Origin of the sequence: Pseudomonas sp. G34, from assembly GCF_031119625.1 — a bacterium.
In the GTDB taxonomy this organism is placed as follows: Bacteria; Pseudomonadota; Gammaproteobacteria; order Pseudomonadales; family Pseudomonadaceae; genus Aquipseudomonas.
This window is the reverse complement of record NZ_JAVHZV010000016.1, coordinates 169,486-224,572: the sequence shown is the minus strand read 5'-3', so window position 1 is coordinate 224,572 and position 55,087 is coordinate 169,486. Positions and strand designations below refer to the sequence as shown.

The 55,087-nt window shown below is 64.0% G+C and carries 54 protein-coding genes, 1 tRNA gene and 1 pseudogene (2 of these 56 running past the window's edge); 35 read left to right on the top strand and 21 right to left on the bottom strand.

From position 1 onward, the window contains the following. From QYS36_RS11075 to hda, 3 genes are all read left to right on the top strand, one after another. On the top strand, positions 1-1,042 hold the 3' portion of the coding sequence (locus QYS36_RS11075; RefSeq protein WP_308839523.1) for a DUF2066 domain-containing protein. The gene continues 59 nt to the left of window position 1, outside the view; only the last 1,042 of its 1,101 coding nucleotides appear in the window; its start codon lies beyond the left edge, outside the window; the stop codon is at positions 1,040-1,042. Between the two features lie 102 nt (positions 1,043-1,144). After that, a complete protein-coding gene (locus QYS36_RS11070) occupies positions 1,145-2,239 on the top strand; it encodes an AI-2E family transporter (RefSeq protein WP_308839522.1) in 1,095 nt (364 codons plus the stop codon). Between the two features lie 123 nt (positions 2,240-2,362). After that, a complete protein-coding gene (gene hda / locus QYS36_RS11065) occupies positions 2,363-3,067 on the top strand; it encodes a DnaA regulatory inactivator Hda (RefSeq protein ID WP_308839521.1) in 705 nt (234 codons plus the stop codon). 22 nt (positions 3,068-3,089) lie between these two features. On the opposite strand, the gene QYS36_RS11060 is transcribed toward hda, so the two are convergent. From QYS36_RS11060 to arsC, 3 genes are read right to left on the bottom strand one after another with little or no spacing between them, the layout of a single operon-like run. Next, positions 3,090-3,512, bottom strand: coding sequence for a DUF2069 domain-containing protein (locus tag QYS36_RS11060; RefSeq protein ID WP_308839520.1), 423 nt, complete (start codon positions 3,510-3,512; stop codon positions 3,090-3,092). Then, positions 3,505-4,110, bottom strand: a complete 606-nt coding sequence (gene wrbA / locus QYS36_RS11055; RefSeq protein WP_308839519.1) for an NAD(P)H:quinone oxidoreductase — start codon at positions 4,108-4,110, stop codon at positions 3,505-3,507. The genes QYS36_RS11060 and wrbA overlap by 8 nt, the downstream gene beginning before the upstream one ends. Next, complete coding sequence (gene arsC, locus QYS36_RS11050; RefSeq protein ID WP_308839518.1) at positions 4,107-4,460, bottom strand: arsenate reductase (glutaredoxin); 354 nt, start codon at positions 4,458-4,460, stop codon at positions 4,107-4,109. Before arsC ends, wrbA begins: the two co-directional genes overlap by 4 nt. Positions 4,461-4,689: 229 nt before the next feature. Here arsC and QYS36_RS11045 point away from each other — a divergent pair, with 229 nt between their 5' ends. Both QYS36_RS11045 and QYS36_RS11040 read left to right on the top strand, forming a co-directional pair. Beyond that, entirely contained in the window at positions 4,690-5,919 is a 1,230-nt protein-coding gene (locus QYS36_RS11045) for a YihY family inner membrane protein (RefSeq protein WP_308839517.1), read from the top strand. Between the two features lie 135 nt (positions 5,920-6,054). After that, complete coding sequence (locus QYS36_RS11040) at positions 6,055-6,261, top strand: hypothetical protein (protein WP_308839516.1); 207 nt, start codon at positions 6,055-6,057, stop codon at positions 6,259-6,261. On the opposite strand, the gene QYS36_RS11035 is transcribed toward QYS36_RS11040, so the two are convergent. Then, positions 6,246-6,644 carry a hypothetical protein gene (locus tag QYS36_RS11035; protein ID WP_308839515.1) on the bottom strand — a complete coding sequence of 133 codons (399 nt, stop codon included), beginning with the start codon at positions 6,642-6,644 and terminating at the stop codon, positions 6,246-6,248. The genes QYS36_RS11040 and QYS36_RS11035 overlap by 16 nt on opposite strands. Positions 6,645-6,747: 103 nt before the next feature. Next, positions 6,748-8,148 (bottom strand): PilZ domain-containing protein, encoded by a 1,401-nt coding sequence (locus QYS36_RS11030; protein ID WP_308839514.1) that lies wholly within the window; start codon positions 8,146-8,148, stop codon positions 6,748-6,750. Positions 8,149-8,178: 30 nt separating this feature from the next. Here QYS36_RS11030 and QYS36_RS11025 point away from each other — a divergent pair, with 30 nt between their 5' ends. Beyond that, positions 8,179-8,658, top strand: coding sequence for a TlpA disulfide reductase family protein (locus tag QYS36_RS11025; RefSeq protein WP_308839513.1), 480 nt, complete (start codon positions 8,179-8,181; stop codon positions 8,656-8,658). 4 nt (positions 8,659-8,662) lie between these two features. Further along, complete coding sequence (locus QYS36_RS11020) at positions 8,663-8,938, top strand: acylphosphatase (RefSeq protein ID WP_308839512.1); 276 nt, start codon at positions 8,663-8,665, stop codon at positions 8,936-8,938. 4 nt (positions 8,939-8,942) lie between these two features. Here the strand turns inward: QYS36_RS11020 and QYS36_RS11015 are convergent, their stop codons facing one another. From QYS36_RS11015 to QYS36_RS11005, 3 genes are all read right to left on the bottom strand, one after another. Then, positions 8,943-9,896, bottom strand: a complete 954-nt coding sequence (locus QYS36_RS11015) for a hypothetical protein (RefSeq protein WP_308839511.1) — start codon at positions 9,894-9,896, stop codon at positions 8,943-8,945. Between the two features lie 17 nt (positions 9,897-9,913). Continuing rightward, entirely contained in the window at positions 9,914-11,629 is a 1,716-nt protein-coding gene (locus QYS36_RS11010; protein WP_308839510.1) for a proline--tRNA ligase, read from the bottom strand. A gap of 259 nt (positions 11,630-11,888) precedes the next feature. Beyond that, positions 11,889-13,136, bottom strand: a complete 1,248-nt coding sequence (locus tag QYS36_RS11005) for an OprD family porin (protein ID WP_308839509.1) — start codon at positions 13,134-13,136, stop codon at positions 11,889-11,891. A gap of 656 nt (positions 13,137-13,792) precedes the next feature. On the opposite strand from QYS36_RS11005, the gene QYS36_RS11000 reads away from it, so the two are divergent. Beyond that, on the top strand, positions 13,793-14,218 hold the full coding sequence (locus tag QYS36_RS11000; protein ID WP_308839508.1) for an HIT domain-containing protein: 426 nt from the start codon (positions 13,793-13,795) through the stop codon (positions 14,216-14,218). Then, entirely contained in the window at positions 14,219-14,425 is a 207-nt protein-coding gene (locus QYS36_RS10995) for a SlyX family protein (RefSeq protein ID WP_308839507.1), read from the top strand. It begins immediately after the preceding gene. Between the two features lie 164 nt (positions 14,426-14,589). Here QYS36_RS10995 and QYS36_RS10990 read toward each other — a convergent pair whose 3' ends face one another. From QYS36_RS10990 to QYS36_RS10980, 3 genes and pseudogenes are all read right to left on the bottom strand, one after another. After that, positions 14,590-14,814 carry a cold-shock protein gene (locus QYS36_RS10990; RefSeq protein WP_167359775.1) on the bottom strand — a complete coding sequence of 75 codons (225 nt, stop codon included), beginning with the start codon at positions 14,812-14,814 and terminating at the stop codon, positions 14,590-14,592. 57 nt (positions 14,815-14,871) lie between these two features. Then, a pseudogene (locus QYS36_RS10985) lies at positions 14,872-15,192 on the bottom strand (cold shock domain-containing protein membrane protein); the annotation flags it as partial. 242 nt (positions 15,193-15,434) lie between these two features. Further along, positions 15,435-15,905 carry a Dps family protein gene (locus tag QYS36_RS10980; protein ID WP_192424940.1) on the bottom strand — a complete coding sequence of 157 codons (471 nt, stop codon included), beginning with the start codon at positions 15,903-15,905 and terminating at the stop codon, positions 15,435-15,437. 282 nt (positions 15,906-16,187) lie between these two features. On the opposite strand from QYS36_RS10980, the gene aspS reads away from it, so the two are divergent. From aspS to QYS36_RS10905, 15 genes are all read left to right on the top strand, one after another. Then, the gene (aspS, locus tag QYS36_RS10975; RefSeq protein WP_308839506.1) at positions 16,188-17,963 is read left to right on the top strand and encodes an aspartate--tRNA ligase; all 1,776 of its coding nucleotides are present in this window, start codon (positions 16,188-16,190) and stop codon (positions 17,961-17,963) included. 219 nt (positions 17,964-18,182) lie between these two features. Then, positions 18,183-18,929: a YebC/PmpR family DNA-binding transcriptional regulator gene (locus QYS36_RS10970; RefSeq protein ID WP_308839505.1), complete on the top strand. Its 747-nt coding sequence runs from the start codon at positions 18,183-18,185 to the stop codon at positions 18,927-18,929. 187 nt (positions 18,930-19,116) lie between these two features. After that, a complete protein-coding gene (gene ruvC, locus QYS36_RS10965) occupies positions 19,117-19,641 on the top strand; it encodes a crossover junction endodeoxyribonuclease RuvC (RefSeq protein WP_308839504.1) in 525 nt (174 codons plus the stop codon). A gap of 83 nt (positions 19,642-19,724) precedes the next feature. Next, positions 19,725-20,330 carry a Holliday junction branch migration protein RuvA gene (ruvA, locus tag QYS36_RS10960; RefSeq protein ID WP_013790635.1) on the top strand — a complete coding sequence of 202 codons (606 nt, stop codon included), beginning with the start codon at positions 19,725-19,727 and terminating at the stop codon, positions 20,328-20,330. Continuing rightward, positions 20,331-21,386 carry a Holliday junction branch migration DNA helicase RuvB gene (gene ruvB, locus QYS36_RS10955; RefSeq protein ID WP_308839503.1) on the top strand — a complete coding sequence of 352 codons (1,056 nt, stop codon included), beginning with the start codon at positions 20,331-20,333 and terminating at the stop codon, positions 21,384-21,386. It abuts the gene before it with no gap. Between the two features lie 48 nt (positions 21,387-21,434). Next, positions 21,435-21,890 (top strand): tol-pal system-associated acyl-CoA thioesterase, encoded by a 456-nt coding sequence (gene ybgC / locus QYS36_RS10950; protein ID WP_308839502.1) that lies wholly within the window; start codon positions 21,435-21,437, stop codon positions 21,888-21,890. Positions 21,891-21,922: 32 nt separating this feature from the next. After that, positions 21,923-22,594, top strand: a complete 672-nt coding sequence (tolQ, locus tag QYS36_RS10945; protein WP_308839603.1) for a protein TolQ — start codon at positions 21,923-21,925, stop codon at positions 22,592-22,594. 33 nt (positions 22,595-22,627) lie between these two features. Continuing rightward, positions 22,628-23,086 (top strand): protein TolR, encoded by a 459-nt coding sequence (gene tolR / locus QYS36_RS10940; RefSeq protein ID WP_070881690.1) that lies wholly within the window; start codon positions 22,628-22,630, stop codon positions 23,084-23,086. Then, positions 23,083-24,099 (top strand): cell envelope integrity protein TolA, encoded by a 1,017-nt coding sequence (tolA, locus tag QYS36_RS10935; protein WP_308839602.1) that lies wholly within the window; start codon positions 23,083-23,085, stop codon positions 24,097-24,099. The genes tolR and tolA overlap by 4 nt, the downstream gene beginning before the upstream one ends. Further along, the gene (gene tolB / locus QYS36_RS10930) at positions 24,096-25,394 is read left to right on the top strand and encodes a Tol-Pal system beta propeller repeat protein TolB (protein ID WP_308839501.1); all 1,299 of its coding nucleotides are present in this window, start codon (positions 24,096-24,098) and stop codon (positions 25,392-25,394) included. The genes tolA and tolB overlap by 4 nt, the downstream gene beginning before the upstream one ends. Positions 25,395-25,451: 57 nt before the next feature. Continuing rightward, complete coding sequence (pal, locus tag QYS36_RS10925) at positions 25,452-25,949, top strand: peptidoglycan-associated lipoprotein Pal (RefSeq protein WP_070885435.1); 498 nt, start codon at positions 25,452-25,454, stop codon at positions 25,947-25,949. Positions 25,950-25,955: 6 nt separating this feature from the next. Then, the gene (ybgF, locus tag QYS36_RS10920) at positions 25,956-26,777 is read left to right on the top strand and encodes a tol-pal system protein YbgF (protein WP_308839500.1); all 822 of its coding nucleotides are present in this window, start codon (positions 25,956-25,958) and stop codon (positions 26,775-26,777) included. Positions 26,778-26,950: 173 nt separating this feature from the next. Then, positions 26,951-27,598, top strand: coding sequence for a 7-carboxy-7-deazaguanine synthase QueE (gene queE, locus QYS36_RS10915; protein ID WP_308839499.1), 648 nt, complete (start codon positions 26,951-26,953; stop codon positions 27,596-27,598). A 1-nt stretch (position 27,599) separates the two neighbouring features. Further along, complete coding sequence (queC, locus tag QYS36_RS10910; RefSeq protein ID WP_308839498.1) at positions 27,600-28,274, top strand: 7-cyano-7-deazaguanine synthase QueC; 675 nt, start codon at positions 27,600-27,602, stop codon at positions 28,272-28,274. Between the two features lie 60 nt (positions 28,275-28,334). Further along, a tRNA-Lys gene (locus QYS36_RS10905) sits at positions 28,335-28,410 on the top strand. Between the two features lie 120 nt (positions 28,411-28,530). Here the strand turns inward: QYS36_RS10905 and QYS36_RS10900 are convergent. Then, complete coding sequence (locus tag QYS36_RS10900) at positions 28,531-29,550, bottom strand: branched-chain amino acid aminotransferase (protein WP_308839497.1); 1,020 nt, start codon at positions 29,548-29,550, stop codon at positions 28,531-28,533. Between the two features lie 381 nt (positions 29,551-29,931). Here QYS36_RS10900 and nadA point away from each other — a divergent pair, with 381 nt between their 5' ends. Further along, positions 29,932-30,990: a quinolinate synthase NadA gene (gene nadA / locus QYS36_RS10895; protein ID WP_308839496.1), complete on the top strand. Its 1,059-nt coding sequence runs from the start codon at positions 29,932-29,934 to the stop codon at positions 30,988-30,990. Between the two features lie 54 nt (positions 30,991-31,044). On the opposite strand, the gene QYS36_RS10890 is transcribed toward nadA, so the two are convergent. Next, positions 31,045-32,481 carry a M48 family metalloprotease gene (locus QYS36_RS10890; RefSeq protein WP_308839495.1) on the bottom strand — a complete coding sequence of 479 codons (1,437 nt, stop codon included), beginning with the start codon at positions 32,479-32,481 and terminating at the stop codon, positions 31,045-31,047. Positions 32,482-32,591: 110 nt separating this feature from the next. Here QYS36_RS10890 and QYS36_RS10885 point away from each other — a divergent pair, with 110 nt between their 5' ends. Continuing rightward, entirely contained in the window at positions 32,592-32,843 is a 252-nt protein-coding gene (locus QYS36_RS10885) for a sulfurtransferase TusA family protein (protein ID WP_308839494.1), read from the top strand. A gap of 59 nt (positions 32,844-32,902) precedes the next feature. Here QYS36_RS10885 and QYS36_RS10880 read toward each other — a convergent pair whose 3' ends face one another. Both QYS36_RS10880 and QYS36_RS10875 read right to left on the bottom strand, forming a co-directional pair. Then, complete coding sequence (locus QYS36_RS10880; protein WP_308839493.1) at positions 32,903-33,373, bottom strand: peroxiredoxin; 471 nt, start codon at positions 33,371-33,373, stop codon at positions 32,903-32,905. A gap of 12 nt (positions 33,374-33,385) precedes the next feature. Further along, on the bottom strand, positions 33,386-33,943 hold the full coding sequence (locus QYS36_RS10875; RefSeq protein ID WP_074883437.1) for a glycine cleavage system protein R: 558 nt from the start codon (positions 33,941-33,943) through the stop codon (positions 33,386-33,388). A 211-nt stretch (positions 33,944-34,154) separates the two neighbouring features. Between QYS36_RS10875 and dapA the strand changes: the two genes are divergently transcribed. The 6 genes from dapA (at position 34,155) to QYS36_RS10845 (ending at position 39,774) form a co-directional block, all read left to right on the top strand. Further along, positions 34,155-35,033, top strand: a complete 879-nt coding sequence (gene dapA / locus QYS36_RS10870) for a 4-hydroxy-tetrahydrodipicolinate synthase (RefSeq protein WP_308839492.1) — start codon at positions 34,155-34,157, stop codon at positions 35,031-35,033. Positions 35,034-35,050: 17 nt separating this feature from the next. Then, on the top strand, positions 35,051-36,169 hold the full coding sequence (gene bamC, locus QYS36_RS10865) for an outer membrane protein assembly factor BamC (RefSeq protein ID WP_308839491.1): 1,119 nt from the start codon (positions 35,051-35,053) through the stop codon (positions 36,167-36,169). A 154-nt stretch (positions 36,170-36,323) separates the two neighbouring features. After that, a complete protein-coding gene (locus QYS36_RS10860; RefSeq protein WP_308839490.1) occupies positions 36,324-37,190 on the top strand; it encodes a phosphoribosylaminoimidazolesuccinocarboxamide synthase in 867 nt (288 codons plus the stop codon). Between the two features lie 135 nt (positions 37,191-37,325). Next, entirely contained in the window at positions 37,326-39,170 is a 1,845-nt protein-coding gene (locus tag QYS36_RS10855; protein ID WP_308839489.1) for an autotransporter domain-containing protein, read from the top strand. A gap of 104 nt (positions 39,171-39,274) precedes the next feature. Further along, complete coding sequence (locus QYS36_RS10850) at positions 39,275-39,487, top strand: NAD(P)-binding protein (protein ID WP_308839488.1); 213 nt, start codon at positions 39,275-39,277, stop codon at positions 39,485-39,487. Positions 39,488-39,537: 50 nt separating this feature from the next. Then, positions 39,538-39,774 (top strand): hypothetical protein, encoded by a 237-nt coding sequence (locus tag QYS36_RS10845; protein ID WP_374990443.1) that lies wholly within the window; start codon positions 39,538-39,540, stop codon positions 39,772-39,774. Positions 39,775-39,851: 77 nt separating this feature from the next. Here the strand turns inward: QYS36_RS10845 and QYS36_RS10840 are convergent, their stop codons facing one another. The 5 genes from QYS36_RS10840 to kdpA are packed head-to-tail and all read right to left on the bottom strand — an operon-like array spanning position 39,852 to position 47,601. After that, positions 39,852-40,562, bottom strand: coding sequence for a response regulator transcription factor (locus QYS36_RS10840; RefSeq protein ID WP_308839487.1), 711 nt, complete (start codon positions 40,560-40,562; stop codon positions 39,852-39,854). Then, on the bottom strand, positions 40,552-43,224 hold the full coding sequence (locus QYS36_RS10835) for a sensor histidine kinase KdpD (protein WP_308839486.1): 2,673 nt from the start codon (positions 43,222-43,224) through the stop codon (positions 40,552-40,554). The genes QYS36_RS10840 and QYS36_RS10835 overlap by 11 nt, the downstream gene beginning before the upstream one ends. Positions 43,225-43,229: 5 nt before the next feature. Then, the gene (kdpC, locus tag QYS36_RS10830; RefSeq protein WP_308839485.1) at positions 43,230-43,823 is read right to left on the bottom strand and encodes a potassium-transporting ATPase subunit KdpC; all 594 of its coding nucleotides are present in this window, start codon (positions 43,821-43,823) and stop codon (positions 43,230-43,232) included. Between the two features lie 22 nt (positions 43,824-43,845). Further along, a complete protein-coding gene (kdpB, locus tag QYS36_RS10825; RefSeq protein WP_374990442.1) occupies positions 43,846-45,897 on the bottom strand; it encodes a potassium-transporting ATPase subunit KdpB in 2,052 nt (683 codons plus the stop codon). Positions 45,898-45,909: 12 nt separating this feature from the next. Further along, positions 45,910-47,601, bottom strand: a complete 1,692-nt coding sequence (kdpA, locus tag QYS36_RS10820) for a potassium-transporting ATPase subunit KdpA (protein WP_308839483.1) — start codon at positions 47,599-47,601, stop codon at positions 45,910-45,912. Positions 47,602-48,026: 425 nt separating this feature from the next. On the opposite strand from kdpA, the gene putA reads away from it, so the two are divergent. From putA to QYS36_RS10805, 3 genes are all read left to right on the top strand, one after another. Then, positions 48,027-51,203, top strand: a complete 3,177-nt coding sequence (putA, locus tag QYS36_RS10815; protein WP_308839482.1) for a bifunctional proline dehydrogenase/L-glutamate gamma-semialdehyde dehydrogenase PutA — start codon at positions 48,027-48,029, stop codon at positions 51,201-51,203. Between the two features lie 182 nt (positions 51,204-51,385). Then, a complete protein-coding gene (gene putP, locus QYS36_RS10810; protein WP_308839481.1) occupies positions 51,386-52,876 on the top strand; it encodes a sodium/proline symporter PutP in 1,491 nt (496 codons plus the stop codon). 101 nt (positions 52,877-52,977) lie between these two features. Further along, positions 52,978-53,190: a VF530 family protein gene (locus QYS36_RS10805; protein WP_308839480.1), complete on the top strand. Its 213-nt coding sequence runs from the start codon at positions 52,978-52,980 to the stop codon at positions 53,188-53,190. Between the two features lie 87 nt (positions 53,191-53,277). Here QYS36_RS10805 and QYS36_RS10800 read toward each other — a convergent pair whose 3' ends face one another. Next, positions 53,278-55,087 carry the 3' portion of a transglycosylase domain-containing protein gene (locus QYS36_RS10800; protein ID WP_308839479.1) on the bottom strand. 1,301 nt of this gene lie beyond the right edge of the window, so only the last 1,810 of its 3,111 coding nucleotides appear in the window; its start codon lies beyond the right edge, outside the window; the stop codon is at positions 53,278-53,280.

Genomic DNA, 55,087 nt, shown 5'->3' with positions numbered 1-55,087 from the left:
GGCAGCGACGGTCAGCGACCTTTATCAGGTGCGCGAGACGGTTGCCAGCCAGCAGCCCGAGGAGCGCGATGCCGCCCTGCAGCGCGCGGTCGATACGCTGGTGCTGCGCCTGACCGGCAAGCCTGAGGCAATCAAAGGCAGCGCGTTGGCCGAGCTGCGCAAGGATCCCCAGCAGATCATCAGCCAGTACGGTTACGAAGGCGATCACCTGGTGGTCGACTTCGATGCCGTGTCCACCGACCGCTCCCTGCGCCAGGCCGGCTTGCCGCTGTGGGGTGTCAACCGTCCGGCCATTCTGGCCTGGTGGCTGAACGAGACGGTCGATGGCGCCAATATGGTCGGTGATGGCCAGGCCGCCGCCGAACCGCTGCGCGAGGCGGCCCAGCACCGCGGCCTGCCATTGCGGTTGCCGTTGGCCGATCTCAGCGAACAGCTGGTGGCCACCAAGGAGGCGCTTGGCGCCAAGGAGCCGGGTGAGCTGCGCGCGGCATCCGAGCGCTACGGCGCCGACGCCTTGCTGGCGGTGCGGGCCAGCGAAGCGGACGGCAAGTGGCAGGCCAGCTGGCAGCTGTGGCTGGGCGAGGAGCGTGAGCAGGGCAAGGCCGAAGGCGCCGATCAGGCCGCGCTGGCCGATGCTGTGTTGCTGGCGGTGAGCGAGCGGTTGGCGCCGCGTTTCGTGGTCGCCCCGGGCGCCAGCTCGACGCAGACGGTGGAAATCATTGGCGCCGATCTGTCGCGTTACGCGGAGCTGCAGCGGGTGCTCGAGCCTTTCGGCGCGCAGCTGCAATCGGTAGCGGCCGATCGGCTGATCTACCAGGTCAGCGCCAGCGCCGAGCAGTTGCGCACCCAGTTGGGCCTGCTGCAGCTGCACGAGGTCTCGGCTGCCGAACTGGCCGCCGAGGCGCCGGCCCCTGCTGAACCGCCGGCCTCCGCCGAGCCCCAGCAACCTGTCGACGCCAGCCAGCCGCCCGTGCAGCCCCAGCCAGCGCCGCCGGCAGCCGATGCCAAGCCCCGTGGCGATGTCCTGTACTTTCGCTGGTAGACTGCCGCTCATCTGAACCGCTTCGCTTGCGACGACCTCGGCCATGGCCGAGGTCGTTTTGCGAGTGCGCACCGACCTGTCATTTGCTTCTGAGGATCGAGCATGCCCGTTTCGTCTCGCTGGCTGTGGATCGCCGCCGTGCTGGTGCTGTGCGGTTTCCTGTACGTGCTGCATCCGATTCTTTCGCCGTTTCTGGTCGGCATCCTGATCGCCTACCTCGGCGATCCGCTGGTCGACCGCCTGGAGCGCCTGAAGCTGTCACGCACCTGGGGGGTGATCGTGGTATTCAGCCTGTTCACCCTGTTGATGGCCCTGGCCCTGCTGGTGCTGATCCCGATGCTGGGCAAGCAGCTGGCACGTCTTTACGAGATGCTGCCGCAGATGCTCGACTGGGCGCAGAACCAGGCCTTGCCGTGGATCCAGGTCAGGCTCGGCCTGAACGAGGGCTTCTGGCGCTTCGATCAACTCAAGCAATCGCTGTCCGGGCACCTGGGCCAGACCACCGGCATCGCCGGGCTGGTGCTTTCCCAGGTCACGGCGTCGAGCCTGGCGCTGATGGCCTGGGCGGCCAACCTGCTATTGATTCCGGTGGTCAGCTTCTACCTGATGCGCGATTGGGATGTGCTGGTCGGCAAGCTGCGTAGCCTGGTGCCGCGCGACAACGAAGGCATGGTGGTGAAGCTGGTCGGCGAATGCCATGAGGTGCTCGGTGCCTTCCTGCGCGGCCAGTTGCTGGTGATGCTGGCACTCGGTGCGATGTACGCGGTCGGCCTGATGGCCATCGGCCTGGAGCTGGGGCTGTTGATCGGCGTGCTGGCTGGCCTCGCGAGCATCGTGCCGTACCTCGGCGTGGTGGTGGGCATTGGCAGCGCGCTGCTCGCCGGGGTGTTCCAGTTCGGCGGCGACCCCTATCCGTTGCTGGCGATCGCCGGCGTGTTCGTGGTCGGCCAACTGCTCGAAGGCATGCTGCTGACGCCACTGCTGGTCGGCGACCGCATCGGCCTGCACCCGGTGGCGGTGATCTTCGCGATCATGGCCGGCGGCCAGTTGTTCGGTTTCACCGGGATCCTGCTGGCATTGCCGGTGGCGGCGGTGATCATGGTGCTGCTGCGCCACGTGCACCAACTGTACACCCACTCCAATGCCTACGCGGGGCAGGCCCCGGTGCAGCCAGCGCCTGGCCGCAAGCCGCGCTAGGGCTGGCTAAACCTTTGTATTGCCTTGGAAAGTGCGGCAATGACAGCGGGCCGCCAAGGGTATAAACTGCGCCACCTTCTATTCAGGGCGCCAATCGGGCTCCGACGAGCCGTTCTCTCCAGCATGAAGCCGATTCAACTGCCTCTGGGTGTGCGTCTGCGTGACGACGCCACCTTCGCCAATTACTACCCGGGCGCCAATGCCGCTGCCCTCGGGTACGTGGAGCGTCTGTGCGAAGCCGAGGCGGGCTGGACGGAGAGCCTGATCTACCTGTGGGGTGGCGAGGGCGTCGGGCGCAGCCACCTGCTGCAGGCGGCCTGCCTGCGCTTCGAACAGCTCGGCGAGCGTGCCGCCTACCTGCCGCTGGCCGAGGTGGTGCAATACGGCCCGGCGATTCTGGACAACCTGGAGCAGTTCGAACTGGTCTGCCTGGATGACCTGGACGCGGCTGCCGGGCAGCGGGCCTGGGAAGAAGCGCTGTTTCACCTGTTCAATCGCCTGCGCGACAGCGGTCGACGCCTGTTGCTGGCCGCCGATGCATCGCCGCGCGAATTGTCGATCAAGCTGCCCGACCTCAAGTCCCGCCTGACCCTGGCCCTGGTGTTCCAGCTGCAGTCGCTGTCCGACGAGGACAAGCTGCGTGCCCTGCAGTTGCGGGCCTCGCGTCGCGGCCTGCACATGAGTGACGAGGTGGGGCGCTTCATTCTCACCCGGGGCGAGCGCAGCATGAATGCGCTGTTCGAGCTGCTCGAGCGTCTCGATCAGGCCTCGCTGCAGGAAAAGCGCAAGCTGACCATCCCGTTCCTCAAGGAAACCCTGGACTGGTAACCCGCACGGTTCCGCACAGCTGCTACTCCTCGCGGCGTTCGCCGATGCTGCCGCTACGCTGGTACTGCGCGCACCAGCGCGTGTAGAGCAGCGCGCTGGTGAACAGGGTCAGGCTGAGGAGGATTTCCAGCCAGCCGAACAGGCGCTTGGAGGGATCGAACGCGGCCAGCACGCCCTGGATGAAATACAGGTTGACCACGAAGCAGGCCCACGAGTGGGTGCGCGGGTGGCCGCCGATGATTCCGGGGGCGAGCAACAGCAGGGGCAGCAGCTGCAAGGCCAGCACTGCCCACAGCAGCGACCTGGGCACGGCCGCATAACCCAGGTTCCAGACCAGCAGCAGTAGCCCCAGCGCGCAAAAACTGGCCAGGCTCAGGTAGCGGCAGATCCGCAGGCGCGGGAGCAGCCAGTCCACGCTGGGCGGTGCGCCGGCCGCCCTAGTCACGCTTGACTTCCAGTTTGAGCGCGATGCTCGCCAGGCGCTGACCCAAGGCGCGGCACAAGGCCACCTCATGCTCGTCCAGCGCACGCTTGCCATCGGCGCCTGCATGGTGGCTGGCGCCGTAGGGCGTGCCGCCCCCGCGGGTCTCGACCAGGGCGGACTCGCTGTAGGGCAGCCCGGCGATCAGCATGCCGTGGTGCAGCAGTGGCAGCAGCATGGACAGCAGCGTGCTCTCCTGGCCGCCATGCAGGCTGGCGGTGGAGGTGAACACGCCGGCTGGCTTGCCGACCAGGCTGCCGGTCAGCCACAGGTTGCTGGTGCCGTCGAGAAAGTACTTCATGGGCGCGGCCATGTTGCCAAAGCGGGTCGGGCTGCCCAGGGCCAGGCCGGCGCAGTTCTTCAGGTCATCGAGGCTGGCATAGGGCGCGCCCTCTGCCGGAATGCTGTCGCTGACCGCCTCGCATTCGGCGGATACCGCCGGCACGCTGCGCAGGCGCGCCTCGACACCCTGCGTCTCGATGCCGCGGGCGATATGGCGGGCCATCTCGGCAGTGGCGCCGTGGCGGCTGTAGTACAGCACCAGAATGTAAGGTGTGCTCATGGCAGCAACTCCAGGATGTTTTCCGGCGGCCGACCGATCACGGCGCGGTCCGCGGTGATCAGGATCGGCCGCTCGATCAGGCGTGGATGAGCGACCATGGCTTCGATCAACGCGTCGTCACCGAGCGCCTGGTCGGCCAGGTTGAGTTGGCGGTATTCGTCCTCGCCACTGCGCAACAGCTGGCGGGGCGGCAGGCCGAGTTTGTCCAGCACCTCGCGCAGCTGCGCGGCGCTGGGTGGGTTGTCGAGGTAATGCACCACGGTGGGCTGCAGGCCGCGTTCTTCGAGCAGTTGCAGGGCCGCGCGGGATTTGGAGCAGCGCGGGTTGTGATAAAGAGTCAGATCGGTCATGGCGGTCGTCGCTTCTGGCGGCAGATGGCGGCTATTCTAACCGCGTCGGCGCCTTGCGCTGAACGGGGTGCGGCAATCGAGGCGAACCTAAGTGGCGAGCCAGCGTCTGTAATGCGTCGGTCACAATGGCTTGTGGCCAGCTTTTCCCGCTCGTCTGCATTGCCCGCGCCGCCAATGGTGCCGGCCTGGCGATGATGCGCACGTTTCCGACTGCCCTTGTGAGGTGGGTATGCAGCAGCGTCTGCACGATTGGTTTGAGTTCTGGCGATTCCTCTGGCAGCGCTTCTTCGACAATCGCGGCGCCGATAACGCGGCTGCGCTGACCTATACCACGCTGTTCGCCGTGGTGCCGATGATGACCGTCAGCTTCGCCGTGCTCTCTGCCGTGCCAGCGTTTCAGGGAACCGGCGAGCAGATCCAGGCGTTCATCTTCCACAACTTCGTGCCGTCTGCGGGTGAGGCCTTGCAGGAATACCTGCGTAATTTCACCTCCCAGGCGCGACAGTTGACCTGGATCGGCGTGGGGGTGCTGGCGATCACCGCCTTCTGGATGCTGGTGACCATCGAGCGCACCTTCAATACCATCTGGCGGGTGCGACAACCGCGCCGCGGGGTTGCCACCTTTCTGCTCTATTGGGCGATTCTCAGCCTCGGGCCCATGCTGCTGGGCGCCGGTTTTGCCGTCAGCACCTATATCGCCTCGCTGTCGCTGCTCAGCGGGCCGGATGCGGTGGTCGGTGCCCAGACGCTGCTGCGCTTCACGCCGCTGCTGTTCAGCGTGGCGGCGTTCACCCTGCTGTATGCGGCCGTGCCCAATGCCCGGGTACCACTGCGCCATGCCCTGTGGGGGGGATTGTTCACCGCTGTACTGCTGGAGCTGGCCAAGGCGATTTTTGGTTTCTACGTACGCTTCTTTCCGGGCTATCAGCTGATTTACGGCGCCTTCGCCACGGTGCCGCTGTTTCTGTTGTGGGTGTTCCTGTCCTGGCTGATCGTCCTGCTGGGGGCTGAGCTGGTGTGCAACCTGGGGGTTTCCCCGCTGTGGCGCAAGCGCGCGATGCCCCGGGCGCTGGTGCTGCTGGGCATTCTGCGGGTGTTTCATGGGCGCCAGCGCACCGGGCTCAAGGTGCGCCATCGCGATATTCAGCGTCAGGGCTGGCTGCTGCCCGAGCATGAATGGGAGGAGGTACTGAGTTTTCTGGAAAGCCAGCGCCTGGTCGCCAGCACCGGTGGCGATAGCTGGATGCTCAGCCGCGACCTGTCCCATTACACCTTGCAGCAGTTGTTCGAGCGCAGCCCCTGGCCGTTGCCCCATTTGAACCAGTTGCCCGATGAGCTGGACGAGCCCTGGTATCCGGCGCTGCGTGAAGCGCTGCGCCGGCTGCACGATGAGCAGACGGTGCTGTTCGGCGACAGCCTGGCGCACTGGCTGGAGGGGCAGGGCAGCGACAGGAAGTGACGTTTATTGGCACCTGCACGTGCCGCAACGGGAGGCGGGATAGTTATCGAGGCTGCCAGCATGTTGGCGTCAGTAAAGTGGCATGTTTCTGGCTATGCTGTTTCCAGTCGATATCGCCGCAGCCAGAGTCGTGCCATGCTCAAACCCTCCGCCAAGGTCGTGATGCTCCACCCGCGTGATAGCGAGCGTGGCTTGGAAAACCTCAATCGCATCACCGGCCTGCGTTTCGGCCGCTGGCCCGAGTCGCTGGTCTCCACTGCGCGGGACTGGCCGGCAGCCGGCGAGCAGCCGTTGCCGGTCACGTGCGAGGCCGCCGTTGCGATCAATCAGGCGTTGGCCTGACTGGCCAGGGGCTGGGCGATCGTCTGTTCGACGGCCTGCACGAAGAGCTCTTCGACTTTCACCTCGACCTGCGGCTGCGCCGAGCGCAGGCGGATCTGCATGTCCTCGATGCGCTGCTTCACCGGCAGGCGCGCGATACCTGAAAGCAGGATCTTGTCGTGTGCGCCCACCTTGGCGTGATCCAGGTTGATCAGGCGAACCTGGTCGCCATCACGATAGCGAACCTGCAGGGATACCAGGCTGCCGGCCTGGCCGGGCACGTGCAGCCAGGCGGCGATGTTGAATTCTGCGACTCGTCCGTCGTAGTCGGTCAGTTGCAGGTGCGCGCTCTGGATCAGGTGTGCCGGTACTTGGCCGATCAGTGTGTCATGGGCGTTAGGCATGCGGGTTTCCTGGCTGGCGAAGGACGTCAGCGGGGAAGTATAAGAAGGATGCCCTCGATCAAACTGTGCGCCAGGCCGCCCTTGGCCGTGACCGGGTTCGCATTCAGGGCAGTTCCAGGGGGTGGCGGCTCACCGTGGCGCTGGCCAGGTTGCAGGCTGTCAGCTGCAGGCGGTTCTGGTTGACCGCATTGGGCAGCTGCAACCACAGGTTTTCACCGTCGCTGAACTGGTTGTGCGGCACCCACAGGCCGTGGTGCCATCCCTCTCGTGGTTTTGGCGTGCTCTGCAGGATGCCTAGGTGGGGTTGGCTGCTGGGCGTACGCCTGAGCCAGGTCGGTTGCGCCAGGCCCTTGAGGTAACGCAGACCGAGATGGAGCCCCTCGCCGTTGAGGTGACGCCAGCACACCAGGGCCAGCACGTCACTGTCGGCAATCAGCAGCACCAGTTGGCCGATCGGCAAGCTGTCGGCGGCCTGTGCCGGGCACAGCAGGCGTGCGCCGCCTGGGCCGATATCGAGAATCTGTCCCGGCGTGCATGGCGGCCGCTGCTCCAGAAGCTGGGCATGAATGGCCGTGATGCCGATGGCCAGGCGGCAGTCGCTTTGTTGCGGGGTGCGTGGGTGGCGGCGCTGGTCGCTACCCAGCCAGTGATGGTGCACGCGCTCGAGCAGCTCGCGCTCGCCAGCGCTGCGCAGTGGCGCGGGTTCGCCAAGCGCGACCAGCAGTGCGCCCAGTTCCAGGCGGCGCAGGTGCTCACTGCCGGTTGGCGGGCGCTGCTGGTGGGTCAGGTACGGCTGCCTGCCGTGCAGGTCAATCAGCGGGCCTTCGGATTTGTCTTCCGTGTCCCAGGGCAGCAGGCGGGCGAGGGCCGCCAGCGGTGCCAGGGCGGCAAACAGTCGCTGGCACTCGTCCGGAGGCAGGTGCGGTGGGTTGCTCAGGGCCAGCAGCAGGGTCTGCTGGTAGAGGCCGCGCAAGGTATCGGCCGGGGTGGGGAGGAAGGCTGCCGCCACCGGCTCGTCGAGGCAGCCGTGCTGTTCACCCAGCCAGTACAGCAGGTGGCTGTCGCGCCACAGGCCGGCATCCGGCTCACGGTACTGCTGGCAATGGCGCAGCAAGGTCTGGGCGATGAAGTGCTCCGCCATGTACAGGCACCAGGCCAGGTGCGGCTGGGACGGTTTGTGGCCCTGCAGTATCTGCAGCAGCAGGCGTTTGTAACCCATGGCCAGCTCGGTGCACAGCCGCAGCATTTGTTCTGCGCCAGCGGCGCGGCCAGCCTGCACGCTGTAGTGGCGATACTCGTCGCTGAAATTTTGCAGCGCCCGCTGTCTTTCGAGTAAGGTCATCGCGCTGCGATTGAGGCGCGCGAGCAGGGCGATCACTTCCTGCAGGCCGGCCTCGGCCGGCAGTTGGCGCGCTGCACCGAGGCTGCCGCCGAGCGTAGCCTGGTCAATCGAGTCGGTCTGAAGCGCGTCGGGTACGTCGAGCTGCAGGGCATCCAGTGTCATAGCAACCTTATCGGTATGAGGACCATTTCCATGGTAAAGCGGGTCCAGTCAGTCATTCGGCTCATGATGGTGCTCATCGCCGCTGTGCTGTTGGCAGGTTGCACGGATGACGTCGGTGTCGATCAGCATGGGCAGAAGGTAGCGGTTGAGCGCCTTGAAGGCCAGTGGCTGGTTATCAATTATTGGGCCGAGTGGTGTGGGCCCTGCCGCTCCGAGATTCCCGAGCTTAACGCCCTGGCGCCCGAGCTGGAGAAGCAGTTTGTCGGGGTGTTCGGTGTCAATTTCGATGGCCTGCAGGGCGATGAGCTCAGCAAGGCGGCCAAGGCGCTGGGTATCGAATTCACGGTGCTGGCCAAGGATCCCGCGGAGCGCTACGGGCTGCCGCCCAGCGATGCACTGCCGGTGACCTATATCGTCGATGACCAGGGCAAGGTGCGTGAGCGTCTGCTCGGTGAGCAGACCGCCGAAGGCCTCAAGGCGCGGCTGGCAGCGCTGCGCCAGGAGAGTTGAGGCAATGGCCATGGTCGGTCGGCACGGCTATGTCGAAGGGCGTGTGCAGGGTGTCGGTTTTCGCCAGAGCACGGCCATCGAGGCCAGGCGTTTGCAGTTGTCAGGCTGGGTGCGCAATCTGCCCGATGGTCGCGTGGAGGTCATGTTCGAAGGCGAGGAGGGCGCAGTCCATTCGCTGGCCCAATGGTTGGAGCACGGGCCTTCAGGCGCTCGCGTGGTGTCGCTGGTGCTGAACGAGCGCCCCGTAGAGAATGCGCGAGGCTTCGAGATTCGGCGTTAGTGACCTAGTCTTCGCCCGGATCCGCGGCGAGCCGGCCGGCGTTCTGGGTTAGCGAGCGCAGGAATTCGGCCTGCAGTTCGGGGTCGTTGCGGGTCAGTTCGATCAGGCTCTGTTCCAGCTCGCTGGCTTCTTCTTCAAGGCCCAGGTCGGACAGGCGCTTGACGCGATGCACCCACTGCTCGACCTCCGCCCCTTCGAGGTCGTCGTAGATCAGGTCATGGGCTTCACGCAGCTTGCCCCGCAGCGTGCGGCTGACCAGCAAGGTCGCCTCGGCGCTGGTCGCGTCCTGTTCGTCGGTGACGGTCAGCAGCAGGGTGCCGACCCGGGCGATGTCCTGGTCGGCGAATGGGCCGTCGAGCAGGTTGAGGCGCAGCACCCCATTGCGGTCGGTGAGCAGCTCATGGGTCTGCTCGCCGGCCTTGATCATCACCGGTCGCTCGGCCCAGGGCAGGCTGGAGTAGTCCGTGCGGGTTTCCTGGCGCTTCTCGTCGATGCCGGCCAGGTTCTGCTGCGAGCGGCCATTGGACTCGACGTTCATGAACGGGTTGACGCCCGCTACGCCGTAGCTGATCCAGTCCTTGGTGGCGCTATCCGGAATGCGCCCGAGCGCTACCACGTTGAGCACGTTGGCACCGATGCCGCCAACGATGGCCACCGCGCCCAGCGGGATTTCATAGATCTCGCGCCATGGCTGATACGGCGTATAGCGGTCGTAGTGGCGGGTGACCTCGAACGGCGTCACCTCGAAGACCTTCTGTTCCTGCACGCGCACCCGCCGCTGGGGCAGCTCCAGTACCTCGGGCTGGCCCACGTCGATCTGCAGGCTGTGGCTCAGCAGTTTGCGTTCGACGCGCTCCTCGTGTTCGCTGCGCTGCGGCAGATGGTTGGCGCAGCCAGCGAGAAAGAGGGCGCCACAGGTGGTGGCGCCGAGAACGCGTAGGGTGCTTCGCTTGAACATGACGGCTCTTTAAGGGGTCAGCGGCGGATACGGTTCTGGATGAACGACAGGATCTCGCCGACGGCGACTGGTTGAGCCTCGGTGTCCAGGCGGCTCTTGTACTCCAGGTTACCTTCGGCCAGGCCGCGATCGCTGACCACGATGCGATGCGGGATGCCGATCAATTCCATGTCTGCGAATTTGATGCCCGGACTGGTCTTTTTGTCACGGTCGTCGAGCAAAACTTCGAAGCCGGCGGCAGTCAGTTCGCCATACAGCTTGTCGGTGGCTTCGCGCACCGCATCGGTTTCGTAGCGCAGCGGTACCAGGGCGATCTGGAAGGGCGCCAGGGCGTCGTTCCAGATGATGCCGCGCTCGTCGTTGTTCTGCTCGATGGCGGCAGCCACCACGCGGGACACGCCGATGCCGTAGCAGCCCATGCTCAGCACCACCGGCTTGCCGTTCTCGCCCAGTACCTGGCAGTTCATCGCTTCGCTGTATTTGCTACCGAGCTGGAAGATATGCCCGACTTCGATGCCGCGCTTGATCTCCAGGGTGCCTTTGCCATCCGGGCTCGGGTCGCCGGCCACCACGTTGCGCAGGTCGGCGACGGTGGGTACCGGCAGGTCGCGTTCCCAGTTCACACCGAAGTAATGCTTGTCGTCGATGTTGGCACCAATGGCGAAATCGCTCATCAGCTCGACCGAGCGGTCGATGATGATCGGCAGCGGCAGGTTCAGCGGGCCCAGGGAGCCGGCGCCGGCACCGATGGCGTCGCGCAGTTCGGCATCCGAGGCCATCACCAGCGGATTGGCCACGCCAGGCTGGTTGGCGGCCTTGATCTCGTTCAGCTCGTGATCACCGCGAACGATCAGGGCAATGAGTTTGCCTGCTTCTTCGGCATGCACGATCAGCGTCTTGATGGTGCGCTCGATGGGCAGGTCGTAGCCTTGCACCAGTTGCTGGATGGTCTTGGCGTTCGGGGTGTCGACCAGGCGCAACTCTTCGCTCGGCGCCGCACGGGCGGACTCGCGAGGAATGGCTTCGGCCTTCTCGATATTGGCGGCGTAGTCGGAGGCGTTGCTGAACACGATATCGTCTTCGCCCGACTCGGCCAGCACGTGGAATTCGTGGGAGCCGGCGCCGCCAATGGAGCCGTTGTCAGCCTCCACGGGGCGGAAGTTCAGGCCCAGGCGGGTGAAGATATTGCAGTAGGCCTGGTGCATGCGATCGTAGGTCTGCTGCAGGGAAGCCTGGTCGGCATGGAAGGAGTAGGCGTCCTTCATGATGAATTCGCGGCCACGCATCAGGCCGAAGCGCGGGCGGATCTCGTCGCGGAACTTGGTCTGGATCTGATAGAGATTCAGCGGCAGCTGCTTGTAGCTGTTCAGCTCGTTGCGGGCCAGATCGGTGATCACTTCCTCGTGGGTCGGGCCCACGCAGAACTCGCGATCATGGCGATCCTTCACGCGCAACAGCTCCGGGCCGTACTGCACCCAGCGGCCAGATTCCTGCCACAGTTCGGCGGGCTGGATGGCGGGCATCAGCACCTCCAGTGCACCGGCGGCGTCCATCTCCTCGCGTACGATTCTTTCCACCTTGCGCAGGGTGCGCAGGCCCATCGGCAGCCAGGTGTACAGGCCGGATGCAAGCTTGCGGATCATGCCGGCGCGCAGCAGCAGCTGGTGGCTGATCACCACCGCATCGGAGGGCGTTTCTTTGAGGGTCGAAAGCAGGAACTGACTGGTACGCATGATGGGCCGTTCTGTCGGTAGCAAAGGGGATTTTTATCGCTCGGCATTGTACGGCGCGTGGCTGATGGCGTACAGGACGCGAAGTGCCGAGGGGTGATTGCGGTGGCAAGCTGGCGAGCAGGTGTGCGGTCGATTGCACCGTGGGGGCGCGTACGGGCAGGCTATCGTCGCCCGCTGCATGGCAGTGATGAGCAGCTGATAGGCAATAAAAAACCCGGCCGAAGCCGGGTTTTTGAACTGCTATCAGGCTTGCGCGAGATTACAGAACGCTGAGCGGGTAGTTCACGTAGAAGCGAACTTCGTTGGTGTCGGCAACGTTTTGGTCGTTGACAGCCGAGTTGGCGCGCAGAACCGAGCCGCGCAGGCGGAAGGACAGATCCTTAGCCGGGCCGTTTTGCACGGTGTATTTAACCTGGTTGAAGAACTCGTGTTCTTTACCGTTGTTGCTCTCGGCAGTCTGGATGTTATCAGCCCAGATGTAAGCGGTTTTGAAGCTCAGGCCTGGTACGCCATAAGTGGCGAAGTCCAGCTCGTAGCTGGCTTGCCAGCTGCGCTCGTCTTCCTGGTTGAAGTCGGACAGGAAGCTGTTGGCTACGAAGATCGCGCCACCGCCATCACCTACGCCGTAATCGAAGCCACGATCACCGGTGTTGCGCTGGTGGGCCAGGATGAAGGCGTGTGCGCCAACGCTGTACTTGGCTGCCAGGCTCCAGATGGTGTTGTCACCACCGCCGAACTGCCGGTCGTAGTCGCTCTTGTAGATGTTGAAGTCGAAGCCCAGGGCTTGCTCTTCGGTCAGCGGCAGGTTGTAGTTCAGGTTTGCGTATTTACGCTTGTAACGATCTTCCAGGTCGCTGTAGTAGAGCGCAGCGCTGAAGTCCTTAGTGAAAGCGTAAGAGCCACCAGCCACGTTAATGGACTTCAAGCCAGCGCTGTCGCGACCGGATTGACGCATTTCGTTTTGGGCGGTGAAGCGACCAGCATTCAGCTCGAGACCTTCGATCTCCTTGCTGGTGACCATGGTGCCTTCGAAGGTTTCCGGCAGCAGGCGGCCGTCATCGTAGGCCAGGACCGGCAGGGCTGGCATTTGCGAGCCGTAGGTCAGTGTGGTGCTGGAAATACGTGCTTTGACTGCAGCGTTGGCGATGCTCAGGTCCTTGCCGTCGTTTTCCGGGAACATGCCAACACCACGGCGGCCACCACCGGTGTCCAGCTGCCAAAGCGTGCCGGCATAAGCGTTAACGCCGAAACCAACGGTACCTTGGGTAAAGCCGGATTCGAACAGTGCACGTGCGCTGGCGCCCCACTCTTCGGAATAGCCTTTGCCTTCGGTGCCACGGGAAGCGCCGTTACGGGCATCGCGGTTGTAGTACATGCTGCGCGCCAGGAGCGACAGGGTGCTGTCTTCAACGAAACCCTTCGATTCGGACTGCTCCGACGCCACTGCCATCTGAGAGGTACCCGCGGCCACAGCCAGGGCGATTACGCTCCACTTCATCACTCGCATCGTGATTTGCTCCTTTGGTTTAGAAGAGTACTACTGCTGCTCAATAAGGTTGTTATGGCGAGCAGCCCTATTTCTTTTTATGTCGGATGGAACTTATAGCACGGCGCTTTGTATTGGCGATAGTTTCGATCTATCCATTTCGTCGCAACCCTTGCGCATGTCGTTGAGTGCAAAGGGTGCGTCGCAACCAGGCAAGCCATGCCTACTGAGTACCATCCGACGATCTACAGCTCTATTACAGGGCCTGGAAGCGTTACCGCGAGGCCCCATTCGGGAGCGTTGCGAGCTTTAAAGCAAAAGCCGTGCTCAAAATTACCAAAGGTGCCGAAATACTGGGTTTTGTGGGCAGGCTTTCGCTGGAAAGTACAGATTATCGACCTAAACATCGGTTTTTTTGCGTTCTTGTTAGCGTGCTTCTTAGTAGCTTGCTATCTATATGCTTTGATTGTTGATAATGAGTTTTAGTTGGCGTTTGAATGTGTAGGCCAATGTTTACTTTGGGAAACAATATGGTGCATCGGAGAAGCCAGTCTTGCCGCTTGTGCGCGTTTTTGGTGCATATGATTTGGGGTTAATTTTCAACACCTTGGCGGGTATGCTGCGCCTTTGCCGGGTTGCCCGGTCCGCTGAATGACTCATTGAGATGAGGTGAGCACATGTTCGTACTGGATTCGCGTCTGCAGCAGGACACCTTCGTGCTGGGGGATCTGCCGCTCAGTCGCGTGCTGCTCAGTAACGATGCCCGTTACCCCTGGTTCATCCTGGTGCCCCGCCGCGAGGATGTCAGTGAGGTGTTTCAGCTCGACGCGCAGGATCAGCAAGCGCTATGGGCAGAGGCGGCCTTGTTGGGCGAGGTGCTCAAGGATGCGTTCAAGGCCGACAAGATCAATATCGCCAGCCTGGGTAACGTGGTCAGTCAGCTGCACATGCACGTGATCGTCCGTTACCGCGACGACGACGCCTGGCCGGCCCCGGTGTGGGGGCGTCACCCGGCCAAGCCCTATGAGCAGCAGCAGGTGGTTGCGCTGCGTGACAGGTTGCGATCGGTCATGCCGGGACACTACCGCGCAGGAGAGGTATGAATGAGCGATTTCGAACAGCGCATCGTCGAGCTGGAGAGTCGTCAGGCCTTTCAGGACGACACCATTCAGGCACTCAATGATGCCCTGGTGGAGCAGCAGAAATTGATCGAGCGCCTGCAGCTACAGATGCAGGCCCTGGCCAAGCGCCAGGAGGAAGTCAGCCCGTTCGGGGTTGGCCAGGATGAGGCGCCGCCGCCTCATTACTGATCAAGGGCACCGTGAACTAGCTTTACACCGTTGCAGGCTGCAGGGCGTGGCGATCCGTTCGCCTAGGCTACGAGCGGCTGGCGTTCCGGTTCACCTGGGCAGCTGACATTACAAATGAAAAAGCCCCGTCATCGCTGACGGGGCTTTTTTCATGGGCTGAAGAATCAGCGCCGGGTCGGCAGGGCGGCGATCACGTCTTCGGCCTGCAGGCCTTTGTCGCGCTGCATCACGGAAAACTCGACGCGCTGGCCTTCCACCAGAACGCGGTGGCCTTCGCCGCGGATCGCACGGAAGTGCACGAAGATATCCTCGCCAGCATCGCGGGAGATGAAACCGAAGCCTTTCGAGGTGTTGAACCACTTCACGGTGCCGGTTTCGCGATCACCCAGGTCTTGCTGGACGGCAGCTTTCTTTCTGTCGAAGCGCAGGTTGGTGCCCAGGTGCAGGGCAACCGCCAGGGTGATGATCAGCAGGCTGAACAGCAGGGCCGGCTGCTCGGCGATGAGGGGCAGGGGGGCGAGCAGAATCAGAGCCTGCAGCAGGGTGCCGAGGATCAGCAGGGCGCACGCCAGGTTTTGCAAATGCTGGCGGGCGTTGCTGTGCCACAGTGGAAACTGCGTGGCCAGTAGCAGGTTGAGAAAGCCAAAGAGCGCCAGGCACAGCGCGTCGGGATGTTGCAGGAACGGCTGGATGCCGTCGTTCAGGCCAGGGGCGATGGATAACGGCAGGGCGCAGAGCCCCACCAGCAGGTGGACGAGTTTCAACATGTTCAACGCACTCACTAGATAAAGGATCACCAGGAAGAGCTGGCTCCACGCGATTTGCCGTGACGTAAGGGCGATGAAGGTTCGGGAGGGCCAGCCTATGCACCGGCCCAGGAGTTGGGATGGCGGCACGGGGCGTATTTAACAGCAAAGAGGAGGGCTACTCAAATTGCCGGCGCCGTGCTGGCGATTATGGCGGGGAGAAACGAAACAGGGCTGCCGTGGCAGCCCTGTTGGCGTAAGCGTCAGGCAGCCAGCAGGCTGCGCAGCATCCACGCGGTTTTCTCGTGAACCTGCATGCGCTGGGTCAGCAGATCGGCGGTCGGCTCGTCGCTGACCTTGTCGAGCAGCGGGAAGATACCGCGCGCGGTGCGCACCACGGCTTCCTGCCCTTGCACCAGCAGCCGGATCATTTCGTCGGCACTGGGTACGCCTTCCTCTTCCTTGATCGAAGAAAGACGCGCGTATGCCGCATAGGTACCCGGGGCCGGGAAGCCCAGGGCGCGAATACGCTCGGCAATGGCGTCGACGGCGAGTGCCAGTTCGGTGTACTGACCTTCGAACATCAGGTGCAGGGTGTTGAACATCGGCCCGGTAACGTTCCAGTGGAAGTTATGGGTTTTCAGGTACAGGGTGTAGGTGTCCGCGAGCAGGCGCGACAGGCCTTCGGCGATGGCTTCGCGGTCTTGTTCGGCGATGCCGATGTTGATTTCCATGGTTGCTCTCCTAAGTAAGCAATGGCTAAGAGTCGATGGCAAAAAGCCTATCACGACCGTTCGTCACATGCTCCGGGTTCGTCTCAATAGCGGCCATGCTTTGAATCAATCGCAGCGCCCGGGTTCAGCTCTTTTACCAGAGCGATGGCGCATAACACGTGCTGCGCCCTGCCGATAAAGGCTATATAATTCCGCCCTTTTCACGCGTGCGGCTCAGGCGCTTTGCCCAAATGGCAGGCGATGTCGACGAATCCAGAACCGATCAGAGAAGCGAACCCGATCATGATGCGCAGCCACTATTGCGGCCAGTTGAACGAAAGCCTGGATGGCCAGGAAATCACCCTGTGTGGATGGGTTCACCGTCGTCGTGACCACGGTGGCGTGATCTTTCTCGACATCCGCGATCGCGAAGGCCTGGCCCAGGTGGTGTTCGACCCGGACCGTGCCGATACCTTCGCCAAGGCCGACCGCGTGCGCAGCGAATATGTGGTCAAGATCACCGGCAAGGTGCGCCTGCGTCCTGAAGGCGCGCGCAACGCCAACATGGCCAGTGGCGCCATCGAGGTGCTGGGCTACGAGCTGCAGGTGCTGAACGAGGCGGAAACACCGCCGTTCCCGCTCAACGAATACACCGATGTGGGTGAAGAGACGCGCCTGCGTTATCGCTTCATCGACCTGCGCCGCCCGGAAATGGCCGAGAAGCTCAAGCTGCGCTCGCGCATCACCTCGAGCATCCGTCGCTACCTGGACGAGAACGGCTTCCTCGACGTGGAGACGCCGATCCTCACCCGCGCCACGCCGGAAGGCGCGCGCGACTACCTGGTGCCGAGCCGTACCCACGCCGGTAGCTTCTTCGCGCTGCCGCAGTCGCCGCAGCTGTTCAAGCAGTTGCTGATGGTGGCCGGTTTCGACCGCTACTACCAGATCGCCAAGTGCTTCCGCGACGAAGATCTGCGTGCCGACCGCCAGCCGGAATTCACCCAGATCGACATCGAGACCAGCTTCCTCGACGAAGCCGAGATCATGCACATCACCGAGACCATGATCCGCAACCTGTTCAAGGAAGTGCTGGATGTCGAGTTCGGTACGCTGCCGCACATGACCCTGGCCGAAGCCATGCGTCGTTTCGGCTCCGACAAGCCGGACCTGCGTATCCCGATGGAGCTGGTCGACGTGGCCGATCAGCTCAAGGACGTCGACTTCAAGGTCTTCTCCGGCCCGGCCAACGACCCGAAAGGCCGCGTTGCCGCGCTGCGCGTACCGGGCGGGGCGAGCATGCCGCGCAAGCAGATCGACGACTACACCAAGTTCGTCGGCAACTATGGCGCCAAGGGCCTGGCCTATATCAAGGTCAACGAGCGCGCCAAGGGCGTCGAAGGCCTGCAGTCGCCGATCGTCAAGAACATCGCCGAGCCGAACCTCAACACCATTCTCGATCGCGTTGGCGCGGTCGATGGTGACATCGTGTTCTTCGGTGCCGACCGCGCCAAGGTGGTCAACGATGCCCTGGGCGCGCTGCGTATCAAGCTCGGCCATGACCTCAACCTGCTGACCGCCGAATGGGCGCCGCTGTGGGTGGTCGACTTCCCGATGTTCGAAGAGAACGACGATGGCAGCCTGACCGCCATGCACCACCCGTTCACCTCGCCGAAATGCTCGCCCGAAGAGCTGGAGGCCAACCCGGCTGCCGCGCTGTCGCGCGCCTACGACCTGGTGCTCAACGGTACCGAGCTCGGTGGTGGTTCGATCCGTATCCACGACAAGGCCATGCAGCAGACCGTGTTCCGTGTACTGGGCATCAGCGAAGACGAGCAGCAGGAGAAGTTCGGCTTCCTGCTCGACGCCCTCAAGTACGGTGCGCCGCCCCATGGTGGCCTGGCCTTCGGCCTCGACCGTCTGGTGATGCTGATGACCGGCGCTTCGTCGATCCGTGAAGTGATCGCCTTCCCGAAAACCCAGAGCGCGGCCTGCGTCATGACCCAGGCGCCGGGTGTGGTGGACGGCAAATCGCTGCGTGAGCTGCACATCCGCCTGCGCGAGCAACCCAAAGCCGAGTGATAACCTGCTGCGCTTGATCATGCTGCGTTGGAAAGCGGTTCGAAATGCTCATTTGCTACAGCAAACTGCGCTTTCTCACCGCTTTCCGTGATCCACAAGGATGTGGTGAATGCAGCAGCCCGCCGGGAGCGGGCTCTGCCTTGCCTGATCTGCGCTCGCGACGGTTCTCATCTCGGCTTATGCCCGCTGCAAACTAATTTGAAGGAAATGGAGTGAGTTATGGCTGGTCATTCCAAATGGGCCAACATCAAGCACCGCAAGGGGCGTCAGGACGCCAAGCGCGGCAAGATCTTCACCAAGCTGATTCGCGAGCTGACGGTCGCCGCCAAGCACGGCGGCCCGATCCCCGCGGATAACCCGCGTTTGCGCCTGGCGGTCGACAAGGCGCTGACCAACAACATGTCGCGTGACGTGATCGATCGCGCCATCGCCCGGGGCGCCGGCAACAACGAAGCCGACAACGTCGTCGAGTTCAGCTACGAAGGCTATGCGCCGAGCGGTGTGGCGATCATCGTCGAAGTGATGACCGATAACCGCAACCGTACCGCCGCCGAAGTGCGCCATGCCTTCAGCAAATGCGGCGGCAACCTCGGCACCGATGGTTCGGTCGCCTATATGTTCGAGCGCAAGGGGCAGATCAGCTTCGCCTCGGTTGACGAAGACGCACTGATGGAAGCGGCCCTGGAAGCAGGCGCCGATGACGTGGAGATGGGTGAGGAGGGCGCGGCCCTGGTGTCGACCAGCTTTACCGAGTTCCACGCCGTCAACGAAGCCCTGGCGGCTGCCGGCTTCAAGGCCGAGGAGGCGGAGATCGCCATGATCCCGTCGATCAGTGCGCCAATCAGCGATCTGGAAACCGCGCAGAAAGTCTTCAAGCTGATCGACATGCTCGAAGACCTGGACGACGTGCAGAACGTCTACCACAACGCCGAAGTCTCCGACGAGATCATGGAGCAGCTGGGCTGATCCAGCGCTGCATCCGGGCCGGAAGTTTGCCGCTGTGCGCTTCCGGCTTTTTTATGGGCGCGGGTTGGTTGGGCGTCGCTTGGCGCCTGGGCGAATCCTTTGGGTGACGGCTGGCGCTCGGCGCCCCTATACTCGCGCCTGGATAAATAGACAGTGTGGCAGTCAAGGCCACGGGTGGATGACTGGCATGACGCTGATTCTGGGAATCGACCCCGGTTCCCGCATTACCGGCTACGGGGTGATACGCGATACCGGGCGCACCTGCGAATACGTGGCCTCAGGGTGTATCCGTACCGGCGGCGGGCCGCTGGCCGAGCGCCTGCAGATCGTGTTTCGTGGGGTAAGCGAGGTGATTCGCACCTTCGGTCCGGTCACCATGGGCATCGAGCAGGTGTTCATGGCGCGCAATGCCGATTCCGCGCTCAAGCTTGGCCAGGCGCGGGGTGCCGCGATCGTCGCGGCGGTCGAGGCGGGCCTGGAGGTCAGTGAATACACCGCGACCCAGGTCAAGCAGGCAGTAGTCGGCACCGGCGGGGCCGACAAGGAACAGGTGCAGATGATGGTCATGCACCTGCTCAAGCTGGTGCAGAAGCCGCAGATCGACGCCTCCGATGCCCTGGGTATCGCCCTGTGTCACGCCCACCACCGGCAGAGCCTGATTCCCCATGGCCTGGCCGGCGCCAAGCGGCGCGGCGGGCGGCTTCGTTTATAAGCATCGTTCAGGTCGGTAGCAGCCTGTTGCAGGCTGCACGTGACCTTGGCCGGTATTGAACCTTCTATGTGAGGAATGCGTCGGTGATCGGACGTTTACGCGGCACCCTGGCGGAGAAGCAGCCGCCGCATTTGATTCTGGATGTGAACGGTCTGGGCTATGAGCTGGAAGTCCCCATGACCACGTTGTACCGTTTGCCCCCGGTAGGCGAGCCGCTGACGCTGCACACCCATCTGGTGGTGCGCGAGGATGCTCACCTGCTGTATGGCTTTTTCGAGAAGCGCGAGCGCGAGCTGTTCCGCGAACTGATCCGCCTCAATGGGGTGGGGCCCAAATTGGCCCTGGCGCTGATGTCCGGGTTGGAAATCGACGAGCTGGTGCGTTGCGTGCAGGCCCAGGATACCGCCGCGCTGGTGAAGATTCCCGGCGTCGGCAAGAAGACCGCCGAGCGTTTGCTGGTCGAGCTCAAGGATCGCTTCAAGGCCTGGGAGGCAGTGCCTGGCATGGCGCCACTGGTGGTTGAACCTCGTGCCGGGGGCGCAGTCTCAAGCGCGGAGAATGATGCGGTGAGTGCGCTTATCTCGCTGGGCTACAAGCCTCAGGAAGCCAGTCGCGCCGTTTCGGCAGTCAAAGAAGATGGTTTGAGTAGTGAAGACATGATCCGCCGCGCGCTGAAAGGAATGCTCTAGATGCTCGACGCCGACAGGTTGGTGACGGCGGGCGGTCGCGACCGCGACGAGCAGGTCGACCGCGCCATTCGCCCGCTCAAGCTGGCCGAGTACATCGGCCAGCCGGTGGTGCGCGAGCAGATGGAGTTGTTCATCCAGGCAGCTCGTGGGCGCAAGGAGTCACTCGATCACACGCTGATCTTCGGCCCGCCGGGGCTGGGCAAGACCACCCTGGCCAACATCATCGCCCAGGAAATGAACGTTTCCATCAAGAGCACGTCGGGGCCGGTGCTCGAGCGCCCGGGTGACCTGGCAGCGCTGCTGACCAATCTTGAGCCTGGCGATGTGTTGTTTATCGACGAAATCCACCGTCTTTCCCCCATCGTCGAGGAAGTACTGTATCCGGCGATGGAGGATTTCCAGCTCGATATCATGATCGGCGAGGGGCCAGCGGCGCGCTCGATCAAGCTCGACCTGCCGCCCTTCACCCTGGTTGGCGCGACCACCCGCGCAGGCATGCTGACCAACCCGCTGCGTGATCGCTTCGGCATCGTGCAGCGCCTCGAGTTCTACAACACCGAAGACCTGGCCACCATCATCATGCGCGCGGCCGGCATCCTCGGTTTGCCCATCGAGTCCCAGGGCGCGTTCGAAATTGCCCGTCGCGCTCGCGGTACGCCGCGGATCGCCAACCGCCTGCTGCGTCGCGTGCGCGACTTCGCGCAAGTGCGCGGGCAGGGCGATATCACCCGGCAGATTGCCGACCTGGCGCTGAACCTGCTGGATGTCGACGAGCGCGGGTTCGATCACCAGGATCGCCGCCTGCTGCTGACCATGATCGAGAAATTCGATGGCGGCCCGGTCGGTGTCGATAGCCTGGCGGCAGCCATCAGCGAGGAGCGGCATACCATCGAAGATGTGCTCGAGCCGTACCTGATTCAGCAGGGTTACATCATGCGTACGCCCAGAGGGCGCGTGGTGACCCGCCACGCTTACCTGCACTTCGGCCTGAATACGCCCAAGCGCATGGACGAGCGCCCGACGCTCGACCTGTTCAACGATGGAGATGCGCCATGAAAAAAATACTTGCGCGGCCGATTGGCAAGACACCGGGCTGGCACTAGTATGCGCGCGCAAGAGGCCGATCCGTCGTTCGCCCACCGCTGTCGTGTCTATTACGAGGACACCGATGCGGGCGGAGTCGTCTACTACGTCAACTACCTCAAATTCATGGAACGGGCCCGTACCGAGCGACTGCGTGAGCTGGGGTTTTCCCAGTCGACGTTGGCCGCCGAGGGGCTGCTGTTCGTCGTGCACTCCAGCGAGGCGCGCTACCACGCGCCGGCGCGGCTGGACGACGAACTGCTGATCAGTGCCGAAGTAAGCGAATTGAACCGTGCCAGCCTGCGCTTTCGTCAACAAGTGAGGCGGGTTGCGGATAACGTGCTGCTCTGCGAAGGGCAGTTTCTGGTGGCCTGCGTGCGCGCCGATAATTTCAAACCCCGGGCCATGCCCCCGTCTCTGCGAACGGCGTTCGCTGAGCAGGGTGACGGTGCCGGTATACCTACAGCAGGAGAGTAAGCGTGGAAGCCAACGCAAATGCCGTTGACCACATGTCGATGTGGAGTCTGATCAGCAACGCCAGCCTGGTGGTGCAGTTGGTAATGCTGACCCTGGTGGCCGCTTCGGTCATGTCGTGGGTGATGATTTTCCAGCGTAGCAATTTCCTGCGCTCGGCCAAGCGAGCGCTCGACAGCTTCGAGGAGCGTTTCTGGTCGGGGATCGACCTGTCCAAGCTCTATCGTCAGGCCGGTAGCAACCCGGATCCGGATTCCGGCCTGGAGCAGATCTTTCGCGCCGGCTTCAAGGAGTTTTCCCGCCTGCGCCAGCAACCGGGCATGGACCCCGATGCGGTGATGGATGGCGTGGCCCGTGCCATGCGTGTGGCCATCTCCCGCGAGGAAGAGAAGCTCGAGCAGAGCCTGCCGTTCCTTGCCACCGTCGGCTCCACCAGCCCGTACATCGGTCTGTTCGGCACCGTGTGGGGGATCATGAACTCCTTCCGCGGCCTTGCGCAGGTGCAGCAGGCGACCCTGGCCACCGTAGCGCCCGGCATTGCCGAGGCACTGATCGCCACGGCCATCGGCCTGTTCGCGGCGATCCCGGCGGTTATCGCCTACAACCGTTTCGCTGCCCGCGGCGAAATGCTGATCTCGCGTTACTACACCTTCGCCGACGAATTCCAGGCGATCCTGCACCGCAAAGTACACAGCAGCGAAGAATAAGCTTCCGGCGCACTCAATACAGGTTTCAAGACCATGGCCAGAGCCAGAATTCGCAACAGACGCAAGCCCGTCGCCGAGATGAACGTGGTGCCCTACATCGACGTGATGTTGGTGCTGCTGGTCATCTTCATGGTGACGGCGCCGATGCTCAACCAGGGCGTAAAGGTCGACCTGCCCCAGGTCAGCAGCGAAGTGCTGCCCCAGGACAACGACTCCCAGGTGCTGACCATTTCCATCAAGTCCGACAAGTCGTACTACTGGAACATGGGCACCGAAGTGGACACCGATACCGTTCAGGATCGCGCACTGACCCTGGATGAAATGACCCGTGCAGTGACTGCCATCATCAACCAGACCCGCAGCCAGGGTAAGCAGGTGCAGGTCTTCGTGCGCGGCGACAAGGCCGTCGATTACGGTACCGTGATGTCCGCCATGGGCGGTCTGCAGCAGGCGGGCGTGGGTAACGTCGGCCTGATCACCGAGGCGCCCTGATGCAGCAGCGTGAACGCTCACCTTCGGAAAGCCTGTTCTGGCCGGTGGTCTGGGCCGTAGGGCTGCACGTGCTGATGTTCGGCATGCTGTTCGTCAGTTTTGCCTTCGCACCCGAGCTGCCGCCTGCAAAACCGATCGTGCAGGCTACCCTGTACCAACTGAAGTCGCAGAGCCAGGCCACCACCCAGACCAATCAGAAGATTGCGGGTGAAGCCAAGAAGACCGCCGCGCCGCAGTTCGAGACCGAGCAGCTCGAGCAGAAGAAGGCCGAGGCCGAAAAGCAGGCGCAGGCCAAGGCTGAAGCGCAGAAGCAGGCGCAGGCCAAAGCGGCGGAACAAAAGAAAGCCGAAGAGGCTCAAAAGGCCGATGCGGCCAAGAAGGCCGAAGCGGATGCGGCAGCCAAGGCTGCCGAACAGAAGAAACTTGCAGATGTAGCCAAGGCGAAAGCTGCGCTGGAGGCCGACAAGAAGAAGGCCGCCGAAGCCGAGGCGAAGAAGAAAGCTGCCGAGGATGCCAAGAAGAAGGCAGCCGAAGAAGCCAAGAAGAAAGCAGCAGCCGAGGCCGCTAAAAAGAAAGCCGCCGAGGATGCCAAGAAGAAGGCTGCGCAGGCTGCCGAGCGCAAGGCTGTCGAGGACAAGAAAGCGGCGGCCCTGGCCGAACTGCTGTCCGAGGACACCGAGCGGCAGCAGGCGTTGGCCGAAACCCAGGGTGACCAGGTAGCCGGCAGTCTCGACGATCTGATCGTCAAGCTGGTGAGCGAGCAGTGGCGACGTCCGCCGTCCGCTCGCAACGGCATGAGTGTCGAAGTGCTGATCGAGATGCTGCCAGACGGCACCATCACCAACGCCAGCGTCAGCCGCTCCAGTGGTGATGCGCCTTTCGACAGTTCAGCGGTACAGGCGGTGCGCAACGTGGGGCGCATCGTGGAAATGCAGCAACTTGATCGCGCCACGTTCGATCGGCTCTACCGGCAGCGTCGTGCCGTCTTCAAACCGGAGGATTTAGGTCTGTGAATACCCTGATGCGAATCGTTGTACTGGGTCTGGCCATGCTGGTCGGTAGCGTGCAAGCGGCCGACCCCTTGGTCATCAGTACCGGTACTGATCGAGCCACCCCCATCGCCGTGGTGCCCTTCGGCTGGCAGGGCGGCAACGTGCTGCCGGAAGACATCGCCACCATCGTCGGCAACGACCTGCGCAACTCCGGCGTGTTCGAACCGATCCCGCGGCAGAACATGATCAGCCTGCCGACCCAGGGCAGTGAAGTCATCTACCGCGACTGGAAGGCACTCGGCGCCCAGTACGTGCTGGTCGGCAACATCGTGCCCAATGGCGCGCGCCTGCAGGTGCAGTTCGCCCTGTTCAACGTGGCCACCGAGCAGCAAGTGCTGACCGGTACCGTGGGTGGCAGCACCGATCAACTGCGCGACATGGCTCACCATATCGCCGACCAGTCGTTCGAGAAGCTCACCGGCGTCAAGGGTGCGTTCTCCACCCGCATGCTGTACGTCACCGCCGAGCGCTTCGGGGTGAATAACACCCGCTACACCCTGCAGCGTTCCGACTATGACGGCGCCCGTGCAGTGACCTTGCTGCAGTCGCGCGAGCCGATCCTGTCGCCTTCGTTCGCTTCCGACGGCAAGCGTATCGCCTACGTGTCGTTCGAGCAGAAGCGCCCGCGTATCTTCGTGCAGCACATCGACACCGGTCGCCGCGAGCAGGTCACCAACTTCGAAGGCCTCAACGGTGCACCGGCCTGGTCGCCGGACGGTACCAAGCTGGCGTTCACCCTGTCGCGCGACGGCAACCCGGAAATCTACGTGATGGACATGGGTTCGCGGAACCTGCGCCGGGTCACCAATCATTCGGCTATCGATACCGAGCCGTTCTGGGGCAAGGATGGGCAGACCATCTATTTCACCTCCGACCGCTCGGGCAAGCCGCAAATCTACAAGACCAACATCAACTCTGGTGCGGTCGAACGAGTGACCTTCGTCGGCAACTACAATGCCAACCCTAAATTGTCTGCCGACGAAAAGACCCTGGTAATGATTCATCGCCAGGATGGTTACACCGTGTTCAAGGTAGCGGCTCAGGATCTTGAGCGTGGCAATCTGCGAATTCTTTCCGACACAAGTTTGGATGAGTCGCCTACTGTTGCGCCCAACGGCACCATGATAATCTACGCTACCCGCCAGCAGGGGCGGGGAGTCCTGATGTTAGCGTCCACCAATGGTCGCGTTAGGCTCCCTCTTCCTACCGCTCAAGGCGAAGTTCGAGAGCCATCCTGGTCCCCCTTCCTGAACTGATGCGCGGTGCTTTACCTGTTTGATGCTTAACACACTGGGGTTCATTAGGAGTTACACATGGAAATGCTGAAATTTGGCAAGTTTGCTGCACTGAGCCTGGCTCTCGCCGTGGCTGTTGGCTGTTCCTCCAAGGGCGGTGACACCGCTGGCGAAGGCGCTGTAGATCCGAACGCTGGCTACGGTGCAAACACCGGCGCTGTTGACGGTAGCCTGAGTGAAGAAGCCGCTCTGCGCGCTATCACCACTTTCTACTTCGAATACGACAGCTCTGACCTGAAGCCGGAAGCCATGCGCGCTCTGGACGTTCATGCCAAGGACCTGAAAGGCAACGGCGCTCGCGTCGTTCTGGAAGGCCACGCTGACGAGCGCGGTACCCGCGAATACAACATGGCTCTGGGCGAGCGTCGCGCCAAGGCCGTGCAGCGCTACCTGGTCCTGCAGGGTGTTTCCCCAGCCCAGCTGGAAGTTGTTTCCTACGGTGAAGAGCGTCCTGTTGCCACTGGCAACGACGAGCAATCCTGGGCTCAGAACCGTCGCGTCGAACTGCGTAAGTAATTCGATATGCGAACGTGCCGACGTGTAGTAACCGTTTTGGCTCTGAGCCTGCCGCTTGCGGCTTGGGCTCAGGTTCCCGTTCAGGATGGCGGTACCGGCAACGGTAGTGGTTATCCGGCAGGCGGTGGCGGCACGTCCGGCGCCTACGCTGGAGGTGGAGTGCAAACTCCATCTACAGCGCAGGGCATGCTGTTCAGTCAGCTCCAGCAGATGCAGCAGGAAATTGCGCAACTGCGGGGCATGCTCGAAGAGCAGCAGAACGATATTCAGCGTTTGAAGCAGGAAAGCCTGGAGCGTTATCAGGACCTCGACAAACGACTGAGCAGTGGGGCCGCCGCTGGCGCTGCCGCCACCCAGAATTCTTCAGCCGCAGGTGCCAGCAATGGCGCCGGTGGTGCTTCCGCAGGCGCCGGTGACGCAGGGGCCCAAGCCTCCGGCGAGCCGGCCGATCCTGCCAAGGAAAAGCTGTTCTACGATGCAGCTTTCGACCTCATCAAAGCCAAGGATTTCGACAAGGCCAGCCAGGCCTTTGGCGCTTTCCTGCGTCGTTATCCCAACAGCCAGTACGCCGGTAACGCGCAGTACTGGCTGGGTGAGGTGAACCTCGCCAAGGGTGACCTGCAAGGCGCTGGTCAGGCGTTTGCCAAGGTCAGCCAGGCCTACCCGCAGCACTCCAAGGTGCCGGATTCGCTGTACAAGCTGGCCGATGTGGAAATTCGCCTGGGCAACAACGACAAGGCCAAGGGCATCCTCCAGCAGGTCATCGCGCAGTACCCGGGTACTTCTGCCGCCCAGCTGGCGCAGCGCGATCTGCAGCGCATTCGCTGAGCTGAAAGCACTTCCGAAAACCCGCGCCTGTCGCGGGTTTTTTGTGCCTGCGCTTTTTCATCCTGTTGTCGGTGAGGGCAAAGATGCCTGCCGGGCGTGTTTTCGTTTAGAATCGCCGTCCTTTTTCGCAACGGAGGCGGATGGCCTGTTTCGCCGTCACGCCCGTGGCCCTTATGAAAGATACCCTGCGCATTACCGAGATCTTCTTCTCGTTGCAGGGGGAAGCGCGTACCGCTGGCTTGCCAACGGTATTCGTACGCCTGACCGGCTGCCCCCTGCGCTGTCAATACTGCGACACCGCCTACGCGTTCAGCGGCGGCGAGTTGCTCTCCCTGGATGCCATCCTCGAGCAGGTCGCGAGCTATCGCCCGCGGTATGTCTGTGTCACTGGCGGCGAGCCGCTGGCGCAGCCGAACTGCATCCCCTTGCTCGAAAAACTGTGCGATGCCGGCTACCAGGTTTCCCTGGAAACCAGCGGCGCCCTGGACGTTTCGGCTGTGGATCCGCGGGTCAGCAAGGTCGTCGACCTGAAAACCCCGGGCTCGGCAGAAATGGGCCGCAACCGCTACGAGAACATCGAGCACCTGCAGCCCCACGATCAGGTCAAGTTCGTGATCTGCTCCCGTGAGGACTACGACTGGTCGGTGAGCAAGGTCATCCAGTACGGCCTGCCCGAGCGTGTGGACGAGGTGTTGTTCTCGCCCAGCCACGGCCAGGTCAGCGGGCGACAGCTGGCCGAGTGGGTGATTGCCGACAACCTGCCGGTACGCATGCAACTGCAGCTGCACAAGATTCTTTGGAACGACGAGCCGGGGCACTGACATGAGTGAAAAGAAAGCGGTCATCCTGCTGTCCGGTGGCCTGGATTCGGCCACCGTCGTGGCGATGGCGAAAGAGCAGGGTTACCGCTGCTACAGCATGAGTTTCGACTACGGGCAGCGGCACCGTTCCGAGCTGCAGGCGGCCGAGCGCGTTGCGCGTCAGCTGGGCGTGGTCGAGCACAAGGTCATTGGCATGAACCTCGGCGGCATCGGCGGCTCGGCGTTGACCGACGACAGCATCGACGTGCCCCAGGCCCCGACCACGGGCATTCCGGTGACCTACGTGCCTGCTCGCAATACCGTGTTCCTGTCCCTGGCGCTCGGTTGGGCCGAAGTGCTGGGCGCGCAGGACATCTTCATCGGCGTCAACGCTGTCGACTACTCCGGTTACCCGGACTGCCGGCCGGAATTCGTGGAGGCCTTTGAGCGCATGGCCAACCTGGCCACCAGGATGGGCGTGGAAGGGCAGCGCATTCGCATCCAGGCGCCGTTGCAGATGCTCAGCAAGGCCGAGATCGTGCAGGCAGGTTCGCGCCTGGGTGTGGATTACGGCCTGACCGTATCCTGCTACCTCGCGGACGCCGACGGTCGAGCTTGTGGCAAGTGCGACAGCTGTCGGTTGCGTGCCGCCGGTTTCGCCGTCGCCGGCATGGCTGACCCAACGCGCTATCAGTAAAAAATTTTTCGCTGGGTGTTGAATTTCTGAATTAAATCAGTATTATACCGCTCGCACCACGGGTCGTTAGCTCAGTTGGTAGAGCAGTTGGCTTTTAACCAATTGGTCGTAGGTTCGAATCCTACACGACCCACCACATCAAGCCTTCTATGCGAAGGCGCAGCAAAAAGCCCGAATCTCGCAAGAGCTTCGGGCTTTTTGCTTTGTGTGCCGCGAAGCCGGGCTGGCAGCTCCTGAGAGCTGCCAGCAGGTCGGCTTACACCTTGACGATCCAGCCTTGCGGCGCTTCGATGTCGCCGGACTGCACGCCAGTGAGTTCGGCATACAGGCGGCTGACCACCGGGCCGACTTCCTTCTCGCTGTAGAACACGTGCAGCTTGCCGTTGTACTCGATGCCGCCGATCGGCGTGATCACCGCAGCGGTGCCGCAGGCGCCGGCTTCCTTGAAATCGCCCAGGTTATCGATCAGCACGTCGCCTTCGATGACCTTCAGGCCCAGGCGGCTCTGGGCCAGTTCGATCAGCGACAGGCGAGTGATGCCCGGCAATACCGATGGCGATTTCGGGGTGACGAATTCGTCGTTATGGGTAATGGCGAAGAAGTTCGCCGAGCCCACTTCCTCGATCTTGGTGTGGGTCTGCGGATCGAGGTAGATGCAGTCGGCGAAGTTGTTCTTCTTGGCCTGGGAGCCGGGCATCAGGCTGGCTGCATAGTTGCCGCCGACCTTGGCCGCACCGGTGCCCTGGGGGGCGGCGCGATCGTAGCTGGAGATCACGAAGTTGTTCGGCTTCATGCCGCCCTTGAAGTACGGGCCGACCGGGATGCAGAACACCGAGAAGATGAACTCGGGAGCCGTGCGCACGCCGATGTTGTCGCCCACACCGATCACGAAGGGGCGCAGGTACAGCGCGCCGCCCGAGCCGTACGGCGGGATGAAGCGCTCGTTGGCCTTGACCACCTGCTTGCAGGCTTCGATGAACTGCTCGGTCGACGGCGCCGGCATCAGCAGGCGCGCGCAGCTGCGCTGCATGCGCAGGGCGTTCTGGTCGGGGCGGAACAAGTTGATCGAACCGTCCTTGCAGCGGTAGGCCTTGAGGCCCTCGAAGCACTGCTGGCCGTAGTGCAGGGCGGTGGAGCCTTCACTGATGTGCAGCACGTTGTCTTCGGTCAGCGTGCCCTGATCCCACTCACCGTCGCGCCAGTGCGACAGGTAGCGCTGGTCGGTCTTGATGTAGTCGAAACCCAGCTTGTCCCATTCGATGTTTTCGTAAGCCATGACATCCTCAATCGCTGAACGGCCACTGCGGCGTGCGTATGTCCGTTGATTTTTCAGGGTGATCACACAGGCCCAGGCTTGTGTGGTCAGGTAAAAGGGTGGGCTGCATGGTTGGTCAGGCCCGATGGAGGCTCGCCTGACGGATTAACGATGGCCTTGGTGGTGATGATGCGGTGGATTATCGCGGCGATCAACCGGTGTCGCGCCTGCCGGTGGGGGCGAGATTGAAAAAACCTCGCCAATGCCCTTACCATGCGCGCCCGCGCAACGCCTGCGCCGCCCACTGTCGGGCGCCTCGGTCGTGCATGGGCCGACCGGCGCAACGCGTCTGGCGGTATACTCCACGTCCCGTGCAGATAGACCTCGATAGGCCCTGACGACATGACGCACATTGCCGAACGACTTCTTGTCCAGGCTCACCTCGATGCCAAGCAGCCAGAGACGCTGACGGCGGAGCAGGAAGCGTTCTACCGTGATGAAATTGGCAAGGAGCTGAAGCGCCAGAATGCCGTTCTGGTCGCCCATTATTACTGCGACCCGGTGCTCCAGGCGCTGGCCGAAGAGACCGGCGGCTGCGTGTCCGACTCCCTGGAGATGGCGCGCTTCGGCAACCAGCATGCGGCGCAGACCGTGCTGGTGGCTGGCGTCAAGTTCATGGGCGAGACGGCGAAGATCCTCAACCCGGAAAAGCGCGTACTGATGCCGACCCTGGAGGCGACCTGCTCGCTGGATCTGGGTTGTCCGGTCGATGAGTTCGCCGCATTCTGCGACCAGCATCCGCAGCGCACCGTGGTGGTCTACGCCAATACCTCGGCTGCCGTGAAGGCGCGTGCCGACTGGGTGGTAACCTCCAGCTGCGCGGTGGAGATCGTCGAGCACCTGATGGATAACGGCGAGAGCATCATCTGGGCGCCGGACCAGCACCTGGGCCGCTACATCCAGAACAAGACCGGCGCCGACATGCTGCTCTGGGACGGTGCCTGCATCGTTCACGAGGAATTCAAGGCGCGCCAACTCGAAGAGATGAAAGCGCTGTACCCCGACGCCGCGGTGCTGGTGCACCCCGAGTCGCCAACCGCGGTGATCGAGCTGGCCGATGCGGTCGGCTCGACCAGCCAGCTGATCGCCGCCGCCCAGCGCATGCCCAACAAGACCTTTATCGTCGCCACCGACCGCGGCATCTTCTACAAGATGCAGCAGCTGTGCCCGGACAAGGAATTCGTGGCGGCGCCGACCGCCGGCAATGGTGCGGCGTGCCGCAGCTGCGCCAACTGCCCGTGGATGGCCATGAACACCCTGCAGCGCACCCTGCAGTGCCTGCGCGAAGGCAGCAACGAAGTGTTCGTGGATTCGGCGTTGATTCCGCGGGCCATCAAGCCGCTCAAGCGCATGCTGGACTTTACCCAGGCTGCCCGCCTGAAGCTCGCCGGCAACGCCTGACCATCGGCTGCACGGACTATCGGTCGATAGTTGGTGCAGCCGAGTGCTGCGCCATCAGCCGCGCAGCATTTCCTCGGTCATCCGCTTCTCTTCGATCAACTCCTTCTGCCGCGCGTCGATGCGTGAGGCCATCTGGAAGTTGTTGGCCGCGCGACGCTTGGCGAAGTCGAGCTGTTCGATGGCCTGGTTGAAGTCGCCGACCAGAGCGAAATACTCGGCCCGGGCCTGGTGCAGGCCGATGGTATTGCCGCTCAGCCCGCGCACTTCCGCCACCTGATACCAGACATCCGGATCCTTCATGCGCCGCTTGAGCAGGTCGTTGAGCGCCTGTTCGGCGGCAGGGATCTTGCGTTGCTTGAGCAGCAGGTCGATGCGCGCCTGGTTGACCGGGTAATTGTTGGGGTACAGCTCGAGCAGGCGGTTTACCCGTTGCTCGGTGGCCGGCAGGCGATTGGCCGCCGAGTCCAGGCTGATCTGCGCCAGGTTGTAGGTGATGTCGTTGGGCGCCTTCTGCAGCAATGGCGCGAGGATGTCGCGCGCTTCGTCGAACTGACCACCCTTGGTGAGCGCGATGGCCAGGCCGTAGCGGGCGGTGTCCATGTTCGGGTTTTCATCGAGCTGGGCGCGGAAGCGCTTGGCGGCGATGCCGGGGGTTTCTTCGTAGGTCAGCTGCACGCGGGCGCGCATCAACTGGTAGCGCAGGCTGTCTTCGGTACCGCCGCCAGGGAGCTGCTCGGCGCGGTTGCGGGTATCGGCGATGCGCGATTCGGAAACCGGGTGGGTGAGCAGGAACTCCGGCGGCATACGGTCATAGCGGTACTGCCGCATCAGGCGTTCGAACATGCTCGGCATCGAGCGCGGGTCGTAGCCGGCTTTCTCCAGGTTGATCAGGCCGATTCGGTCGGCCTCCTGCTCGTTCTGCCGGGAGAAGCGCCGCTGCTCCTGAATGGCCGCCGCCTGGGTCGAGGCGATGGCGGCGATACCGGCATCACCGGCACCGGCGGCAGCGGCGACGATACCGGCGAGCATGGCCGCCATCACCGGCAGCTGCATGCGTTGCTGGGCTTCCAGGCCACGGGCGAAGTGGCGCTGCGACAAGTGCGCCAGTTCGTGGGCCAGCACCGAGGCGTATTCGCCTTCGGTCTGCGCATACAGGAACAGCCCGCCGTTGACGCCGATGATCCCGCCGGGGGCGGCGAAGGCGTTGATCTGCGGGCTGTTGAGCAGCACGAACTCGAGACGCCGGTCCTGTACCTGGCTGGTCTCGGCCAGGCGGTAGACGCTGCTTTCGACGAAGTCCTTGAGCTGCGGATCCGACAGCTGGCTGACCTGGCCACGCACGATGCTCAGCCAGGCGCGGCCCAGCTGGTATTCCTGTTGCGGAGACACCAGCGCGGAGCTGGCGTCGCCGAGGGAGGGCAGGTCGCTGGCCATGGCCGGTTGTGCCAGCAGGCAGGCGAGCGTCAGCAGGGTGGGGCGCAGAACATTCATGCACAAGGCTCTTGTTGGATCAGTGCCGTACTGTAGCCGGGTGGGCACTTGCCTGACCAGCGCCAGCGGGCCTTGGGTTATGCTGTCGGCCTGCAAAACCGGAGGGTGGTATGAGTGATTTGTCGAGTTGGCAGGGCGAGCATCAGGCCGAGCTGGATGCCTGTGGGCTGAATTGCCCGCTGCCGCTGCTCAAGGCCAAGGTGGCGCTCAATGGCCTGGCCAGTGGCGAGGTGCTCAAGGTGTCGGCCACGGATGCCGGGTCGCAGCGCGACTTTCGGGCCTTCGCGCGCCTGGCCGGGCACGCGCTGCTGCGCGAGGAAAACGAGGGCGGGGTGTTTCGCTACTGGTTGCGTAAAGCGTGATGCACGCCTGACCCTGCACCAACAAAAATGCCGCTCTCGAGCGGCATTTTGCATATGTATCAGGCTTTGTTCAGGGCCTGGGCGGCGGCCAGTACCTCGTCGACATGGCCGGGCACTTTCACCCCGCGCCATTGCTGACGCAGCACGCCGTTCTTGTCGATCAGGAAAGTGCTGCGGTCGATGCCCAGGTATTCCTTGCCGTAGAGCTTCTTGAGCTTGATCACGTCGAACAGGTTGCAGACGCTTTCGTCCTTGTCGCAGATCAGCTCGAAGGGAAAGCCCTGCTTGGCCTTGAAGTTCTCGTGGGTCTTCAGGCTGTCGCGGGACACCCCGACGATCACCGTGTTGGCGGCGGCGAAAGCCTCATGGGCATCGCGAAAGCCCTGGCCCTGGGTGGTGCAGCCGGGGGTGTTGTCCTTCGGGTAGAAGTAGATCACCAGTTGCTTGCCCTTGTGGGCCGCCAGGTTGAAATCACCGCCGGTGGCCGGGGCGCTGAAGTCGGCAACGGGGGAATCGATAGCGATGGCCATGGGTAGGGCTCCTTATGGATTCTGGGGGCGCCAGGGTTCGATCAGGGCATCCAGGTTCAGCGCGTCGGCGAAATCCAGGAACTGGTCGCGCAGCCAACTGATCTGGGTGCCCGCTGGCAGGGTGACGGTCAGCGTGGCGTTGAGCATGGTGCCGCCGGTCTGCGGCGCCTGGTAGGTGTCGCAGGTCAGCGCCTCGAGCTCGACACGGTGGTCGATGAAGAACTGGCACAGCTCGTTGAGGATGTCCGGGCGGTACACCGAGCTCACGTAGGCCACGTAAGGCAGCGCCTGGGGGCGGACTTCCTGGGCGGCGCTGCGGATCACGTTGGCGGTGAACTCGTGCTTCTTGGCCAGCGCAGGCAGGCCGGCTTCCAGCCGCGCCAGGGCATCCCAGCTGCCGGAAATCTGCAGCACCAGCGCACTGAGCTCGCCGTGGCGGCTCAGGCGCGTGCTGATGACCGCGCAGCGGTTTTCATGGCTGGCCCGGCACAGCACATTGGTCAGCTCCATGGCATTGCTGCCGAGGGCGCTGATGACGAGAAATTGTTCGCGAACTGGGGGGGTGGACATGCAGCCTTCCTAAACGTTGAACGCCCGGCGCTATAGACAGCGCCAAACAAACTCGCAGGGTAGCGAAAAGCGCCCGCCAGGGGAATGACCAGATATGCTCGGCCGTGCTGCCGAGCGCGCGTAATGCCGGTAACTACAGCCATCTGGTCGCTTGTGCAAGGCTGGTGGCGCCAGTACCATTACCGCTCTCTTTTTCGGCAGGAGCGGTTGCATGATTGCGGGCAGTATGGTGGCACTGGTCACGCCCATGGATGCGCAGGGTAATCTCGACTGGGAGGCCCTGAGCAAGCTGGTGGATTTCCACCTGCAAGAGGGCACCCATGCCATCGTCGCGGTCGGCACCACCGGCGAGTCGGCGACGCTCGATGTCAACGAGCACATCGAAGTCATCCGCCGCGTGGTGGATCAGGTCGCCGGGCGCATCCCGGTCATCGCCGGCACCGGCGCCAACTCCACCCGTGAAGCGGTCGAGCTGAGCCAGAATGCCAAGACTGCCGGTGCGGACGCCTGCCTGCTGGTCACCCCGTACTACAACCGGCCGACCCAGGAAGGCCTGTACCTGCACTTCCGCCATATCGCCGAAGCCGTGGCCATCCCGCAGATTCTCTACAACGTGCCGGGCCGTACCGCCTGCGACATGCTGCCGGAAACCGTCGAGCGGCTGTCCAAGGTCGACAACATCATCGGCATCAAGGAAGCCACCGGCGACCTGCAGCGTGCCCGTGACATCCTCGACCGTGTGGCCCCCAGCTTCCACCTGTACTCCGGCGATGATCCGACTGCGGTGGAGCTGATCCTGCTCGGCGGCAAGGGCAATATTTCGGTGACCGCCAACGTGGCGCCGCGGGCGATGAGCGATATGTGCTCGGCAGCCATGCGCGGCGAAGCGGCGATCGCCCGGGCCATCAACGACCGTATGATGCCTCTGCACAAGAACCTGTTCATCGAAGCCAACCCGATTCCGGTGAAATGGGCCCTGAATGAAATGGGCATGATGGCCGACGGCATTCGCTTGCCGCTGACCTGGTTGAGCCCCCGTTGTCACGAACCGCTGCGTCAGGCCCTGCGCCAGTCCGGTGTATTGGTCTAATCGAGGAATTACGACGCATGAAGCGACTGGCCGGACTTTCCGCACTTGCCCTGATCATCACCAGCACCAGTGGCTGTGGCTGGATCTGGGGCGAAAATGGCTACTTCCGCGACCGCGGCAGTGACTACCTGACCGCACGGCAGACCGCGCCGATGCAGCTGCCGGCCGACGTCCAGGCCAAGCGCCTCGACCCGCTGCTGCCGGTTCCCCAGCAGATTCGCGACAGCGACGCCAAGGGCGAATACGAAGTGCCGCGCCCACAGGCGCTGGCCGTCAGTGACAACGTCAGCGAGTTCAGCCTGCAGAACAGCGGCGACTCCAGCTGGCTGGTCGCCCAGCGCGTGCCGGCCGAGGTCTGGCCTGGTGCTCGCCAGTTCTTCGAAGACGGCGGCTTCCGCATCGTCGACGAACGCCCGCAGACCGGCGAATTCAGCACTGACTGGCAGCGTTTCGACGCCCTGTCGAGCAGCATGCAGAGCCGCCTGGCCGGCCGTGTCGGTGGCCTCGACAGCAACACCGAAACCCGTGTGCATGTGCGCCTCGAGCCCGGTGTGCAGCGCAATACCAGCGAAATCTTCGTGGTCACCGCGCAGCGTCCGGCCGGCAGCAACGCCGACGTGCCGTTCACCGAGCGCAGCGTCAACAAGACCCTCGACGCCGCGCTGCTCGACGAGCTGCAGGCCAGCCTGACCCGTGGTGTGGAGCAGGGTGGTTCGGTTTCGCTGCTGGCCGGCCGCGACTTCGATGCGCCAAACCGCGTAGCCCTGTCGCAGGATGGCAACGGCAACCCGGTATTGAACCTGAGCACCGATTTCGACCGCGCCTGGTCCGGGGTTGGCCGTTCGCTGCGCATGGCTGACCTGCGCGTCGATGACATCAACCGCACCCTCGGCGTCTACTACGTCAACCTGGCCGAAGGCCCGCAGCGCACCAACGAGAAGCCGGGCCTGTTCAGCCGCATGTTCGGCGGCTCGGAAGACAAGGACGCCGTCGAGGCACGCGCCGAGCGCTACCAGGTTCGCCTGACCGCCGTGGGCGACACCGTGCAGGTGACCGTCGAGAAGGACATCAACACCGTGGCGCCGGCCGAGGTGGCCCGCCGGGTGCTGGGCATGATCCAGGAGAACCTCGGCTAGGCATTCCTGGCACGTGGTTGGCGATAGGCGAAACCCCATGGGGTTTCGCCTTTTGTTTTCACAGGCAGGCGTTTTCCTGCCGCCCATACAGCCGTGGCGCGTCTGCTTTGACGCCATGCGGCGCGACTTTTCCGCGACGAGGCGCTAGCTCGACATGACCACACCTTCCCTGAGCCTGAAAAAGATCTATTCGGGCAAAGTCCGCGACCTCTACGAGATCGACGACAAGCGCATGCTGATGGTCGCCACCGATCGCCTGTCGGCCTTCGACGTGATCCTCGAGCAGCCGATCCCGGAGAAGGGCAAGATCCTCACCGCCATCTCCAACTTCTGGTTCGACAAACTGGCCCACGTGGTGCCCAACCACTTCACCGGTGACCGCGTCGAAGACGTGGTGCCGGCAGCCGAGCTGCCGCTTGTAGAAGGCCGCGCGGTGGTCGCCAAGCGCCTCAAGCCGGTCGCCGTGGAAGCCATCGTGCGCGGCTACATCGTCGGCTCCGGCTGGAAGGAATACCAGAAGAGCGGCACCGTGTGCGGCATCGCCCTGCCGGCCGGCCTGAAGGAAGCGGCCAAGCTGCCCGAGCCGATCTTCACGCCGTCGACCAAGGCCGCGGTGGGCGACCATGACGAGAACATCAGCTTTGCGCAGTGCGAGGCGATCATTGGCGCCGAGCTGGCTGCCAAGGTACGCGAAACCTCCATCGCCCTGTACAGCGCGGCGGTGCAGTATGCGGCCAGCCGCGGGATCATCATCGCCGACACCAAGTTCGAGTTCGGCCTCGACGAAGACGGCACCCTGACCCTGATGGACGAGGTGCTGACCCCCGACTCCAGCCGCTTCTGGCCCGCCGACAGCTACGCCGAAGGCAGCAACCCGCCGAGCTTCGACAAGCAATTCGTGCGCGACTGGCTGGAGTCCACCGGCTGGAACAAGGAGCCGCCAGCGCCGGCCGTACCGGCCGACGTCGCCCAGAAGACCGCCGACAAGTACCGCGAAGCGCTGACCCGCCTGACCCGCTGATCACGTATTGCCAGCAAACGCCGCCGTTACCGCCAGGTAACGGCGGCGTTTTCGTTTTTATCCATCAGGCTGCGCTTGCATCGAACACTGGCTACATTTGTCGAGCGGTTCACTCCAATAATAAAAGGACTTGCCATGCAACCCTTCCTCACGCCGCTCGCGGCTGCCTGTCTGCTGGCCAGTGCCAGCTCCCTTTGTGCCGCGCCATACAGCGGCCTCTACGTACTTGGTGACAGCCTCAGTGATGCCGGGTGGTTTGCCGATGCCGATGGCCCGGCAGGTGCGACCACTCGTTTCACCAACCGTACCGGCCCGACCTACCAGGATGGCAGTGGTGAAGTATTCGGTGAGGTGTCACCCATGCTGCTGGGCAATGCACTCGGGCTGCCGGGCCCCGGCCTGGGCTCGGCCAATACCGTGGACGGTGGCAACAACTGGGCGGTCGGCGGCTACCGAACCGATCAGATCCTCGGTGCCATCACCGGGCCCGGCGGTTATCTGCAGTCCACGGGTGGCCGAGCCGACCCCAACGCCTTGTACTACCTGACGGGCGGCGGCAACGACTTCCTGCAGTTTCAGGTCATCGATGGGCCCAGCGCGCAGGCCGCAGCGGGGCGCCTGGTGGACAGCGCCGAGGCGCTGCAACAGGCGGGCGCGCGCTACATCATGGTGTGGGTGCTGCCGGACCTCGGCTTGACGCCGAACTTTTTCGGCAGCCCGCTGCAGGGGCAGGTCAGCGCATTGGGCGCAGCCTTCAACAGCGAGCTGGTGAGTCAATTGGCAACCCTGGACGCCAATGTGATTGCCTTGAACATGCCGCTCTACCTCGCCGAAGTGGTCGGTGATCCTGGCCGCTACGGCCTGGTGGCCGATCGCGCCACGCTAATCGGCACCTGCTTCGCCGGTTGCAGCAACCCCAACCCGATCTTCGGGCTCAATGGCAGCACACCGGACCCGACGAAATTGCTGTTCAACGACGGCGTTCACCCGACGATTGCCGGCCAGCGCCTGATTGCCGACTACGCCTACTCGTTACTGGCCGCCCCCTGGGAAGTCACCCTGTTGCCGGAAATGGCCCTGGGTACCCTGCGTGGCCATCAGGATCAGCTGCGCGCCCAATGGCTGGCGGATTGGCAAGCCTGGCAGGCGGTCGGTCAGTGGCGCACCTTCGTCAACGGAGGCGGCCAACGGCTGGACTATGACCGCTACGGCGGCAATGCCGATGGCAATGGCTACAGCCTCAACTTCGGCGCCAGCTATCGCCTCGATGAGGCCTGGCGGGTTGGCCTGGCGGCCGGGCTGCAGGAGCAGAATCTCGAGGCCGGCGCGGCGGATTCCGATTACAACCTGCGCAGCTACATCGGCACGGCGTTCGCCCAGTACCAGCGCGATCGCTGGTGGGGCGACCTCTCGGCCAGCGCCGGGCGCCTGCAATACGACGACCTGAAACGCAAGTTCGCCGCCGGCCCGGCCACCAATGCGGAGAAGGGTGACACCGAGGGTACGCTGTGGGCCGTCAGCGGCCGTATCGGCTACGACATCGCCCAGCCAGGCAGCCAGTGGCACCTGAGCCCCTTCATCAGCGCCGACTACGTGCACATCGATGTGCACGGGTATCGCGAGAAAGGCCAGCGTTCCACTGCTCTGGGCTTCGACGACCAGACGCGCAAGTCCAGGCGCCTGGGGGCCGGTCTGCAGGGGCTGTACGACCTGAGCCCGCAGACCCGGTTGTTCGGCGAGCTGGCAGTGGAGCGCGAATACGAGGATGACCCCACCGAGCTGCGCATGTCGCTGAACAGCCTGCCGGGGATCGACTTCGAACTGCCTGGCCATCGCCCGGATGACCGCAGCCTGCGCGGCCACTTTGGTGTCAGCCAGCGCCTCGGTGACGGCCTGTCACTGCGCGGCAGCTACAGCTACCGACACGCTGACGATGAACGCCAACATGGCTTGAATCTGGCGGTGTCACTGGATATCTAGCGCCGCAGCGGCAGTTTTGCCTCGCGTGGGCGGCGGAGTAGCAGGCCTCATCCGCGCGACGCAGGGTGCTATCGTCACCGCCATAGCAGAGAACGAGTATCCGGATGAGAGTATTGATAGTGGGCGGCGGTATCGCCGGCCTGGCCGTGGCCAGGGCCCTGCAACTGCAGGGCTTTGGCGCCGACCTGATCGAACACAGGGCTGATGTTCCACAAGCCGGGACTGGCCTCTACCTGCCGGGTAATGCCGCCCGGGCCTTGCAGGCCCCGGGGTTGCTGGGCTCGATTGCAGCGCTTGCCATGCCGATTGCTACCTGATCGGCGATGCGGCGCATGCCTCGTCCCCGAGCATGGCGGAGGGGGCCGGGATGGCGATGGAAGATGCGCTGGTCCTGGCTGAAACCCTTGGCAGCGCCTCGAGCATCGGCGAGGCGCTCGCCGAATACACGCGCCGACGCAAGCCTCGCGTCGACTGGGTGCAACAGCAATGCGTCGCGCGGGACAAGCTGCGCCGGCTACCTGGCTGTGGCCGTGCCATCCTGTTGAAACTGGCAGGCAACCGTCTATACAGGCGCAGCTACGCGCCTTTGACGAAACCCCTTTAGCCGCCGTTTGCCAACGCGCCGATCGACGACGGTCGTGCGCGCGAGGGGCTTGCTGGCAGAGCAGGGCGCAGGCCTGGCTAGGCCGGTTGCGCGATGAATCGCAAGCCCACCCCCGGCTCGGTTGCCAGCCAGCGCGGCGCTGCGGCGTTGTCACCCAGCCGCTGGCGCAGCTTGCCGACCAGCACCCGCACGTAATGCAGATCGTCGTCGTGCGCCTTGCCCCAGATCTCGCGCAGGATCTGCGGCTGGGTCACCACCCGACCGCTGTTCTTCAGCAGCAGGGCCAGCAGCGCATATTCCTTGCGCGCCAGTTGCAGGCGTTCGCCACGCAGCAGCACGTCGCGACGGCCCAGGTCGATGTGCAGCACACCATCGTCGTAGACGGTGGCCACGCTCTTTTGCGCATCGTTGTGGCGCAGCAGCACGCGGATACGCGCCATCAACTCGCGGGTGCCGAACGGCTTCGTCACGTAGTCGTTGGCGCCGGCGTCGAGGGCCGCCACCTTTTCCGTTTCGGCATCGCGCACGGTGAGCATGATGACCGGCACTGCGCTCCATCCACGTAGCTGCTGCAGCACCTGATGGCCATCCATGTCCGGCAGCCCGATGTCCAGCAGGATCAGGTCGGCGCCATCCTGGGCCAGGCTCTGCAGGCCGCTGTGGCCGTCTTCCGCCTGGCGAACCTCGTAGCCCTGGGCGCGAAGGCTGATGTCCAGCAGGCGCCTGATTTGCGGTTCGTCGTCGATGACCAGGATGCGTGCCTGGGTGGAGGAGGGTTCAATCGCCACTGTCGATCACCTGCTGTGGTGCATCCGGCTCGGTCAGCGGAATGCTCAGGCGGATCAGCGTACCGCGCCCGCCCTCGCCGGCAAAGGCGCTGACCACGCCACCGTGGGCGCCGATCATGCCCTGCGCGATGGTCAGGCCCAGGCCGGTGCCCTGTTTGCCGCTATCGCCGCGCTCGATGCTGTAGAACATGTCGAAGATGCGGCTGCGCTCGTGCTCGGCGATCCCCGGGCCGCGATCCTGCACGTCCAGTTGCAGCTTGCCGTCGACCTGGCGGGCGAAGATGTCGATGCTCTCGCCGGGCGGTGAGAACTTGGCGGCGTTTTCCAGCACGTTGAACAGGCTTTGCTCGACCAGCGCCGGGTGTACCCAGAGCGGCGGCAGGTCGCTGTCCAGATGCAGGTCGATGCGCACCTGCGGACGGTAGCGATGCAGGCGCCCGGCCGCCGAGCCGACCAGCTCGTCGACGCCGATCCAGTCGCGGTGCAGGGTCAGTCCCTCGTGGCCGAGCCGGGTCATGTCCAGCAGGTTCTGGATGTAGCGGTCCAGGCGCTCACCTTCGAGCTGGATGGTCTGCAGCAGGCTGACACGGTCCTCTTCGCTCATGGCGTCGGCGTAGTCGATCAGGCTGCTGGCCGAGCCCATCATCGCCGCCAGCGGCGAGCGCAGGTCATGGGACACCGAGGACAGCAGGGCGGAGCGCAAGCGCTCGGTCTCGTTATTGACCCGGGCGGTTTCCAGGTCGGCCACCAGTGTGGCGCGCAGTGCGGCCTGGGCGATGTCCTCGCAGATGGCCTCGGCCAGACGACGACTCTGCGTGGGCAGTTGCTTGAGCGGGGCGTCGTGCAGCAGGCCGACGACGCCGATCACTTCATCGTTGCCCAACAGCGGCAGGCACCACCAGCGCGCACCAGCCAGGGTGTCGGTGTAGCGGCCGGCGGCTTGGCCATGGAGCCGCGCCCAGTCGGCGGCGGCCTTGTCGATCTGCGCCAGCTGCACGTCGGGCGAGTTTTCCTGGCGCTCGCCGACCTTGACGGTGACCAGGGCGCCGAACGAGCGCTCCAGGCAGCTGCGCCCGGCCTGCAGCACCTGGGTGAGGTCCGCCGCGGCGTTCAGTTGCCGGCCCAGGTGATGCAGCACGGAGGCCTGGTTGTTGGCGGCGCGCAGGGCCAGGATCTGCATGCGCAGCTGCGCGGCCAGGCGCCCCGCCACCAGCGCCGCCACCAGGAACAGCAACACCGTGGTGATGCCCCAGGGCGCGGAGATGTACAGGGTGTAGCGCGGCTCGATGAAGAAGAAGTTGTAAGCCAGAAAACAAAGTATCGCCGCCAGCACGGCGGCGGTCATGCGGGTGCGCGCCGCGACCATGACCACGGCGACGATGAAGATCATCGACAGGTCGGCCAGGCCGACCCATTGCTCGGCCATCCAGGCCAACCCGGTAGCGATGGCCGCGGCGGTGCACGCGTACGTCGCATCCCGCCAGGACAGCCAGCGCGCCGACACACTGGGGCGCTGGCGCGCGCGGGCCTTGGCACGGGCCTGGGCAGAGCTGACGATGACCAGTTCGTAATGGGCGCCGTGCTGCAGCAGGCGCTGGGTCAGGGTACGGTTGAACATGCGGGCGATGGGCCGCTCACGGCTGCGCCCGACCACCAGGGTGGACACCCCATCGTGGGCGGCGTGGTCGAGAAGCGTATCGGCGATGGCATTGCCATGCAGCACCTGTGTGTCGGCGCCCAGATTACGCGCCAGGACGAAGGCACGGTCGAGTTCGGCCTGCCTGGCCGAGTCGATACGGCCGGCGCGCTGCACCGTGACCACGCTCCAGGGCGCGTCACGGCGTTCGGCAATGCGTCTGCCGGCACGCACGAGGTATTCCGAGTTGCCGCTGCCATCGATGGCGACCAGTACCCGGCGGCGCAAGGCAAAGCCACTGATGCCCTGCGCGGTTTGCGATTCGCGCAGGTGATCCTCGATGTGGTCAGCAGCCGTCTGCATGGCCAGTTCGCGCAGCGCCGCCAGGTTGGGCGCCGAGAAGAAGCTCTGCAGCGCCTGTTCGGCCATGTCGGGCAGGTAAATCTTGCCCTGGTGCAGGCGCTCGATCAGCTCGCCCGGCGGCAGGTCGACCAGGCGGATGTCGCGCAGACGGTCGAGTAGCGCATCGGGCACCGTCTCGCTGACCCGGATGCCGGTGATGCGGTGCACGATGTCATTGAGGCTTTCCAGGTGCTGGATGTTGACCGTGCTGTAGACGTCGATGCCGTTGTCCAGCAGCTCCAGCACGTCCTGCCAGCGCCGTTCGTGGCGGCTGCCTGGGGCATTGCGATGGGCCAGCTCGTCGACCAGGACGATGCGTGGGCGGCGCTGCACGATGGCGTCCAGATCCATCTCGTCCAGCCTGTGCCCCTGGTACTCGACCTGGCGGCGTGCGATCAGCTCGTGGCCATCGAGCAGCGCCGCCGTTTCACTACGGCCGTGGGTTTCCACCACGCCGATTACCAGGTCGACACCTTGTTGGCGCAGCTCCCGGGCGCGGGAAAGCATGGCGTAGGTTTTGCCGACACCAGGCGCCGCTCCCAGAAACAGCGTCAGGTGGCCGCTGCCCTGCCGGCGCAGTTCACCGGCCAGGGCATCGGCACGTGCTTCACGGTTTTCCTGCATACCCGTTACCTGCTCCTGGCGTCGTCGAGTGCCAGGTTGAGCCGCAGCACATTGACCCGTGGCTGCCCGAACAGCCCCCATTTAGGCCCCTCCGTGTAGGTTGCCACGAAGGTTTGTACCTGGCTTTGCGGCATGCCGCGTTCACGCGCCACACGAGCGACCTGGATCTGCGCTGCCTCGGGGCTGATATGCGGGTCCATGCCGCTGCCAGACTGGGTAAGCAGATCGCCAGGTACAGCGTGCGGATCGACGCCCTCCTGGCCGGCGGTCACGGCGCGCTGCTCGTCGATGCGTTGGCGCATGGCAGGGTTGCTGCGGGCCTGGTTGCTGCCGGCCATGGCCATCGGATCATAGCCGGCTGCAGAGGGACGCGCCCTGAAATAACCTGGGCTAGCGAATGGCTGAGCCACCCACGCGGAACCGATGATGGTGCCGTTGCGCTCGATGATGCTGCCGCTCGCCTGCTGGGGGAACAGGCTGTTGCCGATGCCTGTGGAGACCAGCGAATAGCTCAGGCCGAAGCCCAGCAAACCGATCAATGCCAAGACGCAGGCTGGACGCAGCAGATTGCCCAGGGGCGCAGTCGTTTCATTCGTCATATCGTTCACCCAATGTAGTCGTCTAAACGCCGATGCTTGCCGACAGCAGCATGTCGATCAGTTTGATGGCCGGAAACGGCAGCAATACGCCGCCTACCCCGTAGATCAGCATGTTGCGACGCAGCAGCGCCGTGGCATTGGCTGCCCGTACGCGTACCCCGCGCATGGCCAGCGGAATCAGCAGCGGAATGATCAGGGCGTTGAAGATCAGTGCCGAAAGCACCGCATTGGTCGGGCTGGACAGCTGCATCAGGTTGAGCCCGGCCAAGGCTGGAATCGCTCCCGCGAACAGGGCAGGCAGGATGGCGAAGTACTTGGACACGTCGTTGGCCAGGGAGAAGGTGGTCAGCGCGCCGCGCGTGATCAATTGCTGCTTGCCCACCTCCACCACGGCCAGCAGCTTGGCTGGATCCGAGTCCAGGTCGACCATGTTGCCCGCTTCCTTGGCGGCCTGGGTGCCCGAGTTCATGGCCAGGCCGACATCGGCCTGGGCCAGTGCCGGCGCATCGTTGGTGCCATCACCGACCATGGCCACCAGGTGGCCGCGCTCCTGCTCCTGGCGGATACGCGCCAGCTTGTCTTCCGGGCGGGCTTCGGCGATGTAGTCATCGACGCCCGCCTCGGCGGCGATGGCCGCAGCGGTGAGGGGGTTGTCACCGGTGATCATCACGGTGCGGATACCCATGGCCCGCAGCTTGGCGAACTTCTCCTTGATGCCATGCTTGACCACGTCGCTGAGTTCGATGACGCCGAGCACCTGGCGACCGTCGGCGACCACCAGCGGCGTGGCGCCCTTGCGTGCCACCTGATCGACCAATTCCTGTAGCTGCGGCGGCACCGAGCCGGACACCGCCAGCACGTGGCGGCGAATGGCATCGATCGCGCCTTTGCGAATGCTCCGGCCGTCGAGCATGTCAAGGCCGGACAGACGACTCTGCGCGCTGAAGGGAATGAAAGTGGCGTCCTTGGGCGCTTCATCGCTCACGCCGTTCTGGCGCGCCAGCTTGACGATGGACTTGCCTTCCGGGGTCGGGTCGGCCAGCGACGACAGCAGCGCAGCTTCCTGCAGGCGGCTTGGCTGCATGCCCGGCAGGGCATGGAAATGCGTGGCTTGGCGGTCGCCATGGGTGATGGTGCCGGTCTTGTCCAGCAGCAGGACGTCGACGTCACCGGCGATTTCCACGGCCTTGCCCGACTTGGCCAACAGGTTGGCGGACAGCGCGCGGTTCATACCGGCGATGCCGATGGCCGGCAACAGGCCGCCGATGGTGGTCGGGATCAGGCACACCAGCAGCGCGATCAACAGCAGCGGATCGATCTGGATACCGACGAAGGCGGCGATGGCGGGCAGGGTGATCACCACGATCAGGAAGGTCAGCGTCATGGTGGTCAGCAACAGGCCCAGGGCGATTTCGTTGGGCGTCTTCTGTCGATTGGCGCCTTCGACCAGGGCGATCATGCGATCCAGGAAGCTGTTACCCGGCTGGGCGGTGACCTCGACGATGATCTGGTCGGACAGCACCTTGGTGCCACCGATCACGCCGGAGCGGTCGGTACCGGCCTCGCGCAGCACCGGCGCGGATTCACCGGTGACCGCCGACTCGTTGATGCTCGCCAGCCCCTCGATGATCTCGCCATCGGCGGGAATGATTTCGCCTTGCGCGACGATCAGCAGATCGCCCGGGCGCAGTTCGCTGGCCGCGATGCGCTGTGGCTCGCTGCGCTCGTTCAGGCTTTTCAGGCGGCGGGCGACGAGATCCTTGCGGGCCTTGCGTAGCGAGTCGGCCTGGCCGCGTCCGCGGGCTTCGGCCACGGCCTCGGCGAAGTTGGCGAACAGCACCGTGACCAGCAGCAGCAGGGTGACGCTCCAGCCGATGGCAGGCGTGCTCTTGCCCAGCAGGGTCAGCACGGCGCAGAGCAGCGTGCCGACCCAGACCACGGCCATCACCGGGTTCTTGAACGCGTTATTCGGCGCAAGCTTGCTGAAGGCCGCGAGCACGGCGCTTTTCACGCCGGCGGCGTCAAGCAGGGCCGGGCGCTTGGCGTTAACGGAATGTTGGGTCATCTGAGTCATGTGAAATCAGCCTCAACGGGTGATGAACTGCAGGTGGTCGGCCACGGGCCCCAGCACCAGCACGGGCATGAATTGCAGCAGGGTGAGAATGGCGATGATGGCCATCAGCGTCAGGGCGAAGGTCGGCGTCTCGATCTGCAGGGTGCCGGGGCCTTCGGGCGTCACCCGTTTGCGTGCCAGCATCGCGGCGATGATCAGCGGCAGGATCAGCGCCGGGTAGCGGCCCAGGATCAGGGCCAGCACGCAGCTCAGGTTCCACCAGTAGCTGGCATCGCCCAGGCCCTCGAAGCCCGAACCGTTATTGGCGAAGGCCGAGGTGTACTCGTAGAGCACCTGGCTGATCGCGTGGGCGCCGGGGTTCGAGTTGCCGGTCAGTTCGGGGAAAAGCAGGCTGACGGCGCTCAGGCCGAGGATCACCAGTGGCTGCAGCAGCACCAGTACTGCCAGGCATTTGACTTCCGGGGCTTCGATCTTGCGCCCCAGCAGCTCAGGGGTGCGGCCGGTCATCAGGCCGGCCAGGAACACGCTCAGCAGCAGGTACACGAGAAACTGCTGCAGGCCACAGCCGATGCCGCCCCAGATGCCGTTCACCAGCATGTTGGCGATGGTCACCATGCCGGTCAGCGGTGCCAGGGAGTCGTGCATGGAATTGACCGAGCCGTTGCTGGTCTGGGTGGTCAATGCGGCCCACAGGGCCGAGGCATCGGCGCCGAAGCGCACCTCCTTGCCCTCCATCAGGGCGATGTCGCTGCTGCTCGCCGAATGGCCCTCGGACCACAGGGCAATGCCGGCGGACATCAACGACATGCTCAGCATGCAGCCGAAGATCAGCGCGCTGAGCCGGGCCCGCCCGGTAAAGTCACCGACCATGAAGACGATGGCCACCGGTAGCAGGATCAGCGCCAGGGTTTGCAGCAGGTTGCTCACCGGCGTCGGGTTCTCCAGCGCCACCGAGCTGTTCGGGCCGTACCAGCCACCGCCGTTGGTGCCCAGCTGTTTGGCGGCGACCATGGCGGCAACCGGGCCGAGGGGAATTTTCTGCTCGCTCATCTGCGCAGCGCCATCGAGCGGCGTGGCCTTTGGCCCGCCATCGAGCGTGGCGGGAACACCCTGGGCGGTGAGCAGTACCGAGAGCAGCAGGCACAGCGGCAGGAACAGGCGGATGGTGGGGCGGATCAGGTCGGCCCAGAAGTTGCCGACAACGGCTGGTTGGCTGCGATCGGTTTGCTGACGGCCGCCGAACAGCCCGCGCAGCGTCGCCACCACCAGCGCCAGGCCCATCATCGGGGTGATCACCTGCAGGCCCACGATGGCGGTCATCTGCGATAGATAGGAAAGCTGCGCCTGCCCGGCGTAGTGCTGCTGGTTGGTGTTGGTCAGAAACGACACGGCGGTGTGCAGCGCCAGGTCCCAGCGCATGTTGGGTGCCGCGTTGGGGTTGAGTGGCAGCCATTGCTGGCTCATCAGCAGCATCCAGACCAGCAGGCCGAGGATCAGGTTGCTCAACAGAAACGCGCTGGCGTAGGTTTTCCAGCTCATGCCCTGGGCGGGATCAATACCCAGCAGGCGGTAGAGCGGGCGCTCGATGACCGCGAATAGGCGATCACCGCGCATCGGGGCGCCGCGCATGATGGCCGCCAGATAGCGACCCAATGGCCAGCCCAGCACGATGGCCAAGCCGAAAACGAACAGAAATTCAGTCATGATCCTTGCCTGCGATGCCGAAATGGCGACGAGCGTATTGTTGGATCGATGGCCGTAAAGTCTCCATTCAGCTTGGCCGGCACGGCATAAAATAATCGTAAAAACGCTGCGGGCCATGGCCTGGCAAGGTCAGCTTTTTTGGGCTGTGGCATCTTTCGCGCTGAGGTTGCGGGGCGGGGTTTCGTCATCCGCCCACGTGCCGCGGCGGTCGTCGATCGCCGGCTGGGTGAGCCGCCGGCCCGCTGCCATACCCGGTCTGGAGGTTTTCGCAAAAACTCCAGAGTTTTCTGCAAGAAACCGCCGGCCATCTGCCTCTACATTCCGCCATCCGCTTCTGCACGCCGGGGATCGCCAGATCGTCGTAGCTGGGCTAGACCCGAAGCAGGGGTACCCCCATACATAATCCCTACAAGAGGATGGGCGTGATGTTCAAAGCCAGCCAGGTCCTGCAGCCGGAGTTCCTTGCGCGAATCTCTGCAGGAAAGTCCGCCGATTTCTTTCCCGCCATCAGTGCCAACTACAACGTTGACGAAGCCGCGTACCTCGAGGAGCTGCTGCAGCTGGCCGACCCCGGCGCTGCTGGTATCGACAGCGTTCGCCAGCAGGCGCGCAGCCTGATCCAGGACGTGCGCGGCCGCGACAATGCGGTCGACACCCTCGATGCGTTGCTGCGCCAGTACAGCCTGGATACCCAGGAAGGCCTGATGCTGATGTGCCTGGCCGAGGCGCTGCTGCGCGTGCCGGATGCCAGCACCGCCGATGCGCTGATCCGCGACAAGCTCAGCGCCGCCGAGTGGGAGCGGCACCTGGGCAAGAGCGACAACGTGCTGGTCAACTTCGCGGCCTGGGGCCTGGTGATGACCGGCAAGGTGGTCGACCCGCAAGCCGCTGACGGACGCCCGAAGAAGGTGCTTGGCCGCCTCATCCAGCGTTCCGGCGAGCCGGTGATCCGCGCGGCGATGAACCAGGCCATGAAGCTGATGGGCAAGCAGTTCGTGCTCGGTCGCACCATCAGCGAAGCGCTGAAGAACGGTCGCCCGGAGCGCGAGAAGGGCTACACCTATTCCTTCGACATGCTTGGCGAAGCGGCGCTGACCGCCGAAGACGCCGAGAAATACATGGCCGACTACCGCAAGGCCATCGACACCGTGGGTGCCGAGCCGCAGGTCGGCCCGGGCCCGAAGCCGTCGATCTCGATCAAGCTCTCCGCGCTGCACCCGCGTTACGAAGTGGCCCAGCGCGAGCGCGTGCTGACCGAGCTGTTCGCCAACGTGCGCGAATTGGCCATCCGCGCACGCAAGCTCAACGTCGGTATTTCCGTGGACGCCGAAGAGGCGGATCGCCTCGAACTGTCCCTGGAACTCTACGAAAAGCTGCTGCGTGATCCGGCCGTGGCCGGCTGGGGCGAGTTCGGCCTGGTGATCCAGGCGTACTCCAAACGCTGCCTGCCGGTGCTGGTGTGGCTGACCCTGCTGGGCAAGGAACTCGGCGAGAAGATGCCGCTGCGCCTGGTCAAGGGCGCTTACTGGGACAGCGAGATCAAGCAGTGCCAGGTGTGGGGCCTCGACGGCTACCCGGTGTTCACCCGCAAGGAAGGCACCGATACCTCCTACCTGGCGTGCGCCCGCTACCTGCTCAGCGAGTTCACCCGCGGGGTGATCTACCCGCAGTTCGCCAGCCACAACGCCCACACCGTCAGCTGCATCCTGGCCATGGCGGCCGAGCAGGCGTCGCCGCGCGAGTTCGAGTTCCAGCGCCTGCACGGCATGGGCGACGCGCTGTACGACACGGTGCTGGAGAAGCACCGCAAGACCGTGCGCATCTACGCGCCCGTAGGTGCCCACAAGGACCTGCTGCCGTACCTGGTGCGCCGCCTGCTGGAGAACGGCGCTAACTCGTCGTTCGTGCATCAGCTGGTCGACCCGAGCGTGCCGGTCGAGTCGCTGATCGATCACCCGGTTACCCAGCTGCGCAAGTTCTCCAGCCTCGCCAATAACAAAATCCCGCTGCCGCCTGCGCTGTACGGGGCCACACGGAAAAACTCCCAGGGCATCAACATGAACATCCAGAAATCGCTGACCGAACTCGAAAACCTCTACCGTCCGCAGCTGGATCGCCAGTGGCAGGCCGCGCCGGTGATCAACGGCCAGACCCTGAATGGTGAGGCCCAGGAAGTTCGCTGCCCTTATGACCTGAACAAGCTGGTCGGCACCGCCCAGTTCGCCACCGCCGCCCAGGCCGCCCAGGCGCTGGATGGCTTGAGCGCCGCCTGGCCGAAGTGGAACGCTGTCGCTATCGATGAGCGCGCAAGCATTCTCGAGCGCCTCGCTGATCTGCTGGAAAGCAACCGTGCCGAGCTGATGGCGCTGTGCACCGTGGAAGCGGGCAAATCCATGCAGGACGGCATCGATGAAGTGCGCGAGGCGGTGGACTTCTGCCGTTATTACGCGCAGCAGGCGCGCCTCAAGCTCGGTCGTGAAGAGCTCAAGGGGCCGACCGGCGAGCGCAACGAGCTGTTCCATGAAGGCCGCGGCATCTTCGTCTGCGTGAGCCCGTGGAACTTCCCGCTGGCCATTTACCTGGGCCAGATCAGCGCTGCACTGGTGGCCGGCAACGTGGTGCTGGCCAAACCGGCCGAGCAGACCAGCCTGATCGCCGCCCGCGCCCTGGAACTGATGTTCGACGCCGGCCTGCCGAAGGACGTGATCGCCTTTCTGCCCGGTGACGGCGCGACCCTCGGTGGCGTGTTCTGCCGCGACCCGCGCGTCGCCGGCGTGTGCTTCACCGGCTCCACCGACACCGCACGCATCATCAACCGCCAACTGGCCGAGAAGGACGGCATGATTGCCACCCTGATCGCCGAGACCGGCGGCCAGAACGCGATGATCGTCGACTCCACTGCGCTGCCCGAGCAGGTGGTCAAGGATGCCGTCGGTTCGGCCTTCACCAGCGCCGGCCAGCGTTGCTCGGCCCTGCGCGTGCTGTACGTGCAGCGCGATATCGCCGACCGGGTGATCGACCTGCTCAAGGGTGCCATGGCCGAGCTGAAGATTGGCCCGACCCACTTGCGCGAGAATGATATCGGCCCGGTGATCGACGGCGAAGCCCGTGATGGCCTGCTGGCGCATATCAATCAGTTGAAAGGCGAGGGCAAGCTGATTGCCGAAGCCTCGCTGCGTGGCGATCTGAACGGTCACTTCATTGCCCCGGTGGCGTTCGAGATCGCTGGCATTCATGAGCTGAAGAAAGAACAGTTCGGCCCGGTGCTGCACGTGGTGCGCTTTGATGCCGCCGATCTGGAGAAGGTGGTCGCGGCCATCAACGCCACCGGCTATGGATTGACCCTTGGCATTCACAGCCGAAACGAGGAAACTGCCGCCCGCATCGAAGCCCTGGCGCGCGTCGGCAACCTCTACGTGAACCGCAACCAGATTGGTGCGGTGGTCGGCGTACAGCCGTTCGGCGGTTGTGGCCTGTCCGGTACCGGCCCGAAAGCCGGTGGCCCGAGCTACCTGCTGCGCTTCGTCAACGAGCGCACCACGTCGGTGAACACCACGGCGGTGGGTGGCAACGCCTCACTGCTGTCGCTGGGCGACGAGTAATCACGAACGGGCGGGAATCATCAGGTTTCCGCCCGTTTTGCTAATTGGGGCTGCTGCCCCGAATCGGTAACGCCATCTGTAATAAGAAGAATGGCGTATCTGGAGCACGACCGTAGTCGTGACGTGCCAACTGGGCCGGGTTAACCCGGTTCGAATAAAAACAAGCGAGAGGGCATTCCCCAATGACTGCAAGCACTCCCATGCTGGTCACCTTCGTGGTCTATATCCTGGCCATGCTGCTGATCGGTTTCATTGCCTACCGTGCGACCAAGAACTTCTCCGACTACATCCTCGGTGGCCGCAGCCTCGGTAGCTTCGTCACCGCGCTGTCCGCCGGCGCCTCGGACATGAGCGGCTGGCTGCTGATGGGCCTGCCGGGGGCGATCTTCATCGCCGGCATCTCCGAGAGCTGGATCGCCATTGGCCTGATCATGGGCGCCTGGCTGAACTGGCTGTTCGTGGCTGGCCGCCTGCGGGTGCACACCGAGCACAACAACAACGCGCTGACCCTGCCGGACTTCTTCACCCACCGCTTCGAAGACAACAGCAAGCTGCTGCGCATCTTCTCGGCACTGGTGATCCTGGTGTTCTTCACCATCTACTGCGCCTCGGGCGTGGTAGCCGGTGCGCGCCTGTTCGAGTCGACCTTCGGCATGAGCTACGATACCGCCCTGTGGGTCGGTGCCGCCGCGACCATCGCCTACGTGTTCATCGGCGGCTTCCTGGCGGTCAGCTGGACCGATACCGTGCAGGCCACCCTGATGATCTTCGCGCTGTTGATCACCCCGGTGTTCGTGATCCTGGCGCTCGGTGACTTCGACGCCGCCATGGCCACCATCGAGCAGGCCAACCCGGCCAACTTCGACATGTTCCGTGGCCTGTCCTTCGTCGCCATCATCTCGCTGCTGGCCTGGGGCCTGGGCTATTTCGGCCAGCCGCACATCCTGGTGCGCTTCATGGCCGCCGATTCGGTCAAGTCGATTCCGGCGGCACGGCGTATCGGCATGACCTGGATGATCCTCAGCCTGGGCGGTGCGGTAGCCGTCGGCTTCTTCGGCATCGCCTACTTCGCCAACAACCCGATGCTGGCCGGCCCGGTCGGCGAGAACAGCGAGCGGGTGTTCATCGAACTGACCAAGATCCTCTTCAACCCATGGGTTGCCGGCCTGATCCTGTCCGCCATCCTGGCGGCGGTGATGAGCACCCTGAGCTGCCAACTGCTGGTGTCCTCCAGTGCCCTGACCGAAGACTTCTACAAGGCTTTCCTGCGCAAGGATGCCAGCCAGACCGAACTGGTCTGGGTCGGTCGCGCCATGGTACTGCTGATCGCCCTGGTGGCCATCGGCATCGCCTCCAACCCGGACAGCAAGGTGCTGGGTTTGGTGTCCTACGCCTGGGCCGGTTTCGGCGCGGCCTTCGGCCCGGTGGTGATCCTCTCGCTGGTCTGGAAGGGTATGACCCGTAACGGTGCGCTGGCCGGCATGGTCGTTGGTGCGGTCACCGTGGTGGTGTGGAAGAACTTCATCGGCCTGGGCCTGTACGAGATCATCCCGGGCTTCATTCTCGCCACCCTGGCCATCGTCGTGTTCAGCAAGATCGGCAGCCCGGCGACGCCGACCATGGTCAAGCGTTTCGACGAGGCCGAGAAGGAATACCAGGACGCGCATCTCTGATCGCGTTTCGGTAAGCCGTTGCTCAAAAGGCCCGGACAGTTGTCCGGGCCTTTTCGTTAGCGTCGTCTGGTAAGCTGCCGCGCCGCGATAGGGAGAGACCCATGAGCACATCCAAAGACCCGCTGCACGGCCTGACGCTACAGGCCATTCTCACCGATCTGGTCGAGCACTATGGCTGGGACGGTCTGGCCCAGCGCATCGATATCCGCTGCTTCAAGAGCGACCCGAGCATCAAGTCGAGCCTGACCTTCCTGCGCAAGACGCCCTGGGCGCGGGAGAAGGTCGAGGCGTTGTATGTGAAGTTGAAGCGCTAGGCAGCGACTGATCGGCGGCTTTGTTGTGGGAGGGCGCCATGCGCCCGAATCGCGGGCATGGCCCGCTCCCACAGGTGATCGGCTGATCTAATGCACCACCTGCGCCGTCTGCTGCTGCGGTGGCGGTGCGCACAGGGTGCGGGCGCCGGTTTGCAGGTAGGGCGCCAGGATCGGCTGCATGCCCTTGAGCACCTGCACCGGCAGCGCCGAGGTGAAGCGGAAGTTCTCTGCCGCGCGGCCGGGCACGAAGGCGGTGAGGGTGCCGAAGTGATCCGGGCCGAGGAAGAACACGAAGGTAGCGGTACGGTTCTGCACCCGCGAACTGATCACCTGGCCGCCGCGACCGACGCTGGTCATGCGGTTGTCGCCGGTGCCGGTCTTGCCGCCGAGGGTCAGTGGGCTGCCGTCGGCCAGGGTGAAGGCGCCCTGCAGGCGCCGCGCGGTGCCGCCATCCACCACCTGTGACAAGGCCTCGCGCAGCACCGCGGCAACCTCGGGGGCCATCACCCGCTTGCCCGTTTCGAGTACATGGCCCAGGCGCGTGTCGTAAGGCGTGTCGCCGGCGAAGTGCAGGCTGTCGATGCGCACCGTGGGCAGGCGGAGACCATCGTTCTGGATGATGCCGATCAGCTCGGCCAGGGCCGCGGGGCGATCCCCCGAGCTGCCCAGGGCGGTGGCCAGGGACGGCACCAGGTACTCGAATGGGTAGCCCAGGTTCTGCCAGCGCTGGTGGATATCCAGAAAGGCCTCGACCTCCAGCATGATGCGAATGCGGCTGTCGCGGGCGCTCTTGTGGCGGCTCTTGAACAGCCAGCCGTAGACCTCCTGGCGCTGCTCGGCGCTGGCGGTCACGGCGTCATTGAACGAGGCCTGCGGGTGGTCGATCAGGTACTTCAACAGCCACAGCTCCAGCGGGTGTACCCGGGCGATGTAGCCCTGGTCCGGCAGGCTGAAGGCGCCGGGGCCGTAGCGCCGGTAGAGCTCGTTCATGCGCTTGTCGCTGATCCGCACGCCCGGCAGATGAGCCTTGATGAAGTTGCCGAAGGTGGCCTCATCGACCCCGGGCATCAGGTAGCGGTGCACCGCCGCCAGGCGCGTATCGGTCAGGCGCAGGCCGCCGATAAAGGTGTCCAGGCGCTCCTGGGCGGACTGGCCCTGGTACTTGCGCCAGAAGCGCAGCATGAAGGTGGTGCCTTCGCGGTCGGCGAAGCGGCTCAGGTATTCTTGGCGTCGCGGGTCCTTGTCGTCCTTGAGCAGTTCGGCGCTATTGCCCGGCGCCTGGTAGGTGCTGTAACGCACCAGGTCGCGCATCAGGCGCACGAACGGCAGGTTGATCGATTCGCGCAGCGACTCACGCAGGGTCGGCAGCCGGCCGTCGTCCTCACGGCGGAAGTTGCCAAAGGTATGCAGGCCGCCGCCGGTGAAGAAGCGCTCCGCGGGGCTGGCCGAATAGCGCCGTTCCAGCGCTGCATTGAGCATTCTGCTGAGGTCGGCGCCCGGGTTGCGCAGCAGGTAGTCGACCGCCCAGCGGCTGAGCAGGTCCAGGTCGGCGATGTCCTGGCCACGCAGCTGCGCCGGGCTCATGGCGGCCAGCCGGCCATGCAGTTCGGCGATCACTTCCAGGTAGGTGGCCATCACCCGCAGCTTGGCGGTAGAGCCCAGTTCCAGCTTGCTGCTCTCGTTGATGTCGAAGGGCTGATGGGTGTTGTCGGTCTGCACGCGCACCTGATTGCCGTTGGCCGTGCGCTCGAACAGGGTGAAGCTGTAGCTGACCTCGCCGGTCTTGCTGGGCGACAGCAGGCGATCGCCAAACAGGCCCACGCGCTCGGCGAACGCCGGGTCGGCGAGCTGTTCCAGATACAGGCTGATCTGTTGCTGCAGGTCGGAATTGAGGCTG

What these genes read in the sequence shown, in the direction of transcription:
- QYS36_RS11005 (WP_308839509.1), bottom strand. Translation starts at nt 13,136, where the DNA reads ATGCGAGTGATGAAGTGGAGCGTAATCGCCCTGGCTGTGGCCGCGGGT.
- dapA (WP_308839492.1), top strand. Translation starts at nt 34,155, where the DNA reads ATGATTGCGGGCAGTATGGTGGCACTGGTCACGCCCATGGATGCGCAG.
- queE (WP_308839499.1), top strand. Translation starts at nt 26,951, where the DNA reads ATGAAAGATACCCTGCGCATTACCGAGATCTTCTTCTCGTTGCAGGGG.
- QYS36_RS11070 (WP_308839522.1), top strand. Translation starts at nt 1,145, where the DNA reads ATGCCCGTTTCGTCTCGCTGGCTGTGGATCGCCGCCGTGCTGGTGCTG.
- QYS36_RS11000 (WP_308839508.1), top strand. Translation starts at nt 13,793, where the DNA reads ATGTTCGTACTGGATTCGCGTCTGCAGCAGGACACCTTCGTGCTGGGG.
- QYS36_RS10855 (WP_308839489.1), top strand. Translation starts at nt 37,326, where the DNA reads ATGCAACCCTTCCTCACGCCGCTCGCGGCTGCCTGTCTGCTGGCCAGT.
- QYS36_RS11045 (WP_308839517.1), top strand. Translation starts at nt 4,690, where the DNA reads ATGCAGCAGCGTCTGCACGATTGGTTTGAGTTCTGGCGATTCCTCTGG.
- QYS36_RS11030 (WP_308839514.1), bottom strand. Translation starts at nt 8,148, where the DNA reads ATGACACTGGATGCCCTGCAGCTCGACGTACCCGACGCGCTTCAGACC.
- wrbA (WP_308839519.1), bottom strand. Translation starts at nt 4,110, where the DNA reads ATGAGCACACCTTACATTCTGGTGCTGTACTACAGCCGCCACGGCGCC.
- hda (WP_308839521.1), top strand. Translation starts at nt 2,363, where the DNA reads ATGAAGCCGATTCAACTGCCTCTGGGTGTGCGTCTGCGTGACGACGCC.
- ruvB (WP_308839503.1), top strand. Translation starts at nt 20,331, where the DNA reads ATGCTCGACGCCGACAGGTTGGTGACGGCGGGCGGTCGCGACCGCGAC.
- pal (WP_070885435.1), top strand. Translation starts at nt 25,452, where the DNA reads ATGGAAATGCTGAAATTTGGCAAGTTTGCTGCACTGAGCCTGGCTCTC.
- QYS36_RS11010 (WP_308839510.1), bottom strand. Translation starts at nt 11,629, where the DNA reads ATGCGTACCAGTCAGTTCCTGCTTTCGACCCTCAAAGAAACGCCCTCC.
- QYS36_RS11040 (WP_308839516.1), top strand. Translation starts at nt 6,055, where the DNA reads ATGCTCAAACCCTCCGCCAAGGTCGTGATGCTCCACCCGCGTGATAGC.
- QYS36_RS10900 (WP_308839497.1), bottom strand. Translation starts at nt 29,550, where the DNA reads ATGGCTTACGAAAACATCGAATGGGACAAGCTGGGTTTCGACTACATC.
- bamC (WP_308839491.1), top strand. Translation starts at nt 35,051, where the DNA reads ATGAAGCGACTGGCCGGACTTTCCGCACTTGCCCTGATCATCACCAGC.
- QYS36_RS10875 (WP_074883437.1), bottom strand. Translation starts at nt 33,943, where the DNA reads ATGTCCACCCCCCCAGTTCGCGAACAATTTCTCGTCATCAGCGCCCTC.
- ybgF (WP_308839500.1), top strand. Translation starts at nt 25,956, where the DNA reads ATGCGAACGTGCCGACGTGTAGTAACCGTTTTGGCTCTGAGCCTGCCG.
- QYS36_RS10850 (WP_308839488.1), top strand. Translation starts at nt 39,275, where the DNA reads ATGAGAGTATTGATAGTGGGCGGCGGTATCGCCGGCCTGGCCGTGGCC.
- QYS36_RS10845 (WP_374990443.1), top strand. Translation starts at nt 39,538, where the DNA reads ATGGCGATGGAAGATGCGCTGGTCCTGGCTGAAACCCTTGGCAGCGCC.
- QYS36_RS11020 (WP_308839512.1), top strand. Translation starts at nt 8,663, where the DNA reads ATGGCCATGGTCGGTCGGCACGGCTATGTCGAAGGGCGTGTGCAGGGT.
- ybgC (WP_308839502.1), top strand. Translation starts at nt 21,435, where the DNA reads ATGCGCGCGCAAGAGGCCGATCCGTCGTTCGCCCACCGCTGTCGTGTC.
- QYS36_RS10880 (WP_308839493.1), bottom strand. Translation starts at nt 33,373, where the DNA reads ATGGCCATCGCTATCGATTCCCCCGTTGCCGACTTCAGCGCCCCGGCC.
- kdpC (WP_308839485.1), bottom strand. Translation starts at nt 43,823, where the DNA reads ATGACGAATGAAACGACTGCGCCCCTGGGCAATCTGCTGCGTCCAGCC.
- QYS36_RS11025 (WP_308839513.1), top strand. Translation starts at nt 8,179, where the DNA reads ATGGTAAAGCGGGTCCAGTCAGTCATTCGGCTCATGATGGTGCTCATC.
- aspS (WP_308839506.1), top strand. Translation starts at nt 16,188, where the DNA reads ATGATGCGCAGCCACTATTGCGGCCAGTTGAACGAAAGCCTGGATGGC.
- putA (WP_308839482.1), top strand. Translation starts at nt 48,027, where the DNA reads ATGTTCAAAGCCAGCCAGGTCCTGCAGCCGGAGTTCCTTGCGCGAATC.
- putP (WP_308839481.1), top strand. Translation starts at nt 51,386, where the DNA reads ATGACTGCAAGCACTCCCATGCTGGTCACCTTCGTGGTCTATATCCTG.
- QYS36_RS10995 (WP_308839507.1), top strand. Translation starts at nt 14,219, where the DNA reads ATGAGCGATTTCGAACAGCGCATCGTCGAGCTGGAGAGTCGTCAGGCC.
- ruvC (WP_308839504.1), top strand. Translation starts at nt 19,117, where the DNA reads ATGACGCTGATTCTGGGAATCGACCCCGGTTCCCGCATTACCGGCTAC.
- QYS36_RS10805 (WP_308839480.1), top strand. Translation starts at nt 52,978, where the DNA reads ATGAGCACATCCAAAGACCCGCTGCACGGCCTGACGCTACAGGCCATT.
- QYS36_RS11015 (WP_308839511.1), bottom strand. Translation starts at nt 9,896, where the DNA reads ATGTTCAAGCGAAGCACCCTACGCGTTCTCGGCGCCACCACCTGTGGC.
- QYS36_RS11035 (WP_308839515.1), bottom strand. Translation starts at nt 6,644, where the DNA reads ATGCCTAACGCCCATGACACACTGATCGGCCAAGTACCGGCACACCTG.
- QYS36_RS10890 (WP_308839495.1), bottom strand. Translation starts at nt 32,481, where the DNA reads ATGAATGTTCTGCGCCCCACCCTGCTGACGCTCGCCTGCCTGCTGGCA.
- kdpA (WP_308839483.1), bottom strand. Translation starts at nt 47,601, where the DNA reads ATGACTGAATTTCTGTTCGTTTTCGGCTTGGCCATCGTGCTGGGCTGG.
- QYS36_RS10980 (WP_192424940.1), bottom strand. Translation starts at nt 15,905, where the DNA reads ATGGAAATCAACATCGGCATCGCCGAACAAGACCGCGAAGCCATCGCC.
- queC (WP_308839498.1), top strand. Translation starts at nt 27,600, where the DNA reads ATGAGTGAAAAGAAAGCGGTCATCCTGCTGTCCGGTGGCCTGGATTCG.
- kdpB (WP_374990442.1), bottom strand. Translation starts at nt 45,897, where the DNA reads ATGACTCAGATGACCCAACATTCCGTTAACGCCAAGCGCCCGGCCCTG.
- tolR (WP_070881690.1), top strand. Translation starts at nt 22,628, where the DNA reads ATGGCCAGAGCCAGAATTCGCAACAGACGCAAGCCCGTCGCCGAGATG.
- arsC (WP_308839518.1), bottom strand. Translation starts at nt 4,460, where the DNA reads ATGACCGATCTGACTCTTTATCACAACCCGCGCTGCTCCAAATCCCGC.
- nadA (WP_308839496.1), top strand. Translation starts at nt 29,932, where the DNA reads ATGACGCACATTGCCGAACGACTTCTTGTCCAGGCTCACCTCGATGCC.
- QYS36_RS10835 (WP_308839486.1), bottom strand. Translation starts at nt 43,224, where the DNA reads ATGCAGGAAAACCGTGAAGCACGTGCCGATGCCCTGGCCGGTGAACTG.
- QYS36_RS10885 (WP_308839494.1), top strand. Translation starts at nt 32,592, where the DNA reads ATGAGTGATTTGTCGAGTTGGCAGGGCGAGCATCAGGCCGAGCTGGAT.
- QYS36_RS10970 (WP_308839505.1), top strand. Translation starts at nt 18,183, where the DNA reads ATGGCTGGTCATTCCAAATGGGCCAACATCAAGCACCGCAAGGGGCGT.
- QYS36_RS10860 (WP_308839490.1), top strand. Translation starts at nt 36,324, where the DNA reads ATGACCACACCTTCCCTGAGCCTGAAAAAGATCTATTCGGGCAAAGTC.
- tolQ (WP_308839603.1), top strand. Translation starts at nt 21,923, where the DNA reads ATGTCGATGTGGAGTCTGATCAGCAACGCCAGCCTGGTGGTGCAGTTG.